The organism is Candidatus Afararchaeum irisae, from assembly GCA_034190545.1.
GTDB classification, from domain to species: Archaea; Halobacteriota; Halobacteria; order Halobacteriales; family Afararchaeaceae; genus Afararchaeum; species Afararchaeum irisae.
The window spans coordinates 1-55591 of the sequence record JAXIOF010000002.1; the positions used below are offsets into that span (position 1 = coordinate 1).

Annotated in this window: 57 protein-coding genes, 1 tRNA gene and 5 pseudogenes (1 of these 63 cut by a window edge); 20 read left to right on the top strand and 43 right to left on the bottom strand. The window is 56.2% G+C overall.

Annotation, left to right across the window (positions count from 1 at the left end; translation table 11 throughout):
• Positions 1–506: 506 nt before the first annotated feature.
• Entirely contained in the window at positions 507–791 is a 285-nt protein-coding gene (locus tag SV253_00375; protein ID MDY6774546.1) for a hypothetical protein, read from the top strand.
• Here the strand turns inward: SV253_00375 and SV253_00380 are convergent, their stop codons facing one another.
• Both SV253_00380 and SV253_00385 read right to left on the bottom strand, forming a co-directional pair.
• Complete coding sequence (locus tag SV253_00380; protein ID MDY6774547.1) at positions 792–1409, bottom strand: chemotaxis protein CheC; 618 nt, start codon at positions 1407–1409, stop codon at positions 792–794.
• Between the two features lie 110 nt (positions 1410–1519).
• Positions 1520–1590 (bottom strand) — tRNA-Gly (locus tag SV253_00385).
• Positions 1591–1682: 92 nt separating this feature from the next.
• On the opposite strand from SV253_00385, the gene SV253_00390 reads away from it, so the two are divergent.
• A complete protein-coding gene (locus tag SV253_00390) occupies positions 1683–2123 on the top strand; it encodes an NYN domain-containing protein (GenBank protein ID MDY6774548.1) in 441 nt (146 codons plus the stop codon).
• A 25-nt stretch (positions 2124–2148) separates the two neighbouring features.
• Here the strand turns inward: SV253_00390 and SV253_00395 are convergent, their stop codons facing one another.
• From SV253_00395 to SV253_00415, 5 genes are all read right to left on the bottom strand, one after another.
• Complete coding sequence (locus SV253_00395; protein ID MDY6774549.1) at positions 2149–2583, bottom strand: hypothetical protein; 435 nt, start codon at positions 2581–2583, stop codon at positions 2149–2151.
• Between the two features lie 75 nt (positions 2584–2658).
• Complete coding sequence (locus tag SV253_00400; GenBank protein ID MDY6774550.1) at positions 2659–3615, bottom strand: MgtC/SapB family protein; 957 nt, start codon at positions 3613–3615, stop codon at positions 2659–2661.
• Positions 3616–3665: 50 nt separating this feature from the next.
• Positions 3666–4349, bottom strand: a complete 684-nt coding sequence (locus tag SV253_00405) for a TMEM165/GDT1 family protein (GenBank protein MDY6774551.1) — start codon at positions 4347–4349, stop codon at positions 3666–3668.
• Between the two features lie 6 nt (positions 4350–4355).
• Positions 4356–5063, bottom strand: a complete 708-nt coding sequence (locus SV253_00410) for a metal-dependent transcriptional regulator (GenBank protein MDY6774552.1) — start codon at positions 5061–5063, stop codon at positions 4356–4358.
• A gap of 278 nt (positions 5064–5341) precedes the next feature.
• Entirely contained in the window at positions 5342–6808 is a 1467-nt protein-coding gene (locus SV253_00415; GenBank protein MDY6774553.1) for a carboxypeptidase M32, read from the bottom strand.
• 60 nt (positions 6809–6868) lie between these two features.
• On the opposite strand from SV253_00415, the gene SV253_00420 reads away from it, so the two are divergent.
• From SV253_00420 to SV253_00435, 4 genes are read left to right on the top strand one after another with little or no spacing between them, the layout of a single operon-like run.
• On the top strand, positions 6869–7153 hold the full coding sequence (locus SV253_00420) for a 50S ribosomal protein L37ae (protein MDY6774554.1): 285 nt from the start codon (positions 6869–6871) through the stop codon (positions 7151–7153).
• A gap of 16 nt (positions 7154–7169) precedes the next feature.
• Positions 7170–7304, top strand: coding sequence for a DNA-directed RNA polymerase subunit P (locus tag SV253_00425; GenBank protein ID MDY6774555.1), 135 nt, complete (start codon positions 7170–7172; stop codon positions 7302–7304).
• On the top strand, positions 7294–7581 hold the full coding sequence (locus SV253_00430) for a KEOPS complex subunit Pcc1 (protein MDY6774556.1): 288 nt from the start codon (positions 7294–7296) through the stop codon (positions 7579–7581). Before SV253_00425 ends, SV253_00430 begins: the two co-directional genes overlap by 11 nt.
• A 39-nt stretch (positions 7582–7620) precedes the next feature.
• The gene (locus SV253_00435; protein ID MDY6774557.1) at positions 7621–8007 is read left to right on the top strand and encodes a prefoldin subunit beta; all 387 of its coding nucleotides are present in this window, start codon (positions 7621–7623) and stop codon (positions 8005–8007) included.
• A gap of 30 nt (positions 8008–8037) precedes the next feature.
• Here SV253_00435 and SV253_00440 read toward each other — a convergent pair.
• The 11 genes and pseudogenes from SV253_00440 to SV253_00490 all read right to left on the bottom strand — a co-directional run bounded on the left by SV253_00440 (position 8038) and on the right by SV253_00490 (position 19990).
• Positions 8038–8274 (bottom strand): annotated as a pseudogene (locus SV253_00440) (uracil-DNA glycosylase).
• 371 nt (positions 8275–8645) lie between these two features.
• Positions 8646–9038 (bottom strand): annotated as a pseudogene (locus tag SV253_00445) (uracil-DNA glycosylase family protein).
• Between the two features lies 1 nt (position 9039).
• Positions 9040–10347 (bottom strand): PFL family protein, encoded by a 1308-nt coding sequence (locus tag SV253_00450; protein ID MDY6774558.1) that lies wholly within the window; start codon positions 10345–10347, stop codon positions 9040–9042.
• Positions 10348–10402: 55 nt separating this feature from the next.
• Positions 10403–11269, bottom strand: a complete 867-nt coding sequence (locus SV253_00455; GenBank protein MDY6774559.1) for a DUF58 domain-containing protein — start codon at positions 11267–11269, stop codon at positions 10403–10405.
• A gap of 16 nt (positions 11270–11285) precedes the next feature.
• Positions 11286–11741, bottom strand: a pseudogene (locus SV253_00460) (MoxR family ATPase).
• A 12-nt stretch (positions 11742–11753) separates the two neighbouring features.
• Positions 11754–13544 (bottom strand): annotated as a pseudogene (locus SV253_00465) (LAGLIDADG family homing endonuclease).
• Positions 13545–13568: 24 nt separating this feature from the next.
• Positions 13569–14042 (bottom strand): annotated as a pseudogene (locus SV253_00470) (AAA family ATPase).
• Between the two features lie 13 nt (positions 14043–14055).
• Complete coding sequence (locus tag SV253_00475; protein ID MDY6774560.1) at positions 14056–15054, bottom strand: hypothetical protein; 999 nt, start codon at positions 15052–15054, stop codon at positions 14056–14058.
• Positions 15055–15057: 3 nt separating this feature from the next.
• Positions 15058–15639: a hypothetical protein gene (locus SV253_00480; GenBank protein MDY6774561.1), complete on the bottom strand. Its 582-nt coding sequence runs from the start codon at positions 15637–15639 to the stop codon at positions 15058–15060.
• Positions 15640–15716: 77 nt separating this feature from the next.
• Positions 15717–18203 (bottom strand): VWA domain-containing protein, encoded by a 2487-nt coding sequence (locus tag SV253_00485; GenBank protein MDY6774562.1) that lies wholly within the window; start codon positions 18201–18203, stop codon positions 15717–15719.
• Positions 18203–19990: a VWA domain-containing protein gene (locus SV253_00490; GenBank protein ID MDY6774563.1), complete on the bottom strand. Its 1788-nt coding sequence runs from the start codon at positions 19988–19990 to the stop codon at positions 18203–18205. Before SV253_00490 ends, SV253_00485 begins: the two co-directional genes overlap by 1 nt.
• 124 nt (positions 19991–20114) lie before the next feature.
• On the opposite strand from SV253_00490, the gene SV253_00495 reads away from it, so the two are divergent.
• Positions 20115–20378 (top strand): PRC-barrel domain-containing protein, encoded by a 264-nt coding sequence (locus SV253_00495; GenBank protein ID MDY6774564.1) that lies wholly within the window; start codon positions 20115–20117, stop codon positions 20376–20378.
• A 31-nt stretch (positions 20379–20409) separates the two neighbouring features.
• On the opposite strand, the gene SV253_00500 is transcribed toward SV253_00495, so the two are convergent.
• The 3 genes from SV253_00500 to SV253_00510 form a co-directional block, all read right to left on the bottom strand.
• A complete protein-coding gene (locus SV253_00500) occupies positions 20410–20739 on the bottom strand; it encodes a hypothetical protein (GenBank protein ID MDY6774565.1) in 330 nt (109 codons plus the stop codon).
• Positions 20736–21089, bottom strand: a complete 354-nt coding sequence (locus SV253_00505) for a MarR family transcriptional regulator (protein ID MDY6774566.1) — start codon at positions 21087–21089, stop codon at positions 20736–20738. Before SV253_00505 ends, SV253_00500 begins: the two co-directional genes overlap by 4 nt.
• Positions 21090–21185: 96 nt before the next feature.
• Positions 21186–22616, bottom strand: coding sequence for a DHH family phosphoesterase (locus tag SV253_00510; GenBank protein MDY6774567.1), 1431 nt, complete (start codon positions 22614–22616; stop codon positions 21186–21188).
• 84 nt (positions 22617–22700) lie between these two features.
• Between SV253_00510 and SV253_00515 the strand changes: the two genes are divergently transcribed.
• From SV253_00515 to SV253_00525, 3 genes are all read left to right on the top strand, one after another.
• The gene (locus SV253_00515; protein ID MDY6774568.1) at positions 22701–22862 is read left to right on the top strand and encodes a hypothetical protein; all 162 of its coding nucleotides are present in this window, start codon (positions 22701–22703) and stop codon (positions 22860–22862) included.
• Between the two features lie 44 nt (positions 22863–22906).
• Positions 22907–23362, top strand: coding sequence for a DUF5814 domain-containing protein (locus SV253_00520; GenBank protein MDY6774569.1), 456 nt, complete (start codon positions 22907–22909; stop codon positions 23360–23362).
• A gap of 73 nt (positions 23363–23435) precedes the next feature.
• A complete protein-coding gene (locus SV253_00525) occupies positions 23436–25418 on the top strand; it encodes a DUF460 domain-containing protein (protein ID MDY6774570.1) in 1983 nt (660 codons plus the stop codon).
• A 29-nt stretch (positions 25419–25447) separates the two neighbouring features.
• Here the strand turns inward: SV253_00525 and SV253_00530 are convergent, their stop codons facing one another.
• From SV253_00530 to SV253_00560, 7 genes are all read right to left on the bottom strand, one after another.
• Positions 25448–25801: a DUF192 domain-containing protein gene (locus SV253_00530; GenBank protein MDY6774571.1), complete on the bottom strand. Its 354-nt coding sequence runs from the start codon at positions 25799–25801 to the stop codon at positions 25448–25450.
• A gap of 27 nt (positions 25802–25828) precedes the next feature.
• Positions 25829–26200, bottom strand: coding sequence for an NAD-binding protein (locus tag SV253_00535; GenBank protein ID MDY6774572.1), 372 nt, complete (start codon positions 26198–26200; stop codon positions 25829–25831).
• On the bottom strand, positions 26201–27118 hold the full coding sequence (guaA, locus tag SV253_00540) for a glutamine-hydrolyzing GMP synthase (GenBank protein MDY6774573.1): 918 nt from the start codon (positions 27116–27118) through the stop codon (positions 26201–26203).
• 20 nt (positions 27119–27138) lie between these two features.
• Positions 27139–28761, bottom strand: a complete 1623-nt coding sequence (locus SV253_00545; protein ID MDY6774574.1) for a CTP synthase — start codon at positions 28759–28761, stop codon at positions 27139–27141.
• A gap of 88 nt (positions 28762–28849) precedes the next feature.
• Entirely contained in the window at positions 28850–29296 is a 447-nt protein-coding gene (locus SV253_00550) for a DUF5804 family protein (GenBank protein ID MDY6774575.1), read from the bottom strand.
• Between the two features lies 1 nt (position 29297).
• The gene (gene thiI / locus SV253_00555) at positions 29298–30527 is read right to left on the bottom strand and encodes a tRNA uracil 4-sulfurtransferase ThiI (GenBank protein ID MDY6774576.1); all 1230 of its coding nucleotides are present in this window, start codon (positions 30525–30527) and stop codon (positions 29298–29300) included.
• Positions 30528–30564: 37 nt separating this feature from the next.
• Positions 30565–31821 (bottom strand): methionine adenosyltransferase, encoded by a 1257-nt coding sequence (locus SV253_00560; GenBank protein ID MDY6774577.1) that lies wholly within the window; start codon positions 31819–31821, stop codon positions 30565–30567.
• A 139-nt stretch (positions 31822–31960) separates the two neighbouring features.
• Here SV253_00560 and SV253_00565 point away from each other — a divergent pair, with 139 nt between their 5' ends.
• The gene (locus SV253_00565) at positions 31961–32641 is read left to right on the top strand and encodes a hypothetical protein (GenBank protein MDY6774578.1); all 681 of its coding nucleotides are present in this window, start codon (positions 31961–31963) and stop codon (positions 32639–32641) included.
• On the opposite strand, the gene SV253_00570 is transcribed toward SV253_00565, so the two are convergent.
• Positions 32642–34594 (bottom strand): OB-fold nucleic acid binding domain-containing protein, encoded by a 1953-nt coding sequence (locus tag SV253_00570; GenBank protein MDY6774579.1) that lies wholly within the window; start codon positions 34592–34594, stop codon positions 32642–32644.
• Between the two features lie 250 nt (positions 34595–34844).
• Between SV253_00570 and SV253_00575 the strand changes: the two genes are divergently transcribed.
• Positions 34845–35264 (top strand): archease, encoded by a 420-nt coding sequence (locus tag SV253_00575; protein MDY6774580.1) that lies wholly within the window; start codon positions 34845–34847, stop codon positions 35262–35264.
• A 37-nt stretch (positions 35265–35301) separates the two neighbouring features.
• On the top strand, positions 35302–38121 hold the full coding sequence (locus SV253_00580; protein ID MDY6774581.1) for an RtcB family protein: 2820 nt from the start codon (positions 35302–35304) through the stop codon (positions 38119–38121).
• A 465-nt stretch (positions 38122–38586) separates the two neighbouring features.
• Here SV253_00580 and SV253_00585 read toward each other — a convergent pair whose 3' ends face one another.
• A complete protein-coding gene (locus SV253_00585) occupies positions 38587–39408 on the bottom strand; it encodes a DUF5821 family protein (GenBank protein ID MDY6774582.1) in 822 nt (273 codons plus the stop codon).
• 203 nt (positions 39409–39611) lie between these two features.
• Here SV253_00585 and glyA point away from each other — a divergent pair, with 203 nt between their 5' ends.
• Positions 39612–40856 carry a serine hydroxymethyltransferase gene (glyA, locus tag SV253_00590; protein MDY6774583.1) on the top strand — a complete coding sequence of 415 codons (1245 nt, stop codon included), beginning with the start codon at positions 39612–39614 and terminating at the stop codon, positions 40854–40856.
• On the opposite strand, the gene SV253_00595 is transcribed toward glyA, so the two are convergent.
• The 6 genes from SV253_00595 to sufB form a co-directional block, all read right to left on the bottom strand.
• Positions 40853–41959 carry a glutamate--cysteine ligase gene (locus SV253_00595; GenBank protein ID MDY6774584.1) on the bottom strand — a complete coding sequence of 369 codons (1107 nt, stop codon included), beginning with the start codon at positions 41957–41959 and terminating at the stop codon, positions 40853–40855. The genes glyA and SV253_00595 overlap by 4 nt on opposite strands.
• Before the next feature lie 67 nt (positions 41960–42026).
• Positions 42027–42791 (bottom strand): Fe-S cluster assembly ATPase SufC, encoded by a 765-nt coding sequence (gene sufC, locus SV253_00600; GenBank protein MDY6774585.1) that lies wholly within the window; start codon positions 42789–42791, stop codon positions 42027–42029.
• Between the two features lie 45 nt (positions 42792–42836).
• Positions 42837–43220: an SUF system NifU family Fe-S cluster assembly protein gene (locus SV253_00605; GenBank protein ID MDY6774586.1), complete on the bottom strand. Its 384-nt coding sequence runs from the start codon at positions 43218–43220 to the stop codon at positions 42837–42839.
• Complete coding sequence (locus SV253_00610; GenBank protein ID MDY6774587.1) at positions 43217–44467, bottom strand: cysteine desulfurase; 1251 nt, start codon at positions 44465–44467, stop codon at positions 43217–43219. Before SV253_00610 ends, SV253_00605 begins: the two co-directional genes overlap by 4 nt.
• A gap of 5 nt (positions 44468–44472) precedes the next feature.
• Complete coding sequence (gene sufD, locus SV253_00615; GenBank protein ID MDY6774588.1) at positions 44473–45690, bottom strand: Fe-S cluster assembly protein SufD; 1218 nt, start codon at positions 45688–45690, stop codon at positions 44473–44475.
• Between the two features lie 46 nt (positions 45691–45736).
• Entirely contained in the window at positions 45737–47149 is a 1413-nt protein-coding gene (gene sufB, locus SV253_00620; protein ID MDY6774589.1) for a Fe-S cluster assembly protein SufB, read from the bottom strand.
• A 165-nt stretch (positions 47150–47314) separates the two neighbouring features.
• Here sufB and SV253_00625 point away from each other — a divergent pair, with 165 nt between their 5' ends.
• A complete protein-coding gene (locus SV253_00625; protein MDY6774590.1) occupies positions 47315–47740 on the top strand; it encodes a bifunctional nuclease family protein in 426 nt (141 codons plus the stop codon).
• Positions 47734–48480 carry a hypothetical protein gene (locus tag SV253_00630; protein ID MDY6774591.1) on the top strand — a complete coding sequence of 249 codons (747 nt, stop codon included), beginning with the start codon at positions 47734–47736 and terminating at the stop codon, positions 48478–48480. The genes SV253_00625 and SV253_00630 overlap by 7 nt, the downstream gene beginning before the upstream one ends.
• Positions 48481–48529: 49 nt before the next feature.
• On the opposite strand, the gene SV253_00635 is transcribed toward SV253_00630, so the two are convergent.
• On the bottom strand, positions 48530–48742 hold the full coding sequence (locus SV253_00635) for a cold shock domain-containing protein (GenBank protein ID MDY6774592.1): 213 nt from the start codon (positions 48740–48742) through the stop codon (positions 48530–48532).
• Positions 48743–48843: 101 nt separating this feature from the next.
• On the opposite strand from SV253_00635, the gene SV253_00640 reads away from it, so the two are divergent.
• The gene (locus tag SV253_00640) at positions 48844–49296 is read left to right on the top strand and encodes a copper resistance protein CopD (GenBank protein ID MDY6774593.1); all 453 of its coding nucleotides are present in this window, start codon (positions 48844–48846) and stop codon (positions 49294–49296) included.
• Between the two features lies 1 nt (position 49297).
• Here the strand turns inward: SV253_00640 and SV253_00645 are convergent, their stop codons facing one another.
• Positions 49298–50086 (bottom strand): winged helix-turn-helix transcriptional regulator, encoded by a 789-nt coding sequence (locus SV253_00645; GenBank protein ID MDY6774594.1) that lies wholly within the window; start codon positions 50084–50086, stop codon positions 49298–49300.
• 92 nt (positions 50087–50178) lie between these two features.
• On the opposite strand from SV253_00645, the gene SV253_00650 reads away from it, so the two are divergent.
• On the top strand, positions 50179–51201 hold the full coding sequence (locus SV253_00650) for a hypothetical protein (protein ID MDY6774595.1): 1023 nt from the start codon (positions 50179–50181) through the stop codon (positions 51199–51201).
• Positions 51202–51211: 10 nt separating this feature from the next.
• Here SV253_00650 and SV253_00655 read toward each other — a convergent pair whose 3' ends face one another.
• The 5 genes from SV253_00655 to SV253_00675 all read right to left on the bottom strand — a co-directional run bounded on the left by SV253_00655 (position 51212) and on the right by SV253_00675 (position 54713).
• Positions 51212–51529 (bottom strand): non-histone chromosomal MC1 family protein, encoded by a 318-nt coding sequence (locus SV253_00655; GenBank protein ID MDY6774596.1) that lies wholly within the window; start codon positions 51527–51529, stop codon positions 51212–51214.
• Positions 51530–51659: 130 nt separating this feature from the next.
• Complete coding sequence (locus tag SV253_00660; GenBank protein MDY6774597.1) at positions 51660–52871, bottom strand: NAD(P)/FAD-dependent oxidoreductase; 1212 nt, start codon at positions 52869–52871, stop codon at positions 51660–51662.
• 29 nt (positions 52872–52900) lie between these two features.
• A complete protein-coding gene (gene asd, locus SV253_00665) occupies positions 52901–53938 on the bottom strand; it encodes an aspartate-semialdehyde dehydrogenase (protein ID MDY6774598.1) in 1038 nt (345 codons plus the stop codon).
• Between the two features lie 36 nt (positions 53939–53974).
• Entirely contained in the window at positions 53975–54271 is a 297-nt protein-coding gene (locus SV253_00670; protein ID MDY6774599.1) for a hypothetical protein, read from the bottom strand.
• A 13-nt stretch (positions 54272–54284) separates the two neighbouring features.
• Positions 54285–54713: a DUF555 domain-containing protein gene (locus tag SV253_00675; protein MDY6774600.1), complete on the bottom strand. Its 429-nt coding sequence runs from the start codon at positions 54711–54713 to the stop codon at positions 54285–54287.
• A gap of 151 nt (positions 54714–54864) precedes the next feature.
• Between SV253_00675 and tfe the strand changes: the two genes are divergently transcribed.
• Together tfe and SV253_00685 are read left to right on the top strand one after the other, a co-directional pair.
• The gene (tfe, locus tag SV253_00680; GenBank protein ID MDY6774601.1) at positions 54865–55398 is read left to right on the top strand and encodes a transcription factor E; all 534 of its coding nucleotides are present in this window, start codon (positions 54865–54867) and stop codon (positions 55396–55398) included.
• Positions 55398–55591, top strand: partial view of a DUF2110 family protein gene (locus tag SV253_00685; GenBank protein MDY6774602.1) — the 5' end (the start) only. 484 nt of this gene lie beyond the right edge of the window; the window shows 194 of its 678 coding nt (coding positions 1–194); it begins with the start codon at positions 55398–55400; its stop codon lies off the right edge, out of view. The genes tfe and SV253_00685 overlap by 1 nt, the downstream gene beginning before the upstream one ends.

A 55591-nucleotide genomic window follows, 5' to 3' on the forward strand; every position in this document is an offset into this window, starting at 1 on the left:
GACGCTAGTTACCGCTACGCAACCGAGGTGTGAGTCTTAGCTAAAGACGAATGGGGCGCACACTTCCTACATTACTACATATCCGACAATCACTCGGAAAGCGTGGGAGGACACCTACTTACCTCCAATTAGGACTATATGAATATACGAGAGCAAGAACAAGTATCTTGCCCTCTAAGAATTAGACGGCTGTCGCAAGATCTCTGATCTTGCTACCCACAAATTCGAAGAATTTGTGACTGTATCCCTGCCCTACCCTCGTCGTATAAATCCGACTTCAAGCGAATCGGAGTGGTTCGAGACGGCAAGCCGTCTCGTCATGCCGAAGGCGCAAGTGCCTTTCGTAGCAATTCGCGTACTCATCGAAAATCTCCGATTTTCGAGACACATAAAGGACGGGGTTTTAGCCTGTGGTCTACATAACTTCGGCTCCCCCGAGACGTGCGGAAGTAATAAGTCGTGGTTCGACCAAACTAAACTCGGTTAAGATGGACACCGACCAGCTTATGAGTGACGTCGAATGGGAAGATCTCGAAGACGACGCCGACGAAGACGGAGTCGAGTCGTTCACACATCCCGAGACGGGTGCAGTCTTCTCTCTCGTCGATGTCTCAGGAATGGAGGGAATGACCGGAGACGTCGAGGGATACTACTGGAGCCTCACAGTCGACGGAGTCGAGTACTACGAGGAGATGGGGGCGACTATGGCGAAATGGGAGACCGAGGACGAGGCTGTCGACGCTCTGAGACGAGCCGTCAAGGAGTCCGAGGACATCTGGGTTATGATCTAATCAGATGTCGAGTCTGTCGATGAGGTAGACGAAGGAGCCGACGTCGGGTATCATGTAGAACTCGAAGTTGAAGTCGCTCTCCGAGTCCCCGTCTGTCTCGTTCTCGTCGAACTCCATCACAGTGTCTATGACTATCGACAGCGAGTCCTCGTGAACGTGTGATACAACCCTGTTCGAGATCTCGTTCCCCGTCGATCTCTCGACCTCGGGTGTACTTATCTCTATGCTAGTGTCCAAGGCGTTAGCCCAGCCGTCTATGAAGCCCGAGGTCAGGACGTTACAGAGCTCCTGTAGGGCACTCCTGTGTATGCCGTCGATCTCCTCGCCCTCTATCTCCTTCCCTGTCATCAGCTCCGAGACCCTCCTCGCAGTTCTGGGTGTAAACGTCAGCAGGAACAGACCGTAAGGAGGACTGTCCATGTTTATTACGACGTTGAACTTCTCCGAACTCCCTATCTCGTTTTTCAGGTCTCCCGGGTCGATGAAGGTCAGACCCGTGACCTCTATCTCCGACTCGACACCCGTGAGCGACTCTATGTAGTCGGCGAGCGTCTTGGAGCTCTCCTTGACGAGTGAGTCGATTACCGTGAGCTTACGTATGTCGACGAGTAATGGCATTCTCTACCCGAAAAGAAGACGATAGCCAAGATAAAATTTGGCTTACCGAGCTCTGGCGACTTGGTGTTTGAGTTCCTTTTCACTCAAAACCTGAGAACGGGAAGAAACAGTGCGTTGGCCGGGATTTGAACCCGGGTTAAGGGCTTGGAAGGCCCATGTCATACCACTAGACCACCAACGCGCAGTACATTCTTGACGGGTTATAAGTATAAGTCTGACGGATTGGCGATGGGTCTCCGAACCCTATTTATATTACTCGTCTCTATACCACGTATGTACGACTCCTTCCCGCTCTCTGACTTCGTCTCGTCACCGAGGAGGAAGACCGCACTCCTCGTAGACGGTCCTAACCTTCTCAGGGACGAGTTCGACGTCCGTCTCGAAGACATACGTGAGGTCGCCGAGGACTGTGCGAGCCTCAACGTCACACGTGTCTACCTCAACCACCACGCGCCTCCGTCTCTCGTTGAGGCTGTCGAGACGAACGGGATGGAGCCAGTCGTGACCTCGGGCGACGTCGACGTCAAGCTCTCCGTCGACGCGACGGCGTACGCAGTTGAGGGTGCTGACCTCATCGTGGCGACGAGAGACGCCGACTTCAAGCCCGCTCTCGAAAAGGCTAACGAGGCAGGGTCGGAGACACGTGTAATCGGCGTCGACAAGGGCTTCTCGTCGGCTCTCGGAAGCGTCGCCGACGACGTAGTCTTTCTCTGAATTTGTGAGTCACTGCTACTGCTACTCAGTCCTCGGCGGCACCTCCCTTTCTGTTGAGGAAGTCCTCAAGATCGATCCTGAGGTACTCGGCGACCCTGTCGTAGTACTCCCAGAGGGCGTCGTTGAGTTTCTCGCGCGTCTCCCTGTCGGGAATCCCCTCCCCTCTGTAGGCTGACTCGGGTATCTGTGGATGGTAGGTACAGACGACTCGGGGAGAGCCGTCCTCCGAGACCTTCTCCCCCTGTACTATGCCGTACTCGGCTTCCCCCCAGAGACCCTCGCCCGACTCCCTGTGCATCTCGGAGTCGATCCAGTCCAACTTACGTATCTCCCCCTCGGTAAGTACGGCGTCTTCGCCCGCGAACATCTCGTTGTACGCCTTACGTCTCGCGTCGTAGAGCCAGTCGTCGAGACGGTCGCGCGCCGCCTGTACGAGCTCTTTCCTGTTCTCGATGCTCATACCCGACCTACAGTCCGTCTTGGTATAAATCATAGCCCTATCCCGACCGTACTGTCTGTCTCTCTCGTATCAGTATCAGACTACGAACACGAGTACGAGACCCGTCATAACCGTCGGAACCAGAACCTTCGCCATCTCGACACCGAGACTTCGGGTTCCGAGAACCACTGCGATGCCTATCTTGACTAGGGTGTTGGTTATCGCACCTATGACTATTCCGTTCGCCGCGACTCTCGGAGTTATACTTCCATCGAGGGCTAGCTTACTGAGAGAGATGGTTATCGAGTCGACGTCGACGTCGACGAGTCCTGACAAGAGAGCAGTCGCGTAGATTCCGAGGTCACCGAAGGTCTGACTCGCCTCGTTCGAGACGAGGAGTATAACGGCGAAGAAGACTCCGAATCCGAGTGCCGGCTTGAGTCGGAACGGGTTTTCGAGGTCGACCCCGGGCGTCTTACCCGAGACGTCCTTGAAAAACAGCAAGACAGACAGGACGAGTCCCACTGCGGTCATGCCTGCTACGGGAATGCCTACGTTGAAAAGGAGAGCCGTGTTGAACATCTCATCCTCTCCTATCCGTCCCGCGAAGGAGTGTATCGGCTCTTTGGCTGCGAGTATCGCCATCGTAAGTGTTCCGAGTACGACTGACATGACTAAGCCTTCCTCCGACTGTGTCGCCATTCCTCCGTAGATGAAGGTTATGACCGTACTCACGGAAGTCGTTATACCCACATACTCCTCCGAGTTATGACCCGTTTTCTCGGACTCAGTCCTTGACTCGTCTTTCCACATCGGCTTCCCGGCACTCGCCTCGTAGACGTACCCGAGGACAGACAGAGCGACCACTCCCGTGAACGCCACAGCCAGAAGGCTCTCGAAGAACTCGTTGGTGACCGCACCTAGGAGAGCCACTAGTGGGAGTGTCCGGCTTCCCGCGAAAACCTGACCCGGAACGCTCCTCTCTCTCTCGATGCCTATCAGACCACCGACACCCACTGCTACTACCAACTCGACAGCGAGGGGAAGAGCCATAAATACGTCTCGCATTTAAGAGGTATTAAGCTTCGGCTAAGTATAGGCGGCTACACGAAGCTACTCAGTATATGAGCGACTGACGACACTGATCTCTCCCAGACTGAGAAGCCTGCGACTACGTTGAGTACTGTGTCTCCCGCGAAGAAGACGAAGAGAACTGCGCCCGCGTAATGCGCCTTCCTGACGTCGAACCTGTGGGAGAACCTGTGGAAGAAGAAGGCGTTTGCTATGCTTACGGGAATTATAGCGAGCATCTCGCCCGCCCAGATAGCGGGATGAGCACCGTACTGAGCCGCGAGTCCTATCGTCACGACCTGTGTCTTGTCTCCGAACTCTCCCGCAGCCATCATAGCGAATATAGGAAGGAAGCCGCCGAGGTAGTCGGGGACATCCCAGCCGAGAACTGAGACGTCGACGTCGTCGTAGACTTTCTCTGACTCCTCTGGGGTTCCCGATCCGGGGGCTGACCTGTATAGGAGGACTGCGAATACCACGAAGAGAGACGCGCTGAAGACGTCGAGGTAGACCTCGGGGAGAGCCCCCTTGAGCGCGTTTCCGAGGAGTATCTCTAAGGCTGTCCAGCCGGCGAAAGCGGTTCCGGCGGCGGAGACGACGACGACAGGGTTGTACCTCGTCGACAGACCCGCTATTATGAGCTGAACCTTCTCGCCGGGCAGAACCGCAAGCTGTGTCGTGAAGGCTATTACGAGTAGTGTTATCCAGTCTATCATCTCTGTCTATGTGCGTGTCTCGGTTTCCTGACTTCGGTTAGAAGACGTCGGCTCCGTGGTCTCACTCACGTAGATTCTCTCGGCTATCTCCTCGGGGAGTGACTGTTCTCCCTCGCCCTCGACGTCGACTACTACCATACCTATGGGAGCCACCTCGACTACAGTCACCACGGTTCCCGGGACTATACCAGCCTCTGAGAGGTACCGGAGCTTCTCCTCGTCCCTGTCGCTGACCCGCTCAACTAAGACGGTTTCGTCCTCCGAAGCCGCAGAGAGTGGCTGAGTCCCCTTCTCGGCGAGAGGATCGAGGCTCTCGGTCGGAATCGGGTCTCCGTGGGGATCGACCTCGGGGTCGTTGAGTGCCGAAGCCACCCTTCTCTCGAACTCCTCGCTGATATGGTGTTCCAAGACGTCCGCCTCGTCGTGTACCTCGGTCCACGAGTAGTCGAGGTACTCCGACAGGAAAGTCTCGAGGAGCCTGTGGTGGCGTAATGTCTCGAGAGCAACACCTCTTCCCTTCTGGGTGAGCTTCACGCCCTTGTACTTCTCACGGTCTATGAGATCCCTGTCCTCTAGTTTCTCCATACTACTCGTCACCGTCGGGGACGTCACCCCGAGGTGGTCGGCTATCGAAGACGTCTTGACGCGTGAGCCTCTCGTGTCTTCGAGTTCGTAGACAGCCTTGAGGTAGTCCTCCATAGATGCACTTATCATATAAATTATTTAGACGCGTCTAATCATAAGTATTCTGGAGACTAAACAGATGTCGTCATGGAAGAGACGTCTCTCCTCGGGTTCTGTTCTATCTCGAATGTGGGGGGAAAGCAATAGGACACGCCGGCTGACTTTGGGTTTATCGAGGTGGGGTTTGGGGAAACTTCTCGAATCTATGCCGGCAGTTAACTATTAAACTCTATACATACTAAAACTACTGTCCGAGGTAATTCTTGGAGCCAAGACACGAAAATCGGATATTCTTGCCTCTACCCCAGTTACACTCCGTATATCTCGCCGAACTTCTCCTCGGCGTACTCGACGAAGGGATCGACGTTGAGGTCGTCGCCCGTGACGCGTCTGATGAGGTCGTCAGTCTCGTACCGCTTGCCGTGTCGGTGTATCTCTTCCTTGAGCCAGTCCCTGAGGTGTGAGAAGTTGCCTCGGCTTATCTTACCATTGAGGTCTTCTATCTCGTCGTCGGCGGCGTCGAAGACCTGTGCGGCGAGGACTGAGCCGAGCGAGTAGGTCGGGAAGTAGCCGAAGCTTCCGTGTGACCAGTGTATGTCCTGGAGACAGCCCTCGGCGTCGTTCTCGGGTCTTATTCCGAGGTACTCCTCGACCTTGTCGTTCCAGATCCCAGGGACTTCGTCGACCTCTATCTCTCCACGTATCAGGTCTTTCTCTATCTCGAACCTCAGTACTATATGCATATGGTAGGTGAGTTCGTCCGACTCGACACGTACTGGATGGGGAGAGACCTCGTTGACCGACCGGTAGAGGGCACCGGGAGAGACTTCGGTCTCCAGGGTTTGGTTCAGCTTAGGCGCGAAGTAGTCCCAGAAGGCGCGCGACCGCCCGACGTGGTTCTCCCAGAGGCGCGACTGTGACTCGTGTACTGTGAGGTCACGCGCCTCCGACAGGGGTGTTGCATAGCCTTCGTCGGGTAGACCCTGTATGTAGAGGGCGTGTCCCATCTCGTGTATAGTCGACATAAGCGCGTCGAGCGGATTAGTGAACCTCGTGGTCACCCTCGCGTCGAAGGTGTTGCCCGACGTGAACGGATGGGGCGAGGTGTCGAGCCTCCCACGCGAGAAGTCGTACCCCATCTCTTCGAGAGCCGTCTCGGCGATCTCCCTCTGTCTCTCGTCGGTGTACTCCGACCCAAGCACCTTCTCAACCTCGACGTCGGAGTCTCTTATGTCGTCGATGAGAGGCTTGATCGAGTCCCTGAGGTTAGTCAGGACTCTCTCAGCGGTTTCGAGGTCGATGTAGGGCTCGAAGTCGTCGAACAGAACTGCGTAGGGGTCTCTGTCGGGATCTATCTCCTCGGCGTACTCCCTCTTGAGTTCGACGAGCCTTTCGAGAGTCGGCGCGAACTCGTCGAAGTCGCTCTTCTCACGCGCCTTCTTCCAGACGGGATGTGCGCGCGAAGAGGTGTCTGATATCTCCTCGACGAGTTCGTCGGGAACCTCGACCGACCTCGTGTACTCGCGTTGAATCTCCCTCACGACTGCTTCCTCGTCTTCTCCGTTCGGCTTGACGGAGTCGAGGATCTCCCCCGTCTCGTCGTCGGTGAGTATCTCGTGTTTGATCGACGAGAGAGTCGAGAGCTCCTGTGCGCGCGCCTCGACACCCTTCTCGGGCATCATGACTTCCTGATCCCAGTTGAGCACCGACGACGCGTTCTCGACGTTACGTATACGTCTCACCCTCTCGACGAGGTCGTCGTATTCGTGTTCCATACTCACGATAGCTTCCCCCGAATAATAGGATTTATCTTACTCGCGTAACAAATTCGTCGTATGTCTGAAGATGAGACTAAGGGGAACGTAACGCGTAGCGCGGGACGTTTCGGAGCGCGTTACGGACGCGTGGCTCGGAAACGCGTCGCCGACATAGAGGACGAGATGAACAAGAACCACGAATGTCCCGACTGTGGTGCCGAGAAGGTCAGCCGTACCGACACCGGGATCTGGGAGTGCGGCAAATGTGGATACCGTTTCACCGGAGGAAGCTACCAGGTCGAGACACCCGCTGGAAGACGTGCGGAGCTATCGATAGACGAAGCCGTAGAAGAACAGAACTAATCTAATCTGATCCACAATGGCATACAGATGCGCGCGCTGTAAGAGGAGTATAGAGCTCGAGGGAAGAAGTAGCGTGCGCTGTCCCTACTGCGGTCACCGTATACTTCTCAAGGAGCGCGGTGGCGGAATCAAGAAGGTCGATGTCCACTGAGACCGAGAGCGACCCGAAGACACACAGCTTATCTGTAACTCTGGAGGACTCCGACGTCCACCTCGAATCTGTCTACCGATCCCTTCTTCCCGAGGTGGGCGACATCGACGGTGACTCGGAGACGGCTGTCGAGTACGACACCGACGGTGACTTTCTGAGAATAGAAGTCGAAGCCGACAGCCTGACTTCTCTGAGAGCCGGACTCAACACGTGGCTACGTCTCGCACGTACCGCGAATGAGGCTCTGACCCTACCCGGCTCCGAAACTGAATCTTAACCAGTACTCTTTTCAACTTTCCACCCACTCTTTACGTCCATGGATCAAGCACTTCCGCCCGAGGCTCAGGAGAAGCTAGAGAAGATACAGGAGTTACAGGAACAGATCGAACAGATCTCGGTACAGAAGGCAGAGTCTGAGAAGGAGATAGACGACACAGAGAGAGCACTCGAAACCCTCCGCGAGACAGACGAGGGCACAGAGGTTCACCGCTCTGTCGGCAACGTCATGGTCAAGGCTGACAGACAGGAGACGATAGACGAGCTTGAGGAGAAACAGGAGAGCCTCGAAGTACGTATAGAGTCGCTCAAGAAGAAGGAGGAGAAGGCAGAGGAGCAGTTCGAGAACCTCCAGGAAGACCTCCAGCAGATGCTCGGAGGAATGGGCGGAATGATGGGCGGCGCGGGCGGTCCCGGCGCTCAGTAGACGTAGAGTAGACACGGCTCTTCTACTTCGTTAATTAGCTAAAATCCGTCTCAGTTCCTCGATGTACTCTTCGTACGAGTATCCGAGGCGCGAGAGCCAGACGTCCTGGTACGAGGGATGTAGAACCGGTACGACTCTCACGCCGAGCGAGTCACAGTCGACGGCTTCGAGGACTGAGTCGACGAATCCGTCTAACTCCATTCCCTCCTTTTCGAGGACGAGACTCGTCGAGTGTTTCCCTGTCGTGACGACTACCTCTGGATCTATATAGAATAGCGAGAGTACCCCGAAGCTTGACTTCGGGGGTGAATCGCGTCGGAATGTATAAGTAGTATTAACAACAATATTGTAGTACGGCAGTTTGGTATAGGGCTTACTGCCTTATCAACAAACAGCAAACCCTGATGTATAGCCTTAATACACGGGCGATAATACGTGGACTGGATCGAAAGGTCCGAAGGTAAGCCAAATTCCCCGTATGGGGAGGATGGTCTAGTGGCAAAGTGGACTTGTCTCTAAGCAAAGCTTAGAGGCTAACGAAGCTCCGCTTCGTGATGCCGTAGAGAATAAGACCCACCCATAGTAGGTGTCTGAGGTAGACTTCTCTAGAAGCCTCGGAGCTTGACTCCGAGGTAGTTCACCCCGTCTATCTCGTCCTCAAGATGTCTCCAGCAGTTTTCGAGTTCGTCGCGCGCAGGCTCACGGTTCGAGTCACCGTCCTCTTCCTCGGGGAAACACTTGACAGCGTTCGTGTAGTAGACGTCCTCGGCGTCGACACCAGCGTCCTCGATAAGCTCACGCACCTTCTGTCCCGAGTGGCGCGAGGTGTAGGCGAGACCCGTCCAGTTGCCCCCTCTCCATCTCTCGGCGTCGGGGTCTCCCTTTCCGGGTGCCTCACCCACGACGATCACTCTTGCGTCTTCGGCTCCGTTGCCCCACGAGATACAGCTGCGCGACTCGACGAGTGACGCACATCTCTCACAGCCCTCTTCTAGGACGTTTCTCGTCCTCGGATCGGGAAAGTCGGGCATCTTAGTTCTTGACCGAATGTATCGGAGCGGGTATACGTCCGCCTCTCTGCACGAAGTCGGCGCTCGAACTCTCCGAGACCTCCATCACGGGAACCTCACCCAAGAGACCACCGAGCTCTATACTGTCGCCCTCGACGCCTCCGGGTATGACACGTACGCCTGTCGTCTTGTTGTTGACTACTCCTATCGAGCATTCGTCGAGTATTATACCTGCGAGCTTGTCGGTCGTCGTAGACTCGGGTACTGCGAACATGTCGAGTCCCACGCTACAGACACTCGTCATAGCTTCGAGCTTTTCGAGTGACAGGTCTCCTTCCTCCACCCTGTGTCTCATCGTACTGTCCTCGCTCACGGGTATGAAAGCCCCTGATAGACCTCCGACGTACGATGACGCCATCACGCCGCCCTTCTTGACGGCGTCGTTGAGGAGTGCGACCGCCGCCGTAGTTCCGTGTGCTCCCACGGTTTCGAGACCCATCTCCTCGAGTATGTCGGCGATCGAGTCCCCGACTGCGGGCGTCGGAGCGAGTGAGAGGTCGATTATGCCGAACTCAGTATCCATCCTCTCCGCGGTCTCCCTTCCTATCAGATCACCCGCACGCGTAATCTTGAAAGCGGTTCTCTTTATCCTCTCTGATACCTCTCCGAGGTCTCCCTCGTAGCCCTCGAGTGCCGAACGGACGACCCCGGGACCCGATATTCCGATGTTGAGTGCTGTCTCGGGCTCTCCCTCTCCGTGGAAGGCTCCCGCCATGAAAGGGTTGTCGGGAGGAGCGTTAGCGAATGTAACCAGACGTGCCGCTGCCTCGGGACTCCTCTCGGCGACATCGTGGACTGTCTCTCCCATTATACGTGCCGCCTCGGCGTTTATACCCGACTTCGTCGTAGCTATGTTGACGCTAGAACAGACGCGTTCGGTCGAGTCGAGTGCCTCGGGAAGCGACTCTATGACAGTCTTGTCGCCCTCAGTGAACCCTTTCTCGACTAGAGCACCGAAGCCTCCCAGGAAATCCACTCCTATCTCGTCTGCGGCGTCGTCGAGTGCGCGCGCGACATCGACGGGGTTCGAGTCGTCTAAGACAGATCCCACGGGAGTAACACTGACACGTTTGTTGACTATCGGGACGCCGTACTTCGACGATACCGCCTCCGCCTCGTCGACGAGCGAGCCGCCTTCCTCTACGACCCTGTCGTATACGTCGTCGGGGTCGTCCGACCTCAGACGTATCCCGAGTGTCACGGTACGTATGTCGAGCATGTCGTCGTCGACCATCTCGACTGTCTCGATTATCTCGTCGCTGCTGAACATAGCTAAGAGACTGTCCCGAACGACAAAAAACGACCCCTATCTTGCTTACTCAAATCTACTCGACCCAAGTCTTCGCGAACGAGTCGAAGAAGTCGTCTCCGGTATTCACGACGACGTGGCGCGCGAGTACCTCGTCGGATATCTCGTCTATACTGCTTATGTGGTTCTCGAGACGGTTCTGGTAGGTCGTCTTGAGTCTGTTACTGAAGTAAGTACGTAGACTCGTGTCGGACTCTAGAGCCTCGAATATCGTGTCCCCCCTCGCAGGAAGCTCGCGCTCGTCGGGTGCTATGACGTGTGCGAGTGTGACGTCGTGTTTGGCGAGAGCACTCAGACCCTCGGCTATACCGTCTGTGTCACCGAGGAAGTCGCTGGCTACCAGGACGAGAGACTTCGACCCTATGGTCGACTCGTACTCCTCGAACGACTTCCGGAAATCAGTCTCGCCTTCGAGGTCTTCGCCCTCCTCGTTGAGTAGGTCTATGAGACGGAGTATCTCTCCCCTGTTCGAGCCTCCTGTGTCGAGCCTCTTGAATCCGTCACCGAACACAGATACTCGGAAGTCGTTGTTCTCGTCGGCGGCGAGGTATGCGAATCCGAGACCTATCTTGGCGGCGTACTCGAACTTGTTGTCGTCGCCCTCGCCGAAGTCCATCGAACGGCTCGCGTCTATGAGGACGTGTATGGTGAGGTTCCTCTCCTCCTCGAACTGCTTTATGTAGAGCTCCTCGGTTCGGGCGTAGACTCGCCAGTCTATGAGACGTGTGTCGTCGCCGGGCGTGTAGTTGCGGTAGTCGCTGAAGGTCAGACCCTCACCTAGCTCCTTCGACTCCTGTTCGCCCTGGAATATCGAGTTGACCTCCTTCTTGAGAGCGGCGTCGAACCGCGCGAGTTCGTCGAGGAAGTCGGGCTGTATTGCCATTCTACTATCTCTACTCTTACAGCAGGTTCTCTATCGCGTCGTCCTCTGTGACTCCCTCGCGCTCTGCTCTGAAGTCGACTATTATACGGTGTCGGAGAACCGGAGGAGCCATTGCGTCTATGTCCTCCTCGCTGACGTGTGTGCGTCCCCTGAGGAGTGCGCGAGCCTTTGACGCGAGGACTAGACCCATGCTCGCACGTGGACTAGCGCCGTACTCTATCTGTTCGTCGTCACGCGTGTCGCCGACTATCCTTATCGCCTTGTCACGCAGGTCGTCGGCTATCGGAACCTGACGTGTGAGCTCCTGTATCTTCTGAAGCTCGTGCTGATCCATGACCTTCTGAAGCTGTATGTTGTCGTCGAGACTCTTAGTGTATCTGTCGACTATCTCGACCTCCTCGTCGAAAGACGGGTAGTCGAGGACTATCTTCATCAGGAACCTGTCCGACTGAGCCTCTGGGAGAGGGTAGGTGTTGTGGTTAACTCCACACGCACCAAGTCCTGCGACGTAGTTGTGGCTCCCCGGGACTGAGAGACCTATGACAGAACCCTCGTACTCCTCCTTCTCTATCTGGGTTATCGGATCGTAGAAGACGTCTGAGCCGACTAGTTCTCTGAGATACTCGGTCAGGTTTTCGGCTTCCTCAACACGTGACGAGTACTCGTCGGCGACGTACTCGACGGCTTCGGGCTCTTCCCTCTCGCCCTCGTAGGTCTTCCAGACTGCGTGTTTCGAGAGCGAGGTATTCTCGACTACCTGTGTCATCGAGACCCCACAGCCGTCTGCTATCTCACCTACGTCCATTTCGTCTATCTCGGCGTTCTTTCTCTCATCGACCGTCTCCTCCATCTCAGTCACGAACGAGTCGAGGTAGGAGTTAGCCATACGGTCGCGTTTCGTACGTGCCCATCTGTACGAGTTGTACCAGTCCTTCGAAGACACGTCGTCTACGCCGAGCATCTCGACGAGCCTCTCGGCTGCATCGGAGTCGACAGGCGTGGTTCTGTGTGCCGAGTCGAACTCCTCGGCGTCAACGTCGGGTTCTTCACCTCGCCACTCGAACTCCTCGGTGTACTTAGCTACGTCCTCGCCCTGTATACGTATCTCGTATGCGTCCTCTCTCTCGTATATCCACGGCAGTATACCGAAGCTGAGGAGAAGATGTGCGACGAGATTCGTAGTCTCCCTGTCTTTCTGTTTGAACGTGATTCTCCTCCTCTCACCGTCGAAGTGTGACTCGGTGAGTACGAATATCTCAAGGAACGACCTCCTGAACTTCTCGGGTGCGCGCAGAAGACGGTTCGGCTCGTCTATGCTGTAACGTTCTCTGAGGTAGTCGACGAAGGGCTTCGAGCTGATCTTGACTTCCTTTCCTCCCTTCTGTCTCGTCGTGTAGTCGAGTCCCAGTCTCTCGGCTATACCGATCCATCTTTCGAGCTTCTCAGTCAGGTTCTTCTGTGTGACTCTCACTCCTGTGTCGGAGACTGATCCCTCGGCGAGAACGAATCCCACGAAGAAGCCCGCCTCCTCGTCGGTCATCTCGCCGTCGAATCTGTGTACCGTGTGGGACTCGATGTAGTCGGCTTCTCTAATCTCAGAGTCTCGAAGAGCCTCACGTATCTCTTCACCGACTCTTGTCTGAGTTCTGGAGCCGTCGAGATGTCTCAGAACCTCGTCGTACGACGCCGACGTTATCTGGGACAGCTCCTTCTTCGAGAGACCCGCCGCTGTTCTCAGACTGTCGAGTTCGTCGTGTGAGAGGTCTTCGTCCGCCCTCAGACGTTCGGTGAGACTCGCCACCTCGTCACGTCTCACGACACTGTACTCATCCCTGTCCGAGACTGAGTCGAGTGCTTCGTCGTGGCTCACGAACTCGTCGCTTCCTAACTCTAGATTACGCGGTGTCACTAGATGGTCGCCCTCGTCGAGGTTGCGCGCCTTGACCCAGCTTATGACCCCCGACCTGTTGACGAGGAAGGGATGGTTGTCCGAGACACGTATACGTCTCCCTGTCTTAGTCTCGAAGCTGTATATTTCGCCCTCGTAATCCTTCTCGTAGACCATACAGTCGGTCTCGACCATCTCTCCCTCAGGATTCAGCGTCTGTGTTGTGGCGTCGATGTCGTAGAGACGCATCTCCACCTCGTCTTCTTCATCCGTCTCTGTCTCCGTCTCTGTCTCTGTCTCCGTCTCTGTCTCTCTCTCGTGTACCACCTCACCCTTCTGTCTCGCGTGTTCGAGTGCCTCGCTCGCTTTCCAGAGCTTACCGTTCATGTAGAGACTCTCGTCGGGATGTAGACTCCCTTCCTGGTCTATCGGGTTCTGAGTCGCGAGAACGAAGAAGGGACGTGGCAGGTCGTAGGTATCACCGCTCGCTGTGACCTGTTTCTCCTGCATGGCTTCGAGGAGTGCCGCCTGTGTCTTAGGCGTCGCCCTGTTTATCTCGTCGGCGAGGACGATGTTGGCGAATATGGGACCTTTCTGGAACTCGAACTCCTTCCTCGCCCCCGTGTCACGTATGACCTCCGTCCCGGTTATGTCCGACGGCATCAGGTCGGGGGTATTCTGTATACGTGAGAAATCGAGGTCTATGACGTCCGAGATGGTACGTATCATCAGAGTCTTACCCAGACCCGGGTTACTCTCAAGCAGAGCGTTTCCGTCGCATAACATCGTGGCGAGAACCTGTTCGAGAACCTCGTCCTGACCCACTATCTTCTTCGCTACCTCGTCCTTTACCCTCTGCATCTTCGACTGTACCTGTTGTAAGTTGTGAGAAGACCTGTCAGCCATTAGTATCACTTCCGCTTCTTATACGTACGTTGTATTCCTTTACGAGATCCGCGTCGTCTATCTTCTGCTGTTCCTCGAAGCCCGCTTGCTGTGACTCGACCCCACCGCCGTTGCCCGAGTATCCGCTTGAGTCGTAGTTCTCGGGTGAGGCTCCCCCTCCCGATCCGGTGCCTCCTCCGCCGCGCTGCAAAGTGGCGTCGAGGTTCTGAGATCCCGACGAGACGTCCTCTGCCTCGCCTAAGACGCTGTCGCCTGACTGGAGACCCTGGTATCCGGAGCCTCCCTGTCCACCGCCGGCTCCCCCGCCTCCGCCGCCGCCGCTCGACTGTGAGGTCGACGAATCCGAACCCAGGATTCCCGACGGCGAGTTGAGCGCGGGCTGGTCGGAGTACGTCATGTAGAAGGCTCCGATAGCCATTCCGAATATGAGGAGTATGCTGACGAATATACGTCTGTTGCTGAGGAGACCCGCGCTCGAAGTCGAACGTAGACGTTCGACGACATCGTCGTAGAGCGCGACAGCGACCGGGTTTTCGTCGTCCTCTTTCTTAGCGATGTCCCTCGCCGTCCTGAGTGCCTCCTCGACCTCGGGGTTGATAGACTCGAACTTCTCGACCTCCGAATAGACGTAGGCGCGGTAGGCGAAGCTCACGACGAAGACAAAGACTCCGACGCCGAGTGTCACGAGAGCACCCCCCGAGGGCTCTATTGGCGACTCGACAGGTGAGGCTCCGACAGACGCGAAAGCCGAGTTCACGAGAGACAGAACTGACGACGGAATCCGAACCGTGACTGAGTCGGGTATCTGGCTTATCTCGAAGAGAGCGAGAAGAAGGTTGATTGCCATCAAGACGAGAGAAGAGTCGACGACCGCGTAGATAAACGAAGCCTTGTAGCCCTCTTGACGTATCTCCTTGAGCGCCTTACGTATCTTCTTACGCTCGTTCTCGACTGAGACTGACTCAGATCCGGAGGCGCTTGCTCCTGACATAGTTTAGGGACCTGACGGTATCGTACAGTTTTGTGCCTGACTACATTCCACTTGTATTTTGTCTATGTAGGTGTTCAGCTCCTTTATTCTCTTCTCCTTGTTATCTATAGTTTGCTCCTTGTTATCTATAGTTTGTTCCTGTTCGTTTACCGTGGTCTGAAGCTCGTTTCTCTCCTGTCTGACTGTCTCAAGCTTCGATTCGAGTGAGTTGACACGTGACCTCGCCTGTGAGAGCTGAGCCCTCGTCTGTTCGAGTTTGTCTCTCGTCTGGCTCAGAGTCGACTGTGTCTGCTGAAGTTCGTTCTCTGTCTGTTCGAGATTACTCGTGACCTGTGAGAGATCCTGCTGTTTCGTCTCGACTTTCTGTCCGAGGTCACGAAGACGTTGTGTCCGGTTCTGGAGCGTCTGTCTGGTATTCCGAAGCTCTGTCCTGAGGTTCTGGTTCTCCTGACGTAGCTCCTCGACGTTCGAGTTGAGGTCGTTGACTGACTCCTGGTAGAATACCGTGGCTCCCGCTGTGCCGGTTATGGCGAGTCCGACGAGGAGCGTGAGAACGAGGTTGATCTTTCCGCCTATCAGACCCATGTTTGTATTCAGTTAGTAAGATGGTGTCCTATTTAACGTCTTGGTTGGGGATTACGTCTCGGGCTTTTACTGACTTTTCATCTTCTGAGTCTGGTCGGGACGACGTCGGGGAGTCTGTATCCGTATATCTCGTATATTCTCCGTGCCATGATCTCAATCAGATATATTACGAGTGCGGCGGACAGGACGATCCAGGTCACATTCTCACGTACCTCTCTGACCTTCGTCGATCGGCTCTTGACGAACTTAGCAATAGCACTTGCCTGATTCGGTTCGAAGAGACGTCCTCCCGACGACCTGACTGCTGACCTGAGACTTTCTGAGAGTCCGAAGTCGTCGTACTCGTGGGGGTAGTTGACAGCATACTCGTCGTTCATCACCGACTTGAACCCTGTCTCGCTGGGAACGATAGTCGCCGAGTAGGTACTCTGTCCGTCCGACTCTCCCGTCTTCGAGAAGGAGAGGTCAGACGAAGACGGCGGTGAGCTTCCCGTGTATGTGGCCCGTGTCGGCACCCCCACTCGCGTGTCGGCGACGTCGACCCCTTCGGTCTTCCTCTGTGGATCTCCTATCGCCCAGTTGACCGACTTCGAGACGAGTAACGAGTCGGGACTCGAAAGCATCCCGTCGAGACCTCCGTTGTTTCCGTAAGCGGTAAACGAGACCACCCTTCCGAGACCGTATCTCCACGATGCGACCGCGGGTCTTCCCGATCCCGACGCGACGAGGAACTCAGCACCGTCTTTCACAGTCACCTTGTGGGCATTCGCGGGATCGGCTGTCGTCTTGACCCCTCGTGTTATGAAATGTCCCGAGTTGACCACGCTCAGACCCTGACCCTCTGGCTTCTTGTTCTCTCCTCCGAAGAAGACACGCAGACTGCTCGTCTCGTCAGCGGGGAAGAATGTTCCGCCTCCTCTCTGGGCGATTCCTCTCATCACGTCGTCGTTGGTGTTGCCCCCGACTCCCACTGTAATCACACGTATTCCGTTGCGGTTCATCTGTCTCGCCTTGGCGAAAGCCGCGGCTTCGTCATTGCTGACTCCGTCGCTTATGAGTATGACGTTACCGGTTCCTCCCCCTAAGAGATCAGAAGCTCCCTTGAGAGCCGCCGAGAGGCTCGTCGATCCTCCGTTTTGGAGTCTGCGTATCGTGTTCTTTATCTCGGCTCTCGACCCACCCAGAGTCTGTAGGTCGGCGACCCTGTAGGCTCCCTGGTTGAACGCAATCACGCCCACCTGGTTCTCGTCGCCTAACTGTTCGATTACATCGAGAGCAAGTGCCTTCTGGACGCTCATGCTCTCGGTCGTACTTCCCGAGATATCGACTGCGAGGACGATCCTAGACGACTGGCTCGACTCCCCCATACGTACGGGAACTATGTTTCCTATAGTCGACTGGCTGTAGCCTCCCTTGTCATACGAGTTGGGTCCTCCGACGACGACAACGCCGTTTCCGTCTATGGCGTAGGTCTGGAGGGCGTTGACGTTGCCTATGTCGCCCGCCGCGACGTTCTGTATAACCACGGCGTAGTAGTCTTTGAGTTCAGACCGGCTTGGCACCGACTCAGCCGTGTCTACGTCGTAGAGGTCTTTCAGGAGGTTTTCGAGGGGGTAGTTACCGCGTGAGACGTAGAGGATCTTTGGCTTCTCGACTACCTCGACTGTCTTCCGGAAGACGTTGTTGTTGGAGAACCTGTCGCCGCCTCCTACGGTCGCGGTGATCCTGTGTGACCCCGTCGTCTCGAATGTGTGTTTGAACTCGACGCTCGTCTCCCCCGAGATGCTCTTTGAGATCTTCTGCTCGCCGTCGACGCTAACTGTGAGACTCGCTCCGCCTTTTTTTAGCCCTGTCCCCGTTACACGCGCTAAGAACCGGTTCTCGACTCCAACACTCGTCTTCGCGGGACCATGTAGACGCACAGCCCTCTCTGTCTGGGTCTGGGAGGATGTCAGATTCACGGCGTTGATGGTGGCGTTTACGCTCCTCGCGACCGACGCCGCCTGTTCGAGACTCCTTCCCGAGGTGACCCTTCCATCGGATACGAGGAGGAGGCTCCCGTTCTGTTCGAGGTTCGAGAGGACGGCGTCACCTATCCTTGAGTCGTTCCCCGAGCCTACTGTGACAGTCTCGACCGGAACGCCGTTCGACTCTATCCTCCCAGCGAGATCTGTCGCGAGTGAGTCTGCACCCGTGACATCCATGCTGTTCGATCCGTCGACGAGCATCTTGACACGCGGGTCTCCGGGTGTCTCCTTCGTCTGGACGGCGTAGGGCTGTGCGGCACCTAAGACGAGTAGAGCGACTATCACCAGACGTGAGACGAAGACTGCCGTGCGTCTGCGTCGGCTCGCTCCTTCTATGCTCCCTCTCCAGAAGAAGACGTAGACGAGGACGAGGGCGAGCACGGGTATGCCCACGAGTGCCACAGGATTCTCCAATCCGTAACCCGCGAACTCAACCCCCGACGTCAGACGTCGTACGAGACCACCTAAGCCGCCGATCTCGCTCACATCTACGTCGGGAACCGTCTGTGCCACGAAGCCTGAGCCTGAGACTGACATCAGATATCACCTCTGTACTTCATGTATCCGACCTCAGAGAGGACGACCAGTAGTGCCAAGAGAGCTACATACGGCGTCAGGTTCACCGGGACTTCCTCTGTCGTCGTCCCCGTCGAACGCGCCGCCACCGACGACTCCTCTATCGGCTTAGCCTTGACGTCCGACTCAGTCGAGTCGAGGAGGTTGGCGGCTATGTCGTTCTCTCCGACCGAGTAGAACCCCACCTCGTCGAAGACTAGAGTTCCCGTCGTCGTAGTCCCCGTCGGCGTGTTGACAGTCTGTGTGTCAGAGAAGGTGAGGCTGTCACCTGTCCTGACGTTCATCGACGACAGACGTTCACGTCCCGAGAGACGGTAGACGACGCGTTTCCAGAAGACGGGGTAGAGATAGTTGAACTTGAACTCGGACGACTTTTCCATGAAGCCGTAGTAGAGTTTTCTTCCCGAGACCGCTATCAGGGGCGAGCCGTCGGATGTGTTGACTATCGCGGTTCCTTCTTTGAGGCTCGCTTTGAGGTATCTGTCGGGCGACGAGAATTCTATGCCCGCGACGAGAGGATCGTCGGAGACGACACGTGCCGAGCCACCCGACTGTACGCCGTCGGTCGAGACAGGCAGGAGGTCTCCGTACCCCACTCTCGACAGACCTTCCTGTGCCTGTATAACGACGCCTCCGCCGTTCTCTATTGTTTCACGCCCCTTCTGTACTGTCCCCTGGAGTAGCCTGTCGGGGTTGACATTCGAGTAGACGACTATGTCGTAGCTTCCGGGTACCGAAGCCGGCGGGTTCTTCACTGTCAGACTCACCTCTTCCATCACCGAGAGCGCGGTCGAGAGGTAGGTGTTCTCGTCGTTAGTGACGAGAAGGACGTCTACCGTCGACTTCGAGGGTCCCGAGATGTAGGCGGTGTCGTCGGTGGGAAATGAGTCGCCGGGAGAGAGTCTGACCCTCGACCTACCTGTCGGTATCTCGAACTGAACAGTCTCAGAAGACCCGGGTCCGAGAGTCACCGACTCCTGTGAACCTCCGAGAGTCACCGATCTCTGTTGCTCCGACTCTCCGAAGTTGGTGACTGTGACCGAGACGGTGTTCCTGTCGTATGCCATATCCGTTATACCGACGTTCGAGTCGCCCCCTCCGTTGTACTGGTTTAGTGAGACGGGGATATCGCTCGCACGTGCCTTCTCGACCTCGATCTCCCACTCCGTCGTACCCGAGAAGTCGCTGTATACTAAGACGCGCGAGTCGTCGCTCGCTACGGATGCGGCGCGCGAGACCGCGTCGGCTAGATTACCCTGTGTGTCGGAGACGCTCAACGATTCGAGAGCACTACGTGCCTCCTCCGCTGATCCCTCGGTGAGTATGCTTCCCGACGGTCCTCCTGACACGATTACCGAGGTCGTGCTCGTGACCTCTGACTTAGCGTCGGCGACTGCTTTCTCGAACCTCGTCCCGTCTCCCGTCTGGGTCGCCATGCTTGCCGAGGCGTCTATCACTATTACTGTGTTACCCGTCTCGGCTGTCGCAGTCGTCTCGACATACGGAGACGCGAGTGAGAGGCTTATGAGTATCAGAGCAAGAATCTGGAGAAGCAGCATCAGGTTTCTCCTCAGCCTCTCTATGACGGGGTTTGTCCCGCCCTCGTCGGTCTGTTCCGAGAGGAACTCCATAGTCGGAATTCTCAGCCTCCTCGGGTCGGGCTTTATGATGTAGAGTATTATGAGAGGTATCAGAGACGCAAGACCCGCGAGTCCGAGCGGATTTAGGAAGAAGTCCGAGATTGCCATTATGAACTCGACTAACGTCTTCTCCGACTTAAGCTTTCTATATATTTGACTTCACATTTTCCGACTCGAATTCAGGTTTCTTCCACCGATGGCTTTAATTGTGACGCAGACAGTCTCATAGACCATGCAGGACGACATCAACCGCCTAATGGGGTACGACGTCTACTCGACCAACGGAGTCTTCGTAGGAAAGGTCGACGACGTACAGATAGACGTCAACGAGAGATCGATATCGGGTCTGGGTATCACCGACGTCAACCAGGATCTCTTCGAGAAGGAGGACACGTCTGGCAAGGGCGTAATCCTCCCGTACAGATGGGTGAGTGCGGTCGGAGACATAATACTCGTCAAGGACGTCGTAGAACAGACCGCCGAGACTCCCGAGTAGGAAGATCAGTCGCGTTCTTCCTAACAGAGACTCACCTAATATACCCGATAACTTCCTCGACCACATCATCTACGAAATCAGATCTTAAACTTCCCTGTCTCCTCTCTATGTCCTCGTCGATAGGAGACTGTACTGCCCACGGAAGCACGTAACTCTGAAACGGCACGCCGCCTTCGTTCCAGTTCTCGGACTCGACGGTTAGAGCATCGTCGTAACCGCTCGTGGTGAGAGCCACAGCCATATACTGCTTACTCCGAAAAGGATGGGTTTGGTTGTTGAGTACGAGCCACCGTCTTCCTGCATCTTCGTCTTCCTTGAACGGATCGTCACTCCAGACTACATCACACCGAGTATAACTCATTCAGTCTCCTCTTCGACGGCGTGTTTCAGCCACTCTTCTTTGTCTTCTGTTCCATACCGTTCGTTTAGTGCCTCTGTGATGTTATGTGTCTGCGACGCGCTTTCGAGACGGTCTTTATCGTCGGTTATTGCCCAGTACTCCCCCTTGTGCCTGACTAATCCCTTATCCTGTAATCGGCTGAGTACCGAACCTACCGAGTTAGGGTTTACATCTGCCCTCTCGGCTATCACGGACTGTTTCCACGCTTTACCGTTGTTTTCCGCTAAGAAACGTATCACCTTCTCGGCGTTTGTCGACTCGCGTAGTCCGTCTTCGGTCTCGTTCTCGAACCGTTCGATGTCTATCGACATGTACGTGATGTACTAAATTTCCTAATGTAATATATGTACTGGCTGTATATGTAGTCGTCACAGTAAAAATCTCGGATCTGAGAAGCCTACTCGGTCTCAGTCGCGTTCTTCCTCGACGCCTATCGAGTCGAAGATACGTGACTCGACCGCCTCTGCTGTGAGTTCGAGAAGAGTCTCGCGGTCCTCGCCAGTCTCTCCTATTCCCTTGAAGAGTCCGAGAGGAACCCGGGCGTTGGCTCTTCGGGTGTGTCCCGCGACCTCCCCTATTCCCCCGAAAGAGTCTTCTAGAACCCTCGCTATGTTGATACGTATGTCGTTAGACCTCGCGGCGATATGTATGTAGTCGTCGGTTATTCCGAAGACAGCCGTAGTATTCACGCCTTCGAGTGAGAGGAGATGGTCGGCGGCGGGTATTAGAGCCTCGTTGTCGTTTATGTATCCCGCGTTCGAGATGAGATATGAGCTTCTGACCTCTCTGTTGTGTATCGAGTCGGCGAGTACGTCGAAGGTCTCGGGGCTCATAGACGGAGACTCTATCTGTTCGAGAAGCTCGTTGTCGGCGAGTGCGTAGAGGTAAGCGGCGGCGGTCAGGTCGGCAGGGGCAGTGTTCCGGAAGTCGTCTGTCGCCGTCCTTATTCCGTAGAGGAGTGCCGTCGGAACCTCGTTCGGGACGTTCGCCTCTGTCTCCTGTATGTACTTCGTCATTATGGTCGATGTACTCCCCAAGTTAGGACGGACGTCCTCGAAGTCGGCGTCGACCTCGTACTCCGAAGACCTGTTGTCTATGAAGATGTCGACCTCCGTACCCTCTTCCTCTACGTTCTCGACGTGGTCATAGACAGCTACAGTCCCGTAGTCGTCGAGGCTTACGTCGTCCATCCTCGTGAGCTCTATCTCAAGGAGGTTGACGAAAGCCTGGTTCTCTCTGTGTCCGAGGTCTCCCTTGTAGAGTATCTCCGCCTCGACGTCAAAGCTCTCGGCGATGCTTTCGAGTGCGACCGCGCTCGCTATCGAGTCGGGGTCGGGACTGTCGTATACGAGTATCGCCATCTTTCCGTCGGTCGACTTTATGACATCGACGAGGTTTGAGACGCGGTACTCCATCTCGCCCGTCTCGACCGCCCGGAGAGCGCTCTGTGCTATAACTGTGGGGGGATTTATGACCGAGTCGGCACCCTTCTCTATGAGAGTCTCCTGTGAGACGGGGTCGGACGCCCTCACGACGATGTACTGTTCCCTACCTGTCTCACGGAGATTTTCGAGAGCCTCGGCGTTGGCGTCGGTGTCGTCTGTAAGTATGAGAACGACGTGTCTGTCGGAGACCTCCTCCGTTGCCTCGGGGTCACGTATGTCCATCTGTATCGCGTTGAGATCCTGATCCCTCAGCGACTCGACACGGCTCTCGTCCTTGTCAATTATAGTGATCTCTTTCCCCCTGTTGAGTAGATCCTGAGCCACCTCGTATCCCACACTTCCGCAGCCGAGTATACCGTACCCGGAGGCGGTGTCGGGGACTCTTTCGACCATGCCTCAGACAAGACGCGGAGACACTTACATCTTCAGTTTGGACACCGGCGTGAGAGTTATCGTCCTCAGTCTCCAAACTCTTCCATGGCATCTGTTAGCATCAGTATACCCGACGAGATACACGACGAAGTTCTTGAGTACGCCGAGAAACACACCGAGTCGGTCGATCAGGCTTACGTGGAACTCGTCGAGTTCGCGCTCAACAACGTCGAACACGACCCCGACGAGGACACCTACATAATGTGACTCTAACGGGACTGTTTTTAGTGCCCAAGCCGTACTCCGAGTAAATGGCGATTACCGACAGGATCTATCTCAAGGACGCAAACGCCATATCGAGTCAGATCGACAGGAGGATGCCACGTAACATCTTCAGCGGCGCGGCTCTCGACATACTCTACTCGACTGAGGCTCTCGAAAGCCTCGACCCCGGGACACGTGATCAGCTTCTCGAGTTCGTCGAGGAGTTCCTTGACTGCGGCTGTAAGGACGCGCCCTACTGTGGACATCCCGAGGAGAAGTTCATGAAGTACCTCCTCGAACTCCGTTCGGCGGGTCTCTCTCCCGACGAGATAGTCGAGACGATGGAAGCGGAGTACGGTCTCTATGCCTACACGGGTGACATACTCGACTTCCTCGACTCCGCCGTCAGAAACCTCGAAGCCTTCGAGAAGATAGCCGGAGCGGCAGGTAAGGACGGAGTGAAAAGTAGATCCGAAAGACTGAGACGCGACCTGGTTGAGTAGGAGTAGAAGTAGAAGTGGAACCAGAACCCGAACCGGAAGTGGATTTATACGGTATGAGAACCTACTTCTTGGTGTGAAGACTCGTACGGGAGCACTTGACACAGTCGTTTTCGGGGTCGACGTACAGAGCGGCGACGTGAGAGGTGACTCTCCCTCGTACGCCGTAGTGGCTTTCGACGGTGAGAACATCGACAGGGACGTAGTCTCACACAGGAAGCTTCTGCGTCTCATACAGAGAGAGGAGCCCGACATAGTCGCGACTGACAACATGTACGAGCTCGCTGAGGACAAGAGAGACCTCGTGGGGTTCCTCCGTAACCTGCCCTCCGAGACGCGTTTAGTACAGGTCACGGGGGACGAACGTCCCGAGCCCCTCTCACGAGTCGCGTCGCGCCACGGCGTGCCGTACGGAAAGAAGCCGATAAAGGAGGCGGAGGCGGCGGCACGTCTCGCTGCTGACAACGTCGGATACGTCGTCTCGGCGTTCGAGGACACGACGCGTCTCAAGGTCTCAAGGGGACGGTCGACGGGAAAGGGCGGCTGGAGCCAAGACCGTTACACGAGAAGGATACACGGCGCGGTCAGGAGACGTTCGAGGGAGATCGAGGAGAAGCTCAACGAAGACGGATTCGAGTACGACCTCGATGTCACAGAGAAGTACGGCGGATACTCGAACGCCGTCTTTACTGTCGACGCGAGAGCCGGCGAGGTACCCGTGTCGTCGGAGAGGTCGGGTGACGTGCGTGTCGAGGTCGAGGAGGTGCGTAAGGACGGAATAGAGTTCGAGCCCCTCGCCCGCAGACGTGACTACGTCATAGTCGGCATGGATCCGGGTACGACCACAGCCGTAGGAGTCGTTGGACTCGACGGTGAGATACTCAACGTCGTGAGCACACGTACCTCCGATATCGCCGAGGTCATAGAGTGGATAGTCGAGAGGGGGCGTCCCGTAGTCGTCGCCGCCGACGTCACACCGATGCCCGACACAGTCGAGAAGGTTAGGAGGAGCTTCGACGCCGCCGGATGGAAGCCCGACGAGGATCTCCGTGTCAACCATAAACAGCGCGTAACCTCGGAGTACTCCTACGACAACGACCACGAGAGGGACGCAGTCGCCGCCGCACTCTTCGCGTTCGAGGAGTACGACGAGAGGTTCGAGAGAATATCACGTAAGGTTCCTCCGGGCTTAGAGGACGGCGAGGTAATACGCCGCGTGGTCGCGTACGAGGAGTCGGTTGAGACGGCGGTAGACGTACTCACCGAGACCGAGGACGAAGACGACGAGGACGACGGACACTCGCCGCGCGAACTCACTGAGGACGAGAGACGTATAAAGGATCTCGAGAAACAGGTCGAACGTCTCAAGTCGTACGTCGACGACCTCGAAGGGACAGTCGAGGAGAAGGACGGCGAGATCGACGGGCTTCAGGAACGTCTCTCCGAGAGACGCCGAGAGGAGAAGAAGGAGATACGTAAGACCGACGAGGTCAGACGTCTCGAAAAGAAGAACCAGAGGCTTGAACACAAGCTCACGTCGGTCGAGGAGAAGTACGACGACCTCAGATCGAAGTTCGAGAGACTCAAGAAGTTCTGGAAGCTTGACCACTCGAACTTCTCCGACGTCGCAGGGGACGCCGACGGCTACACCTCGGTCAAGATAATAGACAAGTTCACGAAGTCGGCTATAGACGAGACAGACCAACGCACGGGTCTCGTCGAGGACGACGTCATACTCCTGCGTGACGCGAGCGGCGCGGGTAGAAGCACCGCCGAGAAGCTCGCATCGGTCGAGCCGCGTCTCGTCCTCAAGAACGGAGGGATCTCCGACGCAGCCGACGAGGTACTCTTCGAGAACCGGATTCCGGTCGGAGACGCCGATGACGTCAAGGTACGTGAGGTCGATGACCTCGCGATAGGCTTAGAGTCGGACGTCGAGGATGTCATAGAGGACTGGGAGGAGAGAGCCGAGGAGAGAAAGAGAAAGAGGAGTTCGGAGATGGTCGACAGCCTCATAACCGAGTACAGGGCTGAGAGAAAGAGAGAGACGAGCGACTAAGACTAACAGTAACAGACTTACAGAGCTGTTCAGTCTTCGTCTCTGAATATGAGTCTGTCGCCCTCCTCGACACCGTCTAAGCCACCCGCCTTAGTCTCTATGACCCTCTTAGCCTCGTGGGACGCGTACCCCGTCCACGCCTCCATACGTGTCTTCTTCACGACCCTGTTGTCTGAGTCGAGGAAGACGGCGTCGATACCGAAGAAGACAAAGACCATGTGGAGACGTACCTTCTTCTCGGAGTCGAACTCGAAGACTAAGGCGTAGCCGTCGGGAACCGACTCTGAACGTCGGAACATCAGACCCAGAGACTTAGACACGAAGGTATCGGCGACCTCGGCTTCTTCTGTGACTACATCGCCGTTCTGAGTCTCTATTCTCATCTTATTCTGTTCTGTTCTGTTCTATTCCTATGACGTCTCAGACTCAGACGATAGGGGTATCCCGTGTTCCTCGACTATCTCCTCCCGGAGTATGAGGTCGGCGTTCGCCCTGACGTAGTCGGGAGCGTCGTCTGCTATCAGAACCGCCTTGAGATCGGGATTGACGTGTTTGGCGACAGTGACCTGTACAGACCTCTCTCCGCCGTAGACCACGAAGACGTCGGCGTCGTCTATACCTGCCTCGATCAGGGCGTCCTCACCGACCCCCTCGGCTTCGACGACCTCGACCTCAACCTCCTCGGATTCTTCTACGTCTCTGTCTCCGTTTCCGTTTTCTTCACTCTCACCGAGGTCGAACTTTCTCAGTCTCTCCGGGACTCCGAGAACGACTACCTTCATCTATTCGTACTCTATCGTCGCGGGTGGCTTGTGTGTGACGTCGTAGACGACACGTGCGACGTTGGGATGTGCCCCCGTTATCCCCGACTGTATCCTCTGGAGACTCTCCCACGGTATGTCCATCGCCTGTGCGGTCATTCCGTCACGTGACTCTACGGCTCTCACGGCGACTATCCAGCCGTGAACCCTGTTGTCGCCCTTGACCCCCGTGCCCTTTCCTACGACTGCGGCGAGAGCCTGCCACGGGTCGAACTCCTCGACCTCCTCCTCGACGACTGCGTTAGCCTCGCGCGCGACCTCTAGCTTCTCCTCTGTGACCTCGCCTATCACACGCACTGCGAGACCGGGTCCCGGGAAAGGCATCCTCTCGCTGATCTCCTCGGTGAGACCGAGTGCACGTGCGACCTCACGTACCTCGTCCTTGTAGAGCTCTCTCACGGGCTCGACGAGTCCCTCGAAGCTTATGACTTCGGGGAGACCTCCGACGTTGTGGTGGCTCTTTATGCCGCCCTCGCTCTCTATCCTGTCGGGGTATATCGTACCCTGGACGCAGTACTCCGCCTCGACCTCTGAGGCGACCTCCTCGAAGACACGCATGAACTCCTCTCCTATTATCTCGCGTTTCTCCTCGGGATCTGTGACTCCCGAGAGGGCGTCTAAGAACCTCTCTCGCGCGTCGACTATACGCAGACTCTCCATGTAGTCGAATGTCTCACGTATCTCGTCGGTCTCGCCCTTCCTCATCAGACCCGTGTCGACGTAGATAGGTGTGAGACGGCTGCCTATTGCCTCGTAGGCGAGTGCCGCGCTCACAGCCGAGTCGACGCCTCCCGACAGGGCTATGACTGCGTGACCGTCGTCGACGTCTTCCTTTATCTCCTCTACCGCTTCGTCTATGAAACTGTCTGTGTCTACCATCTTTGTGTTTGTAATCTCCTTTATACCTCTATCCTGGCACCGTGTTTTCTTTCGAGCGCTGCCTCCACGAGCCCTACGAAGACGGGGCTCGGCTTACCCGGACGTGACTTGAACTCGGGATGGAACTGTGTGCCGACGAAGTAGGGGTGTTCGTCCTGTGGGAGTTCGAGTATCTCCATACGGCTGTTCGAACGTCCCGAGAAGACGAGACCGTTCTCCTCTAAGACGTCTATGTACTCGGGGTTGACCTCGAACCTGTGTCTGTGTCTCTCGCTCACCGACCTCGCGCTGTAGAGGCTGTGTGCGAGGCTGTCCTCGTCTATCTGAGTTTCTTTTTCGCCGAGACGCATCGTTCCTCCCATATCCTCGACGTCGTACTGTTCGGGGAGTATGTCTATCACGGGATTCGGAGTCTCCTCGTCTATCTCTGTCGAGTGTGCACCGTCTAAGCCGACGACGTTACGTGCGTACTCGACGACAGCCATCTGGAAGCCGAAACACAGTCCTAAGAAGGGAACACCGTTCTCCCGCGCGTACTTCACGGCGTTGACCTTGCCCTCTGTTCCTCTCTCGCCGAACCCTCCGGGAACTATCAGACCGTCGACTTGACGTAGCTTCCTCCTGTCTTCCTCCTCCATGTCCTCGGTGTTGACCCAGAGAACCTCCGTCTCGACGTTGTGTCTCAGACCCGCGTGTTTGAGAGCCTCGTGTACGGAGAGGTAGGCGTCCTCGAACTCGTACTTCCCCGCGAGGGCGATCTTGACAGTCTCGTCGGTCTCCTGTGTCACCGTCTCGCGCCAGTCTGTGTTCATCTCGTCGGCTTCCGACTCCAGACTGAGCTCCGACATCACGTAGTCGTCCATTCCCTCGTCCTCAAGCGTGAGGGGAACGTGGTAGATGTCATCGACATCCGGTGTGCTTACGACTGCGTCGGTCGGTACGTCACAGAAGAGACTGATCTTCTCGCGTGTCTCGTCTTCGAGCTTGTCCTCCGACCGTCCCACGACTATGTTGGGATGGAGACCCAGCTCCCTCAGCTCCTTCACGCTGTGCTGAGTCGGCTTAGTCTTCTGTTCGCCGTTGTTGGTGAGAGGAACCAGAGTTACGTGGACGAGTAGGAAGTCGTCTTCATCCTCCTCGTTGTGCATCTGTCTCACCGACTCAAGGAAAGGCATCCCTTCTATGTCTCCGACTGTTCCGCCGAGCTCTATTATACAGATGTCCTCATCGTCTCCCGCTTCACGTATACGTCTCTTTATGTCGTCAGTGATATGCGGAATTATCTGTACGGTCTTCCCGAGGTAGTCACCCGACCTCTCACGGTCTATGACGTTGCTGTAGACCTTCCCAGTCGTGACGTTGTGGTCGAAGGTCATGTCGATATCGAGGAACCTCTCGTAGTTGCCGAGATCGAGGTCGACCTCTCCGCCGTCCTTGAGGACATAGACCTCACCGTGTTCGTACGGGTTCATAGTCCCGGCGTCGACGTTGAGATATGGATCGATCTTGACCGCAGTCACGTCGAAGCCACGGTTCTTGAGAAGCCTCCCCAACGACGCCGCAGTGATGCCCTTTCCGAGTCCGGACATCACACCTCCGGTCACGAATATAAACTTAGTATCAGTATCAGACTCCTTCGGCATACTATCTGTAGGGAAAACCGGTTGAAAACTGTTGCTACTGGACTGGAATACGCGAAATGTTGACGTATACTATATGGTATTGATTGGATCAGAACTCGTCTTCCGAAATCCGTGTCACAGTCACGTCGTCGGTATCGTAGAGGTCGTACTCGGGAGGCTCCTCCTTGCCGTATACCGGCTCACGCAGTTCTCCGTCGACCACGCCTCTCACGAGGTAGTACTCCGTCGTATCCTCGGGATCTACCTCCCTCTCGTAGAGATTCCGCGCGAGAGACCGCGAGAGCCACTCGTGGGTGCTCACGCTCGGCTCCAGAACCTCGGAGAACCGCGCGTACCTCGTGAGGTACCAGTCAAGGTCGTTGAGAGACGCGAGTGCCCCTCCGAGAGAAGACGTGCGGTATACGACCGAGTTACGTATCTCTACCTCAGACTCGACGCGTTCGTACGACGACAGAGCCTCGCGTGCGGTCTGACTCGTGACTAACTCGTACTCCAGACTGACGTCCTCCTTTCCTATTATACGTACGCGTGTCATCTCAGTCCCGTCTCACGCGAACTTTCTCAGACCTCTCGACTGCGTCCAAGACGAGTTTCTCTACGTCTCTGCTCAGACCCACCTCTTTCTCACGTACATCTTCGAGGTCGGCGTGTGTCGTCGGATGGTGAGGCGCGAGCGACGCACAGCCCTCGTCTATGTCGACTGTCGGATACGTTCCTATCTCCCTCGCCTTCGCCGTAATCTCGGTCTTGTCACGTCCGAAGAGGGGTCTGTGTACGGGCATACCGACCGCCTCCGAGGTCACGCGGAGGTTTCTCGCCGTCTGGCTCGACTTCTGCCCTAGCGACTCCCCTGTGACGATACCCTCGGCGTCCTCCTTCTTAGCTATCGCCTCGGCGATCCTCAGCATGATTCTCCTGTAGATGATCATCCTGTCACGTTCGACCTCGTCGAAAAGCTGTAGGAGTATCCCGTCGGTCGGGACTCTCCAGATCTCGTCGACGTCGGGAGCGTACCTCGACAACGCTTCGACGGCGAGACGCGCCCTCTCGAAATGGTCTTCGCCTACGAGGGGGTCGAGGTCGAGGTATATAGGCACGAGGCTCGAACCCCGTCTCAGACTGTACCAAGCCGCGACGGGCGAGTCTATTCCGCCGCTTACCAAGCCGACTGTCCGTCCCTGTGATCCCACGGGAAGACCGCCGACACCCTCCATCTCCTCGACGTAGACGTAAGCCGCGTCTTCGCGCGCCTCTACGCCTACCGAGAGTTCGGGATCATCGAGGTCGACCTCCGGCTCCTCGACCGCTTCCCAGACTGCGTCTCCTATCTTCCGTCCCATATCCTCGCTGTCAAACGAGTGGTCGCCTGCCGACCTCGGACGTACTGCGAACTTCCCCGAGTCGAATCCGACTGCCTTTACGAGGCTCACCGCGGCGTTTTCCATCTCGTCCATCTCGGGATCGACACGTACCGCGGGAGAAGTCCTCACGACACCGAAGACGTCGGCTACCGCCTCAGCTGCGTCTACGACGTTATCGCAGTCTACGAAGAGACGCCCCCACTCGACCTCTATTCCGTTGTACTCAATCTCCCTGTCGTCGAGCGTGAGACGTATTCTGTCGGCTAAGAGACGCTGGAGACGTGACCTCACTGAGCTACTCTTGTTGCCTATCTCTCCGTAACGCACGAGGACTGTGTCGTACAGATCCTCGGCTTCGAGGTCTTCGGCGTCTCCGGCATCATTTCGCTTCGTGTCGGCTCTCATCTGTCAAAAGATACGGCTGAGACTCTTTTAACTCTGGCTAGAAAGTCGACATCTCGCCGTGTATTATGTCACGTGTGAGGTCAGTCACATTTTCGAGGGCGTCGTCTGTGATCGACTCTATCTCGTACTCGACGTCGGAGAGTTCGACGCCTTCCTCTGTCTGAACCTGGAGACCGGCTATCTGTGGCTCGTCTATCGGCTTTCCTATCTGTGACAGGAGCTTCACCCTCAGGTCTTCTATGCCGTCGACCTCGTCGACGACCTTCTTCGCTATACGTATCGAGAGAAGGTTGTAGATCTTGCCTATGTGGTTGACGGGGTTCTTTCCGCTCGTGGCTTCGAGGCTCATGTTCCTACTCGGGGTTATGAGACCGTTGGCGCGGTTGCCCCTTCCGACGCTTCCGTCGTCTCCCATCTCAGCGCTCGTCCCCGTCTCTGTGAGGTAGAAAGTCCCCTCGTCCCGAGGACTCTCTGAGTCCTCGTGTGCATGCGAGTCTTCAGATTCGCGAACGTCGTAGTCGTCGGCGGTGTTGACTGCGACGTTGAGGTCTCTGTCAGTGTACTCCTCGGCTGTCGAGGCGACGAACTCCCTGACGTCCTCCATCACGCTGATATACTCATCGGCGTCCTTGACGTACTCCGAGACAGTCGCCGCCGCGACCGTGAGATCTAAGGTATCGCCCTCGCGTTTTCCCATCACCTTGACGTCCTCTCCCACCGCGGGAATCTCGTGTCTCAGGTCTTCGTAGATCTGTGTCTCGGTCTCGTAGACTACCTCCTCGGTCTCGGAGAATGGCGCGTGACCCACTCCGAACGAGGTGTCGTTTGCCTTCGGAACCGCACCGTCTTCGAGCTTGAAGACGTCCTTGAGATCTGTCGATCCCTCGCCCATACGTACGTCGACGACGACCTCCGACTCTAAGTCGATATTCTGGAGGGTGTCGTCGATATAGTCACGTGCCGCCTTGACAGCGAGGGTGTCGGTGGGTATTGCCTCGCCCTCGAACTCCTTCGTCGCCCTTCCGACTATCAGGACGTAGATCGGCTCAACGACCTCTCCGCCGCCGAAGTCGGGCTGGCTCCGTCCCGCGACCAACTGACACTCATCTGTGTTGTGGTGGAGGACAGCACCGAACCTGTCGAGGTACTCCTGAGACAGCGCGCGCATTACCGACTCGGCGATGCCGTCACAGATAGAGTCGGGATGTCCCATCCCTTTTCTCTCGGCGAGCTCGATCCTCTGTTGATCCACAGGGATCTCGTCGAGAGACTCGACTCTTATGTTACGTTCCATAATCAGAGTCGTCGCCGGCTGATCTAATAACTTCTGATGACAGCTTGGTAGCCGTTTTCTCGGCTCGGCTACATTTTTTAGGCTGTCAACCTCTCCCATAAAAAATAAAGTTATGAGTGTAGACAAACCTACATAGTACATGGCGCGTTCCGACGAGGGTGAGGACTCGATAGTCCCCGAGGGGTACGTCGAGCCCGAGATCTCGACGCCCGAGGACGACGACCTTGACGAGGACATGGCTAAGACCCCCGACGAGATCAAACACGATGTCGAGGAGATCGACGAGAGACGAAACCTCGTGCGCCTCGACGAGGACGACGGTGACGAGCTTTCTTCTTCACCGCGCCAGAGAAGGAGCCGGGGACACGGACGTGACCGTCCGAATCCCAAGGAGTCCGACAGACCGACATCCAGACGCCATCCCGAGCCCTCGGTCGAAGACACCGACCTCGACCGGAGTTCGGAGTCGGATGTCGAGACTAAGCTACGTGAGGCACTTGAGGAGAGACACGACAACGCCTTCTACGTCGGTGTCAAGAGACAGGGCGAGATTGAGGTGATCGACTCAGACGTCGACTCCTCCGAAGACATAATCGCGGAGGTCTTCACTCAGTATATCAGATACGAGTACGAGTCAAACGACAGTACCTACAAAGAGACCGCTTACGACAACCTTTCGAGGCTTCCCGTCTCGCCGCGTCTCACGCCTCTCGACGTATTCAAGATAATAAAGTCATACGACGTCTCGCCCGACGACACAGTCATGGATCTCATAGAAGAGGTCGAGAAGGGCGGAAGCAGACGTCTCGATGAACTTTAGTTATCCTATCTTCCTGTCCTCGACACCCGAGATGTCGGGGGCACCCTCGGCGCCTTCCTTGAGGGGAGCCTCTCCGAACTTCTTCTTGAGCTCGTAGAGAACCTCCTCTCTCATTCCCTCGGCGAACTTTATCGAACCTACGACGAGATGTCCTCCTCCGTCGACACCCGCTCCTCTGATCTCGTCCTTGAGTTCGTCGACTATCTGGGGTATGTCTATCCCGACGCCGTGTCCTCTTATGACACAGAAGTCAGGTCCGTATCCTATCGTAATTACAGGATCGTCTGTCTCGTCGACCTTCGTGTCGTGTATCTCGCCAGTCGTCTTGCCGGGTCCGGGGAAGGTGAACTTGTGGGCGTACTTCTCGACGTTTATGGTGTAGAGACGCGCGCCGTTTTCGAGCCTCTCCTCCTGTACGTGGGGCATCGCGGTAGAGATCTGTCTCTCGAATGCCTCGTCGGCGCGTTGGTTGAGCTTCTCGACGAGTTCATCGTGTACGTCGTTGTCGCTCACGTCGAGTATGTCGTTGACGAGATGCCTCCCCTCGTCGTACTTGAGCCAGAACGCCTCGTAGTCGAGCGCGTCGGCGACGTCCTCTAAGTGACCCTCGTCGTAGCCCTCGTTCTCCGCCATCTCGACGTACTCTTCCATCTCGTCAGCCTCCGACCTGTCGCCCTTGCCTGACACAGCCGGAACGTGACGTACTTCGTCCTCGACATCGGGGTTGACGAGACGTGCTAGTTCGGTACACAGCATCCCCGAGGTTATCGAGTAGTCCTCATCTATGAGGTAGGGGTTGACGTGTTCCTCGACGAGAGGGTCTACCGAGTCGGGGTCGGGGAAATGGTGGTCGACTATGTAGATCGGAATGTCGTAGGTTCGCGCTATCTCGTACGCCGGAGTGTCCTCCTCTGTCGATCCGTTGTCGAGCATCACGAGTATAGGCATCGAGTGCCCGTGTCTCTTGACGTCCTTGAGGGCGTAGTTGAGGTCACGTGTGACGTCCTCCATCTCGTAGAAGGGTGCCTTACTCGGCGACCGCGAGAAGAGATGGTACTTCGCCTCGGGGTCGTCGTTGACCTCGTCTATCATAGAAGTCACAGCCCTCTCGACTACGACGCCGCTCGATATACCGTCGGCGTCGGCGTGGTGTCTGACTATTATCGGACGGTTGGTGAGAACAGCCTTCCTTATCGCCTTAGCTACGTTTCTGAGTCCCGGGTAGAGGCTGTCTATGCTGTCGGCGTCTATGAGAGGCTCTATCTCGGGAGGCTCAGCCTTCTCGTCGAGACTCGCCTGTATTCTCTCCTCGACCTCGTCTCTCTCGTCGCCTTCGAGCCCCTCCATCTCGTCCGCCTCTATCTGGAGATCGCCGTCACGTGTCTCGACCTCTCCTCTTATACGTACGAAGTCACCTGTCTCTATCTCGGGGTATGCACGTACACCCGCTTCGACGAACGCCGCTGTGTCGACCGTCCCCGTCTCGTCGGTCACCGTGAATATCGTGGGACCTCCTGTCTGTTTCGTACGGACGACCTCGCCCTCGACGTAGACCGCCTCACCCACTCTCTCGGAGAGACTTCCGATCTCCGATCTAGTCCTCTCGCACTCGATCTCTGCGTCGTTGTAGTCATGCATGAAGACGGGACGCAGATCTATGTCTCCGTTGTCCTTTATCTCTGAGACACGTACCTTGACCTCGTCTCCGACTTCAAGGCTCTCAGAGAGATTAGACTCGTGTATCAGACCGCTTATGTCGTCGTTGAGATCTACGAAGACTCCGTAGTCTACCACACCGTTGACCTCACCCTCGTAGACCTTACCCTCGTCTACCTCGTCTAAGCCACACGAGTTGCCGAGATGGTAGAGAACAGGTGTGCCCTCGTGCTCGTTACACAGATCTCCGCCTCCTTCGACTTTCCTTCCGCAGACGTCGCATGTAGATTCGTTCATCGTTTACGCGACCTTTGTTATAGAGTCTAAAGGCTGTTCGGGTTTCGACTGACGTTCGGAAATCTTCGATTTCCGAGCCATCCAGAACAAGTTCTGGAGACGTTCGTCAATCAAAGATTGACGTGCACACGAGAACTCAAAGAGTTCTCGGGACGTTCGCTAATCTTCGATTTCCGAGCCATCCAGATCGAAGATCTTGTGGTGTTGACAAGCTTTGTATACTCCCGAACTCTATACGTCTCATCCCCGTATGTACGAGATCCTCGAACACACAGCAGACGCCAAGTTCAGAGCTGAGGGCGAGACACTCGAAGACGCGCTCCGAGAGGTAGTCGAGGCATTCGCCGAGGTCGTCGGAGCACACGAAATAAATCCCGAGGACGAAGCTCAGAACCGGATCACGGTTAACTCGGAGAACCTCGAAGCCCTAGTCTTCGACTTCCTCGACCGTCTCATCTACACACAGGACGTCGAGGGTGTAGCCGTCTTGACCGCAGAGACGGTGACCGTAGAAGAGACCGAGACGGGCTACTCCCTCACAGCCGTCGTCGAGACGGTTCCGTTGAGCACGACCTCGGGACTCACCGACATCAAGGCTCCGACATACAACGACATGAGGGTCGAGGAGACTGACTCAGGATGGCTGATTCAGGCGGTTCTCGACATCTGACCCAAAGGTTTAGTTAGGCAGATTCGAAGACTCAGGTATGGAGATAACACAGGTAGACGAAAACATCTACGAGATCGGGCAGGAAGACGACATGAACGTTCCTGCGAGGGTCTACGCTTCTGAGCTTCTTCTGGAGAAGATCGAACAGGACAAGACGCTCGAACAGGTCAGAAACGTCGCCACCCTACCGGGGATACAGAAGTACTCTATCGTTCTCCCCGACGGTCACCAGGGATACGGATTCCCGATAGGCGGCGTCGCGGCTGTCGACATGGACGACGGAGTCATAAGTCCCGGAGGTATCGGCTATGACATCAACTGTCTCTCGGGGGACACCGAGGTTCTGCTGGAGTTCGGGAGGAGGAGGAGTATAGAAGACCTCAGACAGAGCTTTGACGACGAGAGGGCTGTCGTAGCTACTTCCGACTCCGCCGACACCTCAGGAATACATCTGTTCACTCAGGACGAGAAGACAGTATACGAGGTAGACACCGGACTCCGGACAGTAGAGGCGAGTCCCGACCATCCCTTCTTAACCCCTGAGGGCATGAAGCCCCTACGAGAGATCGACGAGGGCGACGAGGTCTACGTCTATCCCTTCGAGGGTATCGAGGACGAAGATCCCGACGACGTCGTACTCCTCGACTCCGACGACTTCTCCTCCGAGGTCGCTGAGGTTCTCGAAGACCGCGGTCTCCTGCCTCTCTCGACGGCTGACAGGGAGTTCAACATACTCCTGAAACTCGTGGGATACCACACGGGCGACGGATCATTCAACCGCCACGGTGACACAGCCTTCTACGGAGAGGAGGAGGGTCTCAGACAGATACAGGAGGACATACGCCAACTCGGATTCGAGCCGTCGAGGATCTACTCGCGCGAGAGGAGCCACGAGATAGACGGGTCGGAGTTCGAGGCTGTCGAAAACACAGTCAAGTCGACCTCGAAGGCGTTCCAGAGGCTACTCGTCGCCCTCGGTGCACCCGAGGGAGTCAAGGTAGACTCAGAGTTCACGACTCCCAACTACCTCGACGGCTGTACCGACTGGCAGAAGGCACTATATCTCTCGGCTTTCTTCGGTGCCGAGATGAGTAGTCCCGCTCCTCAGACAGACAAGAACCTCTACTGTCCTACGGTGTCACACAGCCGCAGGTCGGGAGGAGGCGACGACTTCGTACGTGAGATAAAGTCGTACCTCGAAGACCTCGGCATAGAGACCAACTCGACGGAGGAGTTCGAGTCTGAGACAGGGGCAACGAGATACCGTTTCGGTGTCAAGAACGACTCCGAGAACCTGATACGTCTCTTCACGCGTGTCGGTTACACATACGCAGTCGAGAAACAGAAGGAAGCCGTCAGAGCCACAGTCTATCTGCGTGAGAAGGAACGTGCGATAGACGAACGCCGGACTGCGTCTGAGAGAGCGGTCGCGATGTACGACGGCGGCGTAGCCCCGAAGGAGATAAAGTCACGTCTCGAAATAAACGACAGGTTCGTCGAGAGGAGCATATACGGCGACGCCAGAGCCGAGGTCAGACCACCCGCTGACTTCCCGGGATACGACGACTTCACCGACTCGGTCGATGTCGACGACGGATTCCGTGTCACGACTCAGGTCGAGTCGATAGACGAGATAGGCGAAAAGACCGTATACGACATAGGCGTAAGACACGACGCCCACAGCTTCGTCGCAGACGGCTTCGTCGTCTCGAACTGCGGCGTCCGTGTTCTGCGTACAAACCTGAGTTACGACGACGTGAGGGGCACGGGAGAGAAGCTAGCCGAGAGGCTCTACCAGACAGTCCCGTCGGGTCTCGGCAAGGGAAGCTATCTAGACACAGACCTCGACGACATAGAAGGTATACTCGAAGGCGGCATGGAGTGGATGCTCGAAAACCGACACGCCTTCGAGGAGGATCTCGAACACTGTGAGGAGAACGGCAGGCTACCCGGCGATCCGAAGGCTGTTCCCGACGAGGCGAAGGAGAGAGGAGTCAGCCAGGTTGGATCGCTCGGATCGGGCAACCACTTCTTAGAGGTACAGAGGGTCTCGAACCTCTACGACGAACCGACCGCCGAAGCCTACGGTCTTGAGGAGGATCAGATCGTTGTCATGATACACACGGGGTCGAGGGGTCTCGGACACCAGACGTGTACCAACTACCTCAGGAGGTTCGAGAGGGAGTATCCCGATATAGTCGAGGATCTCCCCGACAAGGAGCTCATATACGCGCCGATAGGCGACGACCCAGCCGAGGAGTACAGAGACGCTATGTACGCCGCCGCCAACTTCGCGTGGTCGAACAGACAGGCGATAACACAGGCTGTGAGAGAAGTCTTCAACGAGATGTACAGTATCCGTGAGAGGGACGTCGAACTCGTCTACGATGTCTGTCACAACATAGCCAAGGAGGAGACCCACACCGTAGACGGCGACGAGAAGGAGCTACTCGTCCATCGGAAGGGCGCGACGAGAGCCTTTCCCGCAGGAAGGGAGGAGATACCCGATGTCTACCAGGACGTAGGACAGCCCGTTCTCATACCCGGTACGATGGGCACCGACTCGTGGATACTCTCGGGAGGTGAGAAGTCGCTCGACCTCTCGTTCGGTTCAACCGCACACGGTGCTGGCAGGGTGATGTCGAGGACACAGGCGAAGAAGGACTACTGGGGACGTGACGTACAGGAACAGCTCGCGGAGAGGGAGATTTACGTCAGGGCAGAGAGCGGATCGACTATCGCCGAGGAAGCACCCGGAGCGTACAAGGACGTCGATGAGGTCATGAGGGTGAGCGACGAACTCGGAATAGGTGAGAGGGTCTCACGTCTCGCTCCTATAGCGACTATAAAGGGGTGAAGTACCTCGGGGACAAGCCCCGAGGCTTCACCGTCTTGACCGCACGCCCAAAAACTGGGCGTGCCGTCGCAGGCGAATTTAATTCCCCTCGACCTTCCCGAAATGGGTCGGTTGGAATTCACACCCGAACGCTCGGTGCGTCCGTGAGGGCCGGCGGCTCCACCCCGCCCGACAACTCCCGTCGCACCACGCCAAAGACGCGGGTTTTGAGAGGAGTCGCATTTCCTTGCAACTGCCGGCAGTTGCTTCGGATTAAGGTCTTTAATCCACGTCGCAACTGTATTCGTCGATACGGCAGGTTGCATCATATAGCTTACGCAATTCACCCTCGGGGTCAAGTCAAGGAAAATCTTTGATTTTCCGTATCCCAAAAAGCTCTGCTTTTTGAAGACCCCGAGGCACTCTCGCTGTATTCCTGTAGAAACGAGATAAATAAGACAGACACAAAGACAGAGAAAGACTAGACTAAGACAGCTTCTTCTTGGCTTCGGCGACTATCTCGTCTATGTCGGCGTCCTGGAGATCCTCGTCGCCGAGTCGGAGACGCAGACGCGGTCTTCCTATGTCGATCGGCTCCTTCTCGGTGTCTATCAGACCTGCGTCCTCCAGCTCAGTCTTCTTACGTGAGAAGGTCGCCTTCGACGCGACGCCCGAGTCCTCTCCCCATTTCGAGATGTCATAGAGGAGTATCTTGTTCTTCGCCGCGACCAGGAGAGCGACTGTAATCTCGTCGAGCCCCTCGCCGTCACCCTTCGCGGCGTCGAGTAGGTCGAGGACTCTCCTGAAGTCGTCCTCAGTCTCGTCGCCTATCTCGTCTCTCAGGCTCTGGCTCACGTCGCTCATCGGCGGAGTACGTATCTTGAACTCGTCTCCGTCCTCCCACATCGAGTCGAAGAGATCCGAGACTGCCTCGGCGAGTTCGTCGTTCTCGGCTGCGACGGTACCTATCGAGTCGTCGGTCTCTATGAAGCTGATAGTCTCTGTGTCGTCGAGTATAGCCACCGACCTCTCGACTGTGTCGTCAGTAGACAGTATCTCTAAGACTCCCTCCTTTATGAGGTCACTCGCGGCACTCGATATAAGGAAGTCACGCATAACCTCCTTGAGACTCTCCTCGTGGACGAGGACACGCATCCTCTCGATCTTGTCGCGCTCCTCGCTCGCGACCTCTATGTAGTCGCCCAGAACCCCAGGAGAGACCTGCAGAACGTCGAGACTGCCACCGCTTTCCTCTATGGATCTCCGTATAATGTCCCGTCCGTCGACACCTGTCAAGTTCGCTGTCATTCTGACTAAGTATATTGATAGGTCTATATTTAATTTGACGGTCTGAGTCTGATAAATGAGGGATAACGAGGTAGTTGGAATACGTCAGTCTTAGATTGACTATAACACAGATCGGGGATCTGTGGAATACGTCGCCCGCCGACGCGTTGAAAGTCTCGGTTGGATCGGAGAAGACTTATGCTCGACAGTCCGTTTGGTTAGGTATGGAACACATAGACGAGACCGACCCCGAGACGGCGGAGGCGATACGCGGAGAGATCGAGAGAGAGGAACGCGGTCTTGAGATGATCGCGAGCGAGAACATCGCCTCGAAGGCTGTGATGGAGGCACAGGGCTCTGTAATGACCAACAAGTACGCCGAGGGGTATCCCGGGGAGAGGTACTACGGCGGCTGTGAATACATGGACGAGGTCGAGAATCTCGCGAGAGACCGCGCGAAGGAGATCTTCGGAGCCGACCACGTCAACGTACAGCCACACTCGGGGACACAGGCTAACATGGCAGTCTACTTCTCTGTCCTCGAGCCCGGCGACAGGATACTCGGAATGGATCTCACACACGGAGGACATCTCTCCCACGGACATCCCGCCAACTTCTCGGGAAAGCTCTACGACGTAGAGAGCTACGAGGTCGACGAGGAGACGGGACGTATAGACTACGACGACCTGAGAGAGCACGCCGAGGAGTTCGACCCCGACATAATCGTATCGGGAGCGAGTGCGTATCCCCGTGAGATAGAGTTCGACACTATAGGAGAGATAGCCGACGACGTCGACGCCTACCATCTCGCCGACATAGCACATATAGCCGGATTAGTCGCCTCCGACGTTCATCAGAGTCCTGTTGAGCACGCCGAGTTCGTGACGACGACGACACACAAGACACTCCGTGGTCCGAGAGGCGGAATGATAATGTGTGACGAAGAGTTCGCAGACGACATAGACACGACTGTCTTCCCCGGAGTCCAGGGAGGACCCCTGATGCATGTCGTAGCCGCTAAGGCTGTCTCGTTCAAGGAGGCACTCACAGACGACTTCGACGAGTACCAGGAGGCGATCGCCGAGAACGCACGTGTCCTCGGTGAGACACTCCAGGACGAGGGATGGAACCTCGTGAGCGGCGGAACCGACAACCATCTCGTCCTGATGGATCTACGTGGTACCGGAATTACCGGAAAGGAGGCGGAGGAAGCGCTCGAAGACGTCGATATCACAGTCAACAAGAACACCATACCCGGCGAGGAGAGAGCCCCGACGGTCGCCTCGGGAATACGTATAGGTGCTCCCGCGCCGACGACACGTGGTCTGAGAGCCGACGAGTTCGAGAAGGTAGGACGTCTCATCTCACGTGTCCTCAATAACACCGACGACGACGAGGTCAAGGCGGAGGTCAGAGAGGAGGTAAACAGTCTGTGTGACGAGTTCCCGATCTATCCCGTACTGAACTAAATCTTAATCTCCTCACAGACACGACGGAAGATTTCTTTTTCGGCTTCGTTCTCATTCTCATTCTCGTTGTACGCCTCGATCTGACGCTGTGCCCCCGACTCCTCTATGAGACTCTCGGCGAGACTTAGTTTCTGACCCTCAAGACTGCCGACCACGTCATCGAAGAGGTCTTCGAGTTCGACTACTCCGGTCTCTGTCTCTCCCTCTCCCGTACGCAGGAAAGTGGCGTCGTGTCCGTGTCTCAGGGCGCGCCATTTGTTCTCGTCGAGTATCTCACGCCTGACGTCGGTGTGACCGCCCCTGTCGCAGTCCGAGTACAGATCGAGGACGAGTGCACGTGTCAGAGCCACGAATCCGACGACCCTCTCGATACTCGTCTGTGAGTCGGGCGAACGTATCTCGACTGTGCCGTACCTCGTGTTGGGACGTACGTCCCACCAGATCTCTCCTCTGTCCTTTATCGATCCTTCCTCGACCATCCTCTTCTCGAAAGACCTAAAGTCGCGCCACGAGTCGAATGCGGTCGGAATACCCGTGTTAGGAAGATTCTCGAAGACGACCGCCCTCGCACTTCTCAGACCCGTCTCGTATCCCTGCCAGAAAGGAGAGTTGGCTCCGAGAGCGAGGTACATCGGAAGATAACGCCGGATCTCGTTGGCTATACAGACCGCGGTGTCGGCGTCGTCTACGCCTATGTGGACGTGGAGACCCGCCGTCATGTTCCTGTGCTGAGGATAGCCTATACGTTCGAGCTGTTTGGTGTAACGCGGCTTCTGTATCTGTTCGTTCTCGATCCATTTCGCCGAGGGATGGAGACCCGCAGCGAGAACCTCGTAGCCGTAAGACCGGACGTACGACTTGAGTGCCTCCCTCTTCTCGGCGACCTGGTCACGTGCGTCTCCGACTGAGGTCGCCGTGTCGGTCGTGGTTTCGAGGACGAACTTGAACAGCTCTGTGTCTAGATGATCCTGAAGCTCGCGTGGAGGGTCTTCTAGAAGACTGTCGGAGGCAGCCACGGGTTCGAGAGTCTCGGAGTCGACGACGTAGAACTCCTCCTCGACCCCTATCGTGCCTAACGTGTCGAACCTTTCCCTCTCTTTCATCCGACTCTCGCCTCTGTGTATTTGCTTGGAAAATCAGATATAAAAGTGAATCTAACTGTCGGTGTCTCTAAGCCGCGGCTTCCTCACGTATCCAGTCGTAGCCCTCGTCCTCGAGCTTCTCGGCTAGCTCGTGTCCTCCCTTCTTAGCCACCTCTCCGTCGAGCATCACGGCGACGCGGTCGGGCTCGACGTAGTCGAGTATCCTCTGGTAATGAGTGATGAGGAGAGTACCCATCGAGTCGTCGCCCTGTGTGAGTTCGTTGATGCCCTTAGCGACTATCTTGAGTGCGTCGATGTCGAGACCCGAGTCGACCTCGTCTATCAGAGCGATCTCGGGGTTGAGAACCGCCATCTGGAGGACTTCCATTCTCTTCTTCTCTCCTCCCGAGAAACCCTCGTTTATCGACCTGTTCATGAAGTCGGAGTCGATCTCGAGTATCTCCATCTTCTCCTCGAGCATATCCTGGAACTCCGCGGGTCCTATTTCGTCTTCCTCGTCCCTACCGGCGTTTACCGCGGTACGCAGGAAGTTACTCACCGTCACACCCGTTATCTCCTTGGGATACTGGAAGGCGAGGAAGAGACCGAGACGTGCCCTCTCGTCGGGCTCCATCTCAAGTATGTTCTCTCCCTTGAGGTAGGCTTCGCCCTCGGTGACCTCGTAAGCCGGATGTCCCATGAGTACCTTCGCGAGAGTCGACTTTCCGCTTCCGTTGGGACCCATCATGGCGACGACCTCACCCTTCTCTATCGTGATGTCGACTCCGTTGAGTATCTTTTCTCCGTCAGCCTCTACGTGTAAGTTGTTTACTTCGAGTTGTGTCTGTGTCATTGTTGATCTTATCTTAACTTAACTTAAGCTACCTGTCTAACTATGCTATGTCTCTGCCTCGTACTCTGCTACACCGCCTTCGAGAACCTTGAGACCTAAGACCGCACATTTCACCCTCATCGGATTTAGCTCTATGCCGAGCATATCCATTATGTAGTCGCGGTCGAGGTCTTTGACCTCGTCGAGTGTCATTCCCTTGATCTCGTCGGTGAGCATCGACGCGCTCGCCTGGCTGATCGCACAGCCCTCTCCCTTGAACTTCGCGTCTACTATCTCGCCGTCCTCGTCTAGCTCGACGTAGACGTCTATCTCGTCGCCACACGACGGGTTGACGTCCTCGTACTCTATGTCGGGGTTCTCGATCTCGCCGTAGTTGTGGGGATTCCTGTAATGGTCGAGTATGTTCTGCTTGTACATGTCGCGGCTCATGCTCCGAACACCTCCTTGACGTCTTCGAGTGCCTCTACGAATCTGTCCGCCTCCTCACGTGTGTTGTAGAGGTAGAACGACGCACGTGCTGTCGCCGCTACATCTAACTGATCCATAACGGGCTGTACGCAGTGGTGTCCCGCTCTGACGGCGACTCCCGAGTCGTTGAGTATGTCGCTCGTGTCGTGAGCGTGTGCGCCCTCGACGTTGAACGAGACGACTCCTCCTCTCTCCTCGTAGTTGGAAGACGGACCGTATACCTCGACACCGTCGACCTCTTCGAGTCTTTCGACCGTGTACTCCGCGAGCATCTTCTCGTGTTCGTGTATGTTCTCCATGCCTATATCTTCGAGGTACTCTACGGCTCTCCCGAGACCTATCCCCTCGGCGACGTTCGGTGTTCCCGCCTCGAACTTCCACGGAATCTCCGCCCACGTCGCTTCCTCACGTGTGACCTTCTTTATCATCTCTCCGCCGTACTCGAACGGCGATGTCTCTTCGAGGACTTCCTTCGAGCCGTATAGGACTCCGCTTCCCGTCGGTCCACACATCTTGTGTCCGCTGAAGGCGAGGAAGTCACAGCCTATCTCTCCGACGTCTACGGGCATATGAGGGACGCTCTGGGCGGCATCTACGAGACACCGTGCGCCGACTTCGTGGGCGCGGTCACAGATCTCCTCGACCGGCGTGACCGTGCCGAAGACATTCGACATATGGATCACCGAGACCATCGCGGCGTCCTCGGTGATCTTCGTCTCTATCTCGCCCTCCTCTATGAAGCCGTGGTCGTCGGTTTCGAGAAAGACTAGGTCTGCACCCGTGCGTTCAGCGATCTGTTGCCACGGGAGGAGACCCGAGTGGTGTTCCATCCCCGTGAGGACGACCTCGTCGCCCTCGCCGAGGTTATCGAGACCCCAGCCGTATGCTACTGTGTTGATCGCCTCCGTCGTGTTCGAGGTGAAGACGATTTCGTCGCTCGACGCGCCTATGAAGTCTGCGACCTTGTCGTGAGCCGTCTCGTAGGCTATGCTAGCCTCCTGGCTCATCTCGTGGAGACCCCTGTGTACGTTGGCGTTGTACCTCTCGTAGTACTCGTTCATCGCGTCGACGACCTGAGTCGGGGTCTGTGAGGTCGCTGCGTTGTCGAGGTAGACGAGTCTCTCCCCGTTGACCTCACGTCTGAGCGCGGGGAAGTCTCTCCGTACCTCCTCGACGTCTATCGGGCTAGGGCACTCCTCGGCAGTCATCTCTATTATATTTCCATCTTACGTTCGACTATCTCGCGGCAGTCGTCCTCTAACTCCTCGAGAGGGAGCTCTCCGAAGACGGGCTCGAAGAATCCCTCGACTATCCTGCGTCTAACGCTCTCCTCGTCGAGACCCCGCGACCTCATGTAGAACATCTCCTCATCGTCTATCTTACCGACTGTTGCGGCGTGAGAGCACTTGACGTCGTTGTTGTCGATCTCGAGACGCGGCGACGCGTCAGCCTCCGCCTTGTCACTCACGAGTAGGACGTTCTCCGTCTGGTAGGCGTCGACGTTGTAGGCGGGCTCGGAGACCTCTATTGTGCCCTCGTAGGCACCCACCGCCTCGTCGTCTAAGACTCCTCTCGTGAACATGTCACAGACGGAGTTGGGAGCGTCGTGGCGTGTACGTGTCTCTACGTCGAAGTGCTGGTCTCCCGTGCCGAAGAAGAGACCCAGGTTCTCGGTGTCGGCTCCCTCTCCCTCTATCACCGTGCTCACCGTCGACTTCGTGAGAGCGGTTCCGAAACAGCCGTCTATCCAGTTGACACTCGCGTCTCTTCCTGCGGTTCCTCTCTTGACCGTGTACTGGTACGAGTCCTCGGAGAGATCCTGTACGGCTCCGTAGTTGACCTCGGCCCCGTCTCCTGCGTGTACCTCGACGATGTTCGAGAAGTACGACTCGTCTCCTCCCTCGATACTCTCGGAGACGTTGACCTTGGCGTTATCCTCGACGACGACGAGTGTGTGACTGAACTGTACACTGTCGTCCACGACGGTCTGGGTCGATAGAGTCTCGTCGACCTCAACACCCTCGGGAACGTAGACGAAGACACCGTCGGTAACTGCTGCGGCGTGTATAGCAGTGAAGCGGTTGTCGTCCCATCTCACAGCCTTGTTCATCAGGTTCTCACGTACGAGATCCTCGTGTTCTTCGACTGCTGTCGCGAAGTCGGTGAGGACGACTCCCTCGGGCAGATCGGCTTCGTTAGTCTCGATCTGCCTCTGGGTCGTACCCTCTCCCTTAGCGAGCGACCTCGCTGTTAGCTCTCCTAAGTCAGTCCAGACCTTTCCGGGTGTGGTTATGACCTTCGGGAACGGGAGGTCTTCGTACGACTCCCATGCTTCGAGTCTTCTGTTCGTGAGCCAGTCGGGCTCGTCTCTCGACTCGGAGACCTCAAGTACGTGGTCTCGGTCGAGCTTCTGTTGGGGTTCTGCGCTCATTGTCTTTGTCTTGTGGTGTGGTTACGTCGTTTTAAAATACAGCTATCTATCCGAGTGATCCTTCCATCTCGAGCTCTATGAGACGGTTTAGCTCGACGGCGTACTCAAGAGGTAGCTCGTCGGTTATGGGCTCTATGAAGCCCGAGACGACCATCTGCATAGCCTCGTCGTCCTCTATTCCGCGTGACTGGAGGTAGAATATGTCCTCGTCTCCTATGCTTCCGACAGTCGCCTCGTGTGCCATGTCGACGTCCGACTCGTTGATCTCCTCGTAAGGCATCGTGTCGCTCACCGACTCGTCGTCGAGCATCAGTGCGTCACAGTCGACGCTCGATTTGACGCCCTTCGCTCCCTCGGAGACACGTACGAGTCCCCTGTAGTTCGTCCTTCCGCCGTCCATCGATATCGACTTCGACTCTATCGTCGACGACGTGTCGGGCGCGAGGTGTGAGACCTTAGCTCCCGTGTCTATATCCTGTCCCTCTCCCGCGAAGGCGACCGAGATCTGACGCGCGTTGGCGTTTCTTCCCTTGAGAACCGACATCGGGTAGAGCATCGTCGTCTTCGATCCCATCGATCCCGATATCCACTCCATTGTTCCGTTCTCCTCGACGAGTGCGCGTTTCGTGTTGAGGTTGTAGGTGTTCTTGCTCCAGTTCTGAACTGTCGAGTACTTGACACGTGCGTTCTCCTCGACAAAGACCTCGACACATCCCGCGTGGAGGTTGTGGCTGGTGTACTGGGGAGCCGAACATCCCTCTATGTAATGTACCTCAGCACCTTCCTCGGCGATTATGAGGGTGTGCTCGAACTGTCCCATCCCCTCGGTGTTCATACGGAAGTACGCCTGTATAGGCATCTCGACAGTGACTCCCTCGGGTACATAGACGAACGACCCACCCGAGTGTACCGCGCCGTGGAGAGCGGCGAACTTGTTGTCAGACGGAGGAACCGACTTCGTCATGAAGTACTCCTTCACGAGATCCTCGTGCTCCTGTATCGCTGTGTCTATGTCGGTGAAGACGACTCCCTTCGACTCCCACTGCTCCTTCATGTTCTGGTAGACGACCTCCGACTCGTACTGGGCACCGACGCCGCCGAGTGCCTTCTGTTCCGCCTCGGGAATACCGAGCTTGTCGAAGGTGTCCTTTATGTCGTCGGGAACCTCGTCCCAGTCCTGTTCCGCTTCCGACTCGTCGGCGCGGAGGTAGGTCACTATCTCGTCTATACGGAGATCCGACAGGTCGGGACCCCAGTCGGGCATCGGCATCTCCTTGAAATGCTCGAGCGCGTTGAGACGTCTCTCAAGCATCCAGTCGGGCTCGTCTTTCTCCTCCGAGATCTCACGTATTATCTCCTCCGATAGACCCTTCTCGCTCTTGTACTCCGACCTCTCGGGGTTGCGGTGGTCGAACCTCTCCCTCTGGGCTTTTTCTAACTCTCTTGTGTCTGAACTCATGTTATCACTCTGGAGAACTTACTACTTTGAAAGTAGTCTGTCTTCCGCTTAAGTCTTACGTGTTGGGGCTTGTCTAAAGGGCTTTCTCTTCTCTCCGACCCTGACGGAGAGACGGGCATACTCTCTGTCCGACAGTAATAATACTCGCCGCGACTTATGTCAGGTATGAGAGCCGATGTCATAGGTGTCGACAGCCACGACCCGGGGGACTACTGTGTTATACTCAGAGTCGAAGACGACCGAGCCGTGGCGGTTCCCGTCGAAGCCAGACACGCACAGTCGATCCGTCTCGGTCTCGACAACACGAGGTTCGGAAGACCCCTTACACACGACCTTCTTATCGAGGTTCTGACTGAGATGGGAGGCGCGGTCGACTCCGCCGAGATATACGCCTACGACGAGGAAAGAGACGAGTTCTACGCGCGTCTTAAAACTGAGTCTTACCGTGGCGGCGACCGACGCGACGAGATCCCCTACGACTGCGATCCTGGGGACGCCGTCGGAGTCGCTCTCAAGTCGAGCGCGCCCATACGAGTCTCAGAAGACGTAGTCGAAGAAGCTCCTGCCCCGGAGTCGGAGACGGGATGGTGAGGAAAACCGAGTCGGTCTCTGACCTCCTCGATCTCGAACGTCCCCCCGAGGACACACCTCTCCGTTCGCCTCGCGTCGAGTCGTACAGCTGGGAGACCTTCAAGACTACGACGCGTAAGACGGCTAACCTGATTGCTGGCTTGGGTGTCCGACGGGGACACTCCGTCTCATTCTCGCCCGCGAACCAACCCGAGTCTGTCTTCTTCTTCCTCGGTGCCTCACTACTCGGAGCCGAGGTCACGGCTGGTCTCGATGACGATGTCTCTCCCGAACTCGTCTTCGGACCTACGCCGACTGTCGAGAGACTCGGTCTCGGTACGAGAGGTATCTCTTACGGCGAGAAGCCCGACGATCCGCGTCTGACCCATTACGAGAGGGAGATATGGGGTGAGAGTCCCCTGTTCCCGCCTGACAGGACTAGCAGCCCCGAAGACGTCGTCCTAGTCGACGGCTCCGACGAGTACAGACAGAGCCAGCTCTTCGAAGCAGCCGAGACTGTAGCCGATGAAGCCGGAATCCACGACTACGACGAGGCTGTGGTCGGCTCAGTCTCCGAACCCAGAGATATAGTTGCCGGGGTTCTGGCTCCACTCGTCGCCGAAACCACGGTAACACTCCGCGGCGACGCGAGCCGAGGGACTGACACAGACACTGACGCTGACACGGATTCGGACGCTGTTCTACTCCGCCGAGGCGACACACAGAAGACTCTCCGGGTAGGCTCGGTCTCTATAAAATAGGAACGAAGCTGTCTGTCTGTTACTTTACTTTACTCTACTCTACTCTACTTTACTCGCTGTCGCTCGTCGCTACGCGTCTCACGTCGATAGCTCTTGGACCTTCTTCTGCCTCCTCGATCTCGAACTCGACTACGTCATCCTCGTCTATCTCGGCACCTAGAACCTCTGTGATATGGAAAAACACGTCCTCGTCGCCGTCCTCACGCTCTATAAATCCGTAACTCTTCTCGTTGTGGAAGAATTTTACAGTACCTTCTGCCATTTGAGTTCTCCTTTAACGTCTATAAGTTCTTAGCCTTAAAAAGAATTCTGGTGATCTCCGTCTTCCGTAAGTATAATCCGAGAAAGACGCCAACTCACCTTATGTCGCTCATAGACAACGTAATGGCTTCTCTTCACGTGATATTCGCCGCGGTCTGGATAGGAAGTGCCCTCTTCATGGCGGGGGTCGTCGTACCCGCCGCGCGCGACGGAAAGATGAGCTCCGAACTCGCGTCGCACGTCGCCGACAGGTTCTCTCTCGTCTCGATCGTCGGCTCAGCAGTCATGTTCGTGACAGGTGGACACATGGCTGGCACGATGTATAACTTCGGTGCTCTCCTCAACACAGTCGGCGGCAACCTCGTACTCACGATGGTCGTCCTCTGGTTCCTGGTATCGGGATTCCTACATATGGCGACTAAGAAACTCAAGGACGGAGTCGACGAAGACAGGGTCAGGACGCCGGCTAAGAACAGCTTAGTCTGGTACAGGATCTCGGCGGTTCTCGGCTTCTTACTCCTCGTGAACGGCGCGCTCCTCAGCTTCGTTTACTGAGCTAAGACGTCTTTACGAGGCGGTGTTCGATACCTTCTGACTGGAGCCTGTCAGTCAGGCTTCCCGTCCTGTCCTCGACTACACAGACGACCGCCGAGACGCCGTTGAGACACGCCTCGACTACACCCTCCTCGACTCCGTACCGAATGTAGTCTCTGACCTCTGACTTCTCGAGTGCGACCTCGGCTTCTGTTCCGAGTCCGAAGACGACGGCGGCGTCCTCGGTTTCCTCCCTGATCACTTCGGTCTCTACTTCTCTGCTTCCGCCGTCCTCGACTGAGGGAACCTGAAGGACTGTCACCGAACCCGGCTCCATCTCTATCAGGCCCTCGAACTCTGTTATTCCGATGTCCTCGCCCTCCTCGGCTGCTGTGACGGCTACGGCTGTCGGCGATCCGTCGCCGTCGGCTCGTGATACGTACATCCTTCCCTCCTCCATCTCTATGCCAACCCTGTCGCCCTCTTCTATACTCTCCCTTGCGACAGCCGTCTCTACGAAGACCTCTCCCATTACGTCACCTGTTACGTGTTCGAGGTAGTCGTCTAGCTCCTCTGCGCGCGAGAGTATGAGGTCGGCACCTTCCTTCGTCACAGTGTACCTTCCGCGCGCGAGGTTCTCGACGAGACCCTCGTCGACGAGGTAATGCATGTGATCCGAGACAGCCTGTGGAGTTATACCTATGCTGTCGGCTATCTCCGTCTGACTTATAGCGGGCTGGTTCTCCGCAATCTGAACGAGTATCTGGAACCTAGTTATCTCCCGCTTGTCGTTGAGAAGTCGGCTCTTCATTCTCCTTCTGAGTAAGTAGACGTGCCCGAGACTAATCTATTTTGGTAACCCACCGGCAAAAATATATTAACCGTGAGTACGACTAACGCCCCATGGATAACTCAAAGACCAGAAGGAGGTTTCTTACTTCTGCGGGACTCTTAGCCCTCGCTGGATGTGTTCAGACGACCAACCAGGGGCAAGAGACACAGAACGGGGATCAGGCGGACTCGGACGGCGGCTCTGGCGACGGATCGAACTCGGGCAACGGCGGCTCCGGGGGCAACTCGAACACGGCTGACGGAGACCAGAACGAGACACAGACACAGAACGAGACGGCGAACGAGACCGCAGACGTCGAGGAGGAGGTCGACTACGTCTCGGAGCCGAGAAGGGACAGACGTGTGAGTGTAGTCCGTGACTCCGTGAGAATTAAGGGCAAGACTATCTGGGGCGAGGTCGAGAACACGGGGAACGTACCTCTGATGGGAAGCGACATAGAGGTTCTCGGAAATATGCTCGACAACGACGGGATCGAGATAGCTAGAGGAGAGACCAACCCCAAGGACGTCTACTTCGAGCCGGGTGAGACACTCCCGTTCAAGTTCAGCATAAGCGTCGAGGTCAAGTCGGCTAAGTCGGAGGTCAACGACAGGATGTCGTCGGCTCAGAGACTCGCCGAGTTCGGACAGAGGTTCGCCGACTTCCTACATCTCGAAGCCGACGTTCTTCCGAGATCAGAACTCGAAATTCCGATTCCGAGAAAACACTACGGAGCCAAGAACCTGAGTCTTCTCGATGGTAAACTCGTAGAAGTCACGACTTCAGTCACAGAAGGCGGTAACGTAATCCCCGACACCAGACAGAGAAAGGCGACCTTCGACCTGCGTCTCAACAACCTCTCCGAAAGAAAGGTCGAGAACTTTGGTGTCGTGATAACACTCAGGAAAGAGGGGTCGACGCCTCAGTTAGTCGACTTCAAGTTCGTAAATGCGAGTCTCGAACCCGAGGACAGGGGCGAGAACAGGGTCGTAAAGGAGATCAGCTTAGACCAGAGGAACCTCAACGTCAGAGACCCCGAGATACGTATAACTCTCTACGAGAACACCGAAATAGTAGCCGCGGACGCTGAATAAACTGCCTACTCTAGACTTCTTCGAGGTGCTCTATTCCCTTCTTGCTCACGTTCGCCTCTGTGATCTCGTCGGGCATCCAGTCGGGCTTGTTCTCGGGTGCTGTCTCCTCCCACGCCCACGCGTCATATATGTGTACCTTGTCGGTACCCTTCTCACGTAGACGTATCTCAGTTGCGTTGTCCTTTGCGTCTTCCTCCGACCCGTGGACGTCGTCGAGTCTTCTCGCCGCCTTCAGCGCAGCCTGTCTCGGAGTGTTTCCGCTGAAAACGCTCGTCTCTTCACTGTCGGTTCTTAGCGCGAAGTTTCTTTTGCCGTCTTCTCTTACCATTTTTGGCACACCGTATGGGGAAGTCTATTCCGTACTGTAATATTAAATTAACGACGGTCTGCATCTATTTCACCGAAAGATACTTACGTCATGAGAAAACGCGACCCAGAAATACGACGAACCGCGCGGTTCACGTTGTTGCAGTGATCTCCTCGACCACGTCGTTGACTCCCATCGCTATTCCCTCGACCTCTATTCCGCCTTTACCCTTAGCGGCGTCGCCGACTACATAGACGCCGTCGAGTGGAGTGTCGTTTCCGGCTTTGTAGCCGTTCGCGACGCGGTTGACGGGCCAGTCTCCCTTGTAGCCCTGTGACAGGAGTATCTCGTAGTCGGCGTCGGGGAATATCTCTTCGAGGTCTGACTTCGCCTTACGTATAGCCTCTCCCGCCGTCTCCCTCTCGGGGTTCCAGCTCATATGTGCCTCCGTGAGATGTTTGCCGTCGGGAGCGAGACTCGGATCGGCGTGTGTGACCTCGTTTATTCCGTCTACCTTCTCGGCTTCGGGCGCGAACAGTATTCCGTTGTAACCCAGGAGTGGCTCGTCGGTTCCTAAGCTCATCTTTATACCCGGTGACGGCGGGCGACTCTCCGCCTCTTCGAGGTAGTCGTCGTCTCCCATCAGACGTGCTGTGATACGGTGTCCTGCGTTCGAGATTACGTAGTCGGCTTCGACCGTCTCGCCCTCGACTGTGACCTCACCCTCGTCTATCGCCTCGACCTCGTGTCTAGTATGTATCTCTCCCCCCTCCGACTCCACGACGTCGGCGAGTGCGTCGACGACCCCCGAACAGCCGCCCTTCGGAACCCCGGGCATACCGTACTTCTTCGTGTTCTTCATTATGGCGTAGATCTCGTCGACTGGCATCTCCTCCGCCGTCAGGGAACACGACCAGCCACAGAAGGCGTCGGCTACGTCACGCATCTCGCCGCTCGTGATGTCGTCGAGATTTCTCCCTCTCACGAGACCGTACCACGCTCTGAGGTACCAGAGAGCGTTCTTGACGAGACCGTACTTGCCGAATACGTACTCGCTCATGAGGACGTCGTCGCGGCTGTCCCCGAAACGTATCTTAGCCGCGGGGTCACACTCGACTATATCGACGTCCGCGCCTACGTCGTCGAGTATTCTTCCGAGAGGACCCGTGGCTCCGTGTGGTATCATATGGAGCGCCCCGCTCGTCAGCTCGTAGCCCTCGTACTCTAGGTTACGGAAACGTCCTCCTATCTCGTAGTTCTTCTCGAATATTTCGACCTCGAAGCCCTCCCTCGCGAGCTTAGCACCCGCTGAGAGACCTCCTATTCCCGCGCCGACGACGACCGCTCTGGGTTTCGGAGCCATTACTTCTGTTCTATTCTATTCTGTTCTGTTTAGAGTATTCTCTCGGCGATTACCTCTGCGTTGAGGAGGCTCGCCCCCGCCGCGCCTCTCACCGTGTTGTGTGCGAGACACGAGTACTTCGTGCCCTTCGTGTCGTCACGTACCCTTCCGACACTCACCGACATTCCGTTGCCCGCGTTCCTGTCGAGTCTCGGCTGAGGTCTGTCGGGCTCGTCGTGGACTATGATCGTCTGGTCTGGCGCAGTCGGGAGGTCGAGAGTCGTGAAGTCGCGGAAAGCCTCCTTTATCTCCTCGGCTGTGGGGTCTTCGTCTAGCTCTCCCCAGACGTTTTCGAGATGTCCGTCGAATGTGGCGACGCGGTTACACGAAGCCGATATGCCGATCTCAGCCTCGTCTATCTCGGAGCCGTCGAACTCTCCGAGTATCTTGAGAGGCTCTGTCTCCATCTTCTTCTCCTCGTTGCTTATGTAGGGAATGACGTTGTCGAGTATCTCCATGCTGCTGACTCCCGAGTACCCGGCTCCGCTGACCGCCTGGAGCGTCGCGACGACTACACGTGAGAGACCGAACTCACGCAGAGCGGCTATCGTCGGCGTCATCGTGATCGCAGAACAGTTGGGGTTTTTGACTATGCCTCCGTCCCAGCCTCTCTCGTCCGACTGTACCTCTAAGAGGTCGAGGTGGTCGGGGTTTATCTCGGGTATTACGAGAGGTACGTCGTCCTTCATACGTCCCCATCCCGCGTTCGACGCGACTATGTAGCCATCGTCGGCAAAGGCGGGCTCGACCTCCTTTGCCGCAGACGACGGAAGCGCGCTGAAGACTATCTCGACGTCGTCGTCAACGTCGCCGGGCTGTGTCTCTCCTACCTCCAACTCCTTAGCCATCTCGGGAAGACGTGAGTCGAGTCTCCAGTCGACTACGTCGCTGTATGCGTTTCCCGCAGACGACTCGCTCGCTGTCACCGACGCGAGTTCGAACCAAGGATGGTCGTCGAGAAGCTGTATGAAACGCTGTCCGACGTTTCCGGTTGCTCCCAGGACTCCGACTTTCGTGTTGTTAGTCATGTATCTGGTGGAGAACTCCCAAAACCTAAACCTTTTCTATGTTCTGATTCCCAGCAGAAGGGCGAGTATCCTGTGTAGAAACACTCCGGCTATCACGGCTACGAGAGCGATCCTGTGGTTCACTGCGACTAAAGCCCATCCGAGGCTGAATACCGAAGACACGAAAAGACGGCTCGTCTCGTTCCTCGAAGCTTCTTTCCACTCGTCCGCTGACTCGGACTCCGACGCCCCCCTACGCGCTAACAAGAGCCAGTAGATCCTGTACGTAACACCCAAGAAAGGCAGGTAGTCTATCAGACTGCTTCTTCCCCAGTCCCGCTTAGACTTCTCCATTCCGGCTGCTGAGTTACTCTTCGAGTATGTCGTCAAGACCCGGAAGATCGCCTTCTTCTCCCTCACTTGTCTCGGCTCCGGCTTCGACTTCTTCGACTTCCTCTTCTTCTATCTCCTCGACCTCAGTGACCTTGAGTGGTATGTCGGAGAGCTTCTGACCTATCTCCTTACGAGCGACTCGTGAGGCGTGTTCCTCGCTCTCGACGTTGAACACCTTCATCTCAAGCTCGAGAGCCACGAGACCCTCGTCTGCGGCTATGAAAGCGGGGTCTTGTTCGGCTCCGCACTCCTCACACTCCCTGTCACCTACGTTGATCTCGACGTAGTTGAGGTCGGGGTTAAGCATATCTCCGACCTTGCTTATCGCTATCCTGACTGCCTCGTCACTTGTCTCTACGTCGTAAACCGGTACTGCTGCTTCAACGACTACTTTGTAGTTCATGGTTTTACCTTCTCTCCTGCGTCTGCAACATCTGAACGCCTTTACTCCTGCGGCGTGTTGTTCATATTCCTTAGTAGAACCCCAAAAATCTTCCGCTGTTGGAGGTTGGTCAACGAAGCCTTTAATAAGTTCACAGACTCGGTTTAACCCAATGACGGATTTCGAGGATCTACTCTCGAACGAGGTAGTACAGGCATATCTCCAGAAGCTCGTGGGGTCGGAGGGTATGCCTGTCGCGATGAACCCAGCCGAGGAGGAGATCACCGACGAGGATCTCGCCGAGGAGCTCGACATGGAGCTGAATATAGTGAGGAGGACGCTCTTCATACTCTACGAGAACGACCTCGCGTCTTACAGACGTCTCCGTGACGAGGAGACGGGCTGGCTCACGTATCTCTGGACCTTCGAGTACGACGAGATACACGACAACCTCAGGGATGAGATGAAGAAGCTCTACGAGAGTCTCGACGAGAGGTACGAGTACGAGCGCCAGCACCAGTTCTACATCTGTGAGGTCTGTGGAATACGCTTCGAGTTCGAGGAGGCTATGGAGCTCGACTTCAACTGCCCCGAGTGTGGGTCTCCGCTCGAATCGATGGACAACGACGACCTACTCGAAGCCCTCGAGTCGAGGATGGAGAGCATAGACGAAGAGCTTAACCTCAAGACTCCCCGGTTCCAGTGATGAAGACGGTTCTCAACTCGAAGATCTACGTCGAGGGAGACGCCCGTGACAGGGCACTCGACGGTGCGGAAGCCGTCATAAGAGACAGACTCGAAGGACTCGACGTCGAGTACGAGGTACGTCTCAGGGGTGACGACCGGATAGAGATCGAAGGGATCGGAGAAGACATAGAGATGGCTCTCAGCCTACTCGC

What these genes read in the sequence shown, in the direction of transcription:
- SV253_00375 (MDY6774546.1), top strand. Translation starts at nt 507, where the DNA reads ATGAGTGACGTCGAATGGGAAGATCTCGAAGACGACGCCGACGAAGAC.
- SV253_00380 (MDY6774547.1), bottom strand. Translation starts at nt 1,409, where the DNA reads ATGCCATTACTCGTCGACATACGTAAGCTCACGGTAATCGACTCACTC.
- SV253_00390 (MDY6774548.1), top strand. Translation starts at nt 1,683, where the DNA reads ATGTACGACTCCTTCCCGCTCTCTGACTTCGTCTCGTCACCGAGGAGG.
- SV253_00395 (MDY6774549.1), bottom strand. Translation starts at nt 2,583, where the DNA reads ATGAGCATCGAGAACAGGAAAGAGCTCGTACAGGCGGCGCGCGACCGT.
- SV253_00400 (MDY6774550.1), bottom strand. Translation starts at nt 3,615, where the DNA reads ATGGCTCTTCCCCTCGCTGTCGAGTTGGTAGTAGCAGTGGGTGTCGGT.
- SV253_00405 (MDY6774551.1), bottom strand. Translation starts at nt 4,349, where the DNA reads ATGATAGACTGGATAACACTACTCGTAATAGCCTTCACGACACAGCTT.
- SV253_00410 (MDY6774552.1), bottom strand. Translation starts at nt 5,063, where the DNA reads ATGATAAGTGCATCTATGGAGGACTACCTCAAGGCTGTCTACGAACTC.
- SV253_00415 (MDY6774553.1), bottom strand. Translation starts at nt 6,808, where the DNA reads ATGGAACACGAATACGACGACCTCGTCGAGAGGGTGAGACGTATACGT.
- SV253_00420 (MDY6774554.1), top strand. Translation starts at nt 6,869, where the DNA reads ATGTCTGAAGATGAGACTAAGGGGAACGTAACGCGTAGCGCGGGACGT.
- SV253_00425 (MDY6774555.1), top strand. Translation starts at nt 7,170, where the DNA reads ATGGCATACAGATGCGCGCGCTGTAAGAGGAGTATAGAGCTCGAGGGA.
- SV253_00430 (MDY6774556.1), top strand. Translation starts at nt 7,294, where the DNA reads ATGTCCACTGAGACCGAGAGCGACCCGAAGACACACAGCTTATCTGTA.
- SV253_00435 (MDY6774557.1), top strand. Translation starts at nt 7,621, where the DNA reads ATGGATCAAGCACTTCCGCCCGAGGCTCAGGAGAAGCTAGAGAAGATA.
- SV253_00450 (MDY6774558.1), bottom strand. Translation starts at nt 10,347, where the DNA reads ATGTTCAGCAGCGACGAGATAATCGAGACAGTCGAGATGGTCGACGAC.
- SV253_00455 (MDY6774559.1), bottom strand. Translation starts at nt 11,269, where the DNA reads ATGGCAATACAGCCCGACTTCCTCGACGAACTCGCGCGGTTCGACGCC.
- SV253_00475 (MDY6774560.1), bottom strand. Translation starts at nt 15,054, where the DNA reads ATGTCAGGAGCAAGCGCCTCCGGATCTGAGTCAGTCTCAGTCGAGAAC.
- SV253_00480 (MDY6774561.1), bottom strand. Translation starts at nt 15,639, where the DNA reads ATGGGTCTGATAGGCGGAAAGATCAACCTCGTTCTCACGCTCCTCGTC.
- SV253_00485 (MDY6774562.1), bottom strand. Translation starts at nt 18,203, where the DNA reads ATGTCAGTCTCAGGCTCAGGCTTCGTGGCACAGACGGTTCCCGACGTA.
- SV253_00490 (MDY6774563.1), bottom strand. Translation starts at nt 19,990, where the DNA reads ATGGCAATCTCGGACTTCTTCCTAAATCCGCTCGGACTCGCGGGTCTT.
- SV253_00495 (MDY6774564.1), top strand. Translation starts at nt 20,115, where the DNA reads ATGCAGGACGACATCAACCGCCTAATGGGGTACGACGTCTACTCGACC.
- SV253_00500 (MDY6774565.1), bottom strand. Translation starts at nt 20,739, where the DNA reads ATGAGTTATACTCGGTGTGATGTAGTCTGGAGTGACGATCCGTTCAAG.
- SV253_00505 (MDY6774566.1), bottom strand. Translation starts at nt 21,089, where the DNA reads ATGTCGATAGACATCGAACGGTTCGAGAACGAGACCGAAGACGGACTA.
- SV253_00510 (MDY6774567.1), bottom strand. Translation starts at nt 22,616, where the DNA reads ATGGTCGAAAGAGTCCCCGACACCGCCTCCGGGTACGGTATACTCGGC.
- SV253_00515 (MDY6774568.1), top strand. Translation starts at nt 22,701, where the DNA reads ATGGCATCTGTTAGCATCAGTATACCCGACGAGATACACGACGAAGTT.
- SV253_00520 (MDY6774569.1), top strand. Translation starts at nt 22,907, where the DNA reads ATGGCGATTACCGACAGGATCTATCTCAAGGACGCAAACGCCATATCG.
- SV253_00530 (MDY6774571.1), bottom strand. Translation starts at nt 25,801, where the DNA reads ATGAGAATAGAGACTCAGAACGGCGATGTAGTCACAGAAGAAGCCGAG.
- SV253_00535 (MDY6774572.1), bottom strand. Translation starts at nt 26,200, where the DNA reads ATGAAGGTAGTCGTTCTCGGAGTCCCGGAGAGACTGAGAAAGTTCGAC.
- guaA (MDY6774573.1), bottom strand. Translation starts at nt 27,118, where the DNA reads ATGGTAGACACAGACAGTTTCATAGACGAAGCGGTAGAGGAGATAAAG.
- SV253_00545 (MDY6774574.1), bottom strand. Translation starts at nt 28,761, where the DNA reads ATGCCGAAGGAGTCTGATACTGATACTAAGTTTATATTCGTGACCGGA.
- SV253_00550 (MDY6774575.1), bottom strand. Translation starts at nt 29,296, where the DNA reads ATGACACGCGTACGTATAATAGGAAAGGAGGACGTCAGTCTGGAGTAC.
- thiI (MDY6774576.1), bottom strand. Translation starts at nt 30,527, where the DNA reads ATGAGAGCCGACACGAAGCGAAATGATGCCGGAGACGCCGAAGACCTC.
- SV253_00560 (MDY6774577.1), bottom strand. Translation starts at nt 31,821, where the DNA reads ATGGAACGTAACATAAGAGTCGAGTCTCTCGACGAGATCCCTGTGGAT.
- SV253_00565 (MDY6774578.1), top strand. Translation starts at nt 31,961, where the DNA reads ATGGCGCGTTCCGACGAGGGTGAGGACTCGATAGTCCCCGAGGGGTAC.
- SV253_00570 (MDY6774579.1), bottom strand. Translation starts at nt 34,594, where the DNA reads ATGAACGAATCTACATGCGACGTCTGCGGAAGGAAAGTCGAAGGAGGC.
- SV253_00575 (MDY6774580.1), top strand. Translation starts at nt 34,845, where the DNA reads ATGTACGAGATCCTCGAACACACAGCAGACGCCAAGTTCAGAGCTGAG.
- SV253_00580 (MDY6774581.1), top strand. Translation starts at nt 35,302, where the DNA reads ATGGAGATAACACAGGTAGACGAAAACATCTACGAGATCGGGCAGGAA.
- SV253_00585 (MDY6774582.1), bottom strand. Translation starts at nt 39,408, where the DNA reads ATGACAGCGAACTTGACAGGTGTCGACGGACGGGACATTATACGGAGA.
- glyA (MDY6774583.1), top strand. Translation starts at nt 39,612, where the DNA reads ATGGAACACATAGACGAGACCGACCCCGAGACGGCGGAGGCGATACGC.
- SV253_00595 (MDY6774584.1), bottom strand. Translation starts at nt 41,959, where the DNA reads ATGAAAGAGAGGGAAAGGTTCGACACGTTAGGCACGATAGGGGTCGAG.
- sufC (MDY6774585.1), bottom strand. Translation starts at nt 42,791, where the DNA reads ATGACACAGACACAACTCGAAGTAAACAACTTACACGTAGAGGCTGAC.
- SV253_00605 (MDY6774586.1), bottom strand. Translation starts at nt 43,220, where the DNA reads ATGAGCCGCGACATGTACAAGCAGAACATACTCGACCATTACAGGAAT.
- SV253_00610 (MDY6774587.1), bottom strand. Translation starts at nt 44,467, where the DNA reads ATGACTGCCGAGGAGTGCCCTAGCCCGATAGACGTCGAGGAGGTACGG.
- sufD (MDY6774588.1), bottom strand. Translation starts at nt 45,690, where the DNA reads ATGAGCGCAGAACCCCAACAGAAGCTCGACCGAGACCACGTACTTGAG.
- sufB (MDY6774589.1), bottom strand. Translation starts at nt 47,149, where the DNA reads ATGAGTTCAGACACAAGAGAGTTAGAAAAAGCCCAGAGGGAGAGGTTC.
- SV253_00625 (MDY6774590.1), top strand. Translation starts at nt 47,315, where the DNA reads ATGAGAGCCGATGTCATAGGTGTCGACAGCCACGACCCGGGGGACTAC.
- SV253_00630 (MDY6774591.1), top strand. Translation starts at nt 47,734, where the DNA reads ATGGTGAGGAAAACCGAGTCGGTCTCTGACCTCCTCGATCTCGAACGT.
- SV253_00635 (MDY6774592.1), bottom strand. Translation starts at nt 48,742, where the DNA reads ATGGCAGAAGGTACTGTAAAATTCTTCCACAACGAGAAGAGTTACGGA.
- SV253_00640 (MDY6774593.1), top strand. Translation starts at nt 48,844, where the DNA reads ATGTCGCTCATAGACAACGTAATGGCTTCTCTTCACGTGATATTCGCC.
- SV253_00645 (MDY6774594.1), bottom strand. Translation starts at nt 50,086, where the DNA reads ATGAAGAGCCGACTTCTCAACGACAAGCGGGAGATAACTAGGTTCCAG.
- SV253_00650 (MDY6774595.1), top strand. Translation starts at nt 50,179, where the DNA reads ATGGATAACTCAAAGACCAGAAGGAGGTTTCTTACTTCTGCGGGACTC.
- SV253_00655 (MDY6774596.1), bottom strand. Translation starts at nt 51,529, where the DNA reads ATGGTAAGAGAAGACGGCAAAAGAAACTTCGCGCTAAGAACCGACAGT.
- SV253_00660 (MDY6774597.1), bottom strand. Translation starts at nt 52,871, where the DNA reads ATGGCTCCGAAACCCAGAGCGGTCGTCGTCGGCGCGGGAATAGGAGGT.
- asd (MDY6774598.1), bottom strand. Translation starts at nt 53,938, where the DNA reads ATGACTAACAACACGAAAGTCGGAGTCCTGGGAGCAACCGGAAACGTC.
- SV253_00670 (MDY6774599.1), bottom strand. Translation starts at nt 54,271, where the DNA reads ATGGAGAAGTCTAAGCGGGACTGGGGAAGAAGCAGTCTGATAGACTAC.
- SV253_00675 (MDY6774600.1), bottom strand. Translation starts at nt 54,713, where the DNA reads ATGAACTACAAAGTAGTCGTTGAAGCAGCAGTACCGGTTTACGACGTA.
- tfe (MDY6774601.1), top strand. Translation starts at nt 54,865, where the DNA reads ATGACGGATTTCGAGGATCTACTCTCGAACGAGGTAGTACAGGCATAT.